This window comes from Hydrogenophaga sp. OTU3427 (assembly GCF_038440225.1).
Classification (GTDB): domain Bacteria; phylum Pseudomonadota; class Gammaproteobacteria; order Burkholderiales; family Burkholderiaceae_C; genus Hydrogenophaga.
In genome coordinates this window covers 1-55,880 of the sequence record NZ_JASATI010000012.1, presented here as the reverse complement: position 1 = coordinate 55,880, position 55,880 = coordinate 1, and the positions used below count along the sequence as shown (strand labels likewise).

The following is a 55,880-nucleotide window of genomic DNA, read 5'->3' as shown; positions in this document are numbered from 1 at the left end:
GGGGTTGGGGATGGCCTGCTCGCGGCCGTCGATCATGACACTGCCGCCGTCGGCGGCCTGGTAGCCGGCCACACACTTGACCAGGGTGCTTTTGCCGGCGCCGTTCTCGCCCAGCAGCGCGTGCACCGAGCCCGGCTCCACCCGCAGGCTCACGGCGTCCAGCGCGGTGAAGTCGCCGAACACCTTGGTCAGCTCAAAGGTTTCCAGCGCCATGGCGCCGGTGGGCGGCGCGTGGGGTTCGACCGGGGCGATCATGCGCAGGCCTCCAGCGTGGCCAGCAGCTGTGCCGAGGTGGCGTGGGCGCCGAACACACCGCCCTGCATGGTGATCATCTTGAGCGCGGCGGCGTGGTTGCCGGCGTCGGTGGCGGCCGTGCAGTCGGACAGCAGCAGGCATTCGAAGCCTCGATCGTTGGCCTCGCGCATGGTCGTGTGCACACAGACGTCGGTGGTGATGCCGGCCAGCACCAGGTTGCGTATGCCACGCAGGTTCAGGATCAGCTCCAGGTCGGTGGCGCAGAAACTGCCCTTGCCCGGCTTGTCGATCACCACCTCGCCCGGCAGCGGCGCGAGTTCGGGAATGATGTCCCAGCCCGGCTCGCCGCGCACCAGGATGCGGCCACAGGGGCCGGCGTCGCCGATGCCCACGCCGCCCCGGCCGATCTGCTGCGAGCGCCAGCGTTTGTTGGCGGGCAGGTCCGACAGGTCGGGCCGGTGGCCTTCGCGGGTGTGCATGACCGGGTAGCCCAGCGCGCGCAGGCGGGCCATGAGGGTGCGCAGCGGCGCGATGGGCGCGCGCGTGAGCGAGATGTCGTAGCCCATGCTGTCGACGTAGCCGCCGACGCCGCAGAAGTCGGTCTGCATGTCGATCACCAGCAGCGCCGTGTTGTCGGGCCGCAGATCGCCGTTCCAGGGCCAGGCATAGGGTTGGGCGTTGACGGTGGTGGGCATGGTGGGCCTTCAGCGGGCGGACGACAGTTCGGTCGGACTGCCCTTGGCGATCTCGCCCGGGCGGCAGGTGAACACCAGGATGAGCAGCGTGAGCGCGTAGGGCAAGGTGTTGAACAGGTGGTAGCCCCAGCCTATGCCCACGCTCTGCAGGGCCGGACCGATGGCGCCCGCGCCGCCGAACAGCAGCGCCGCGCCGACACAGCGCAACGGACTCCAGCGGGCGAAGATCACCAGCGCGACCGCGATCAGGCCCTGGCCGCTGGAGATGCCTTCGTTCCAGCTGCCCGGATAGAACAGGGTCAGCGACGCCCCGCCGAGGCCGGCGATCAGGCCGCCGGCCGCGGTGGCGGCGATGCGTATGCCGTTGACCGAGTGGCCCAGGGCGCGGGTGGCCAGGGCCGAGTCACCGGCCAGGCGCACCAGCAGGCCTGCGCGGCTGCGCTGCAGGGCGAGGTGCAGGCCCAGCGCCAGCAGCACGCCCAGCGGCAGCAGGGCATTGACCTGCAAGGCGGTCTGCAGCGCGGGCGAATCGCTCCATGCGCCCAGCGGCAAGGCCGGAATCTGTGGCGCCTGCGGCTGGATCAGCGGTTTGCCCAGGTAGAAGGCCAGGCCGGTGCCCAGCAGCATCAGGGCGATGCCGGTGGCCACGTCGTTGACCCGCTCCAGCGAGCACAGCAGGCCGTGCAGCGTGGCCAGCAGCGCGCCGGCCAGGGCCCCCGCCGCCACGCCCACCCAGGGCGAGCCGCTGAGGTAGGCGCCACCAAAGGCTGCCATGGCCGACAGCACCAGCACACCTTCCAGGCCCAGGTTGATGCGGCCGGACTTCTCCGTCAGGCACTCGCCCAGGCTCACGAACAGGAAAGGCACGCCCACACGCAGGGCGCCCCCGAGGATGCCGGCCAGCAGGGTCAGGAGTTCGTCGGGGGTCATAGGCGTACCTTCGTGCTGCGCACCGCGGTGCGAGCTTGCTTGGGGCGGACCGGCGCGGCGCTCATAGGAGTACCTTCGTGCTGCGCACTGCGGTGCGAGCTTGCTTGGGGCGGCCCGGCGCGGCGCTCATGCGATCTTGTCTCCCATGCTCAGCTGTGCTGCGCTCGGCTCGCGGCGTGGCAAGAGCAGGACGCGCCAGTTCCAGTCGCGTTCGCGCAAGGCCTCGCTGGCGAGAATGAGCACGAAGGCCAGTCCCTGCAGCACCAGCACCGAGGCGTCGGGCAGGCCCAGGCGGCGCTGCAGCAGGCTGCCCGCCGCGCCGAAGCCGCCAAACAGGATGGCCACCGGGATGATGGCGACGGGGTTGTGGCGGGCCATGAAGGACACCAGGATGCCGGCGTAGCCGTAGCCGGCGATGAGGGAAGCGTTGGCGCTGGTGTGCACCGCCGCCACCTCCACCGCGCCGCCCAAGCCGGCCGCGGCGCCGCCCAGGCCACAGGCCAGCAGCACCAGGCGCGAGGCCGGCAGGCCCACCAGCTGGGCCGCCCGCAGGTTGCCGCCGACCACGCTGACCGAGAAGCCCGAGGCCGTGAATCGCAGCCACACCCACAGCACTAGGCAGGCCAGCACGCCCAGCGCCAGGCCCCAGTGGATGTCGGAGCCCAGGATGCCGCCGATGCGCAGGCTGTCGTCCAGCGGCAGGGTGGAGGGCTTGTTGAGACTGGCGGGGTCGCGCAGCGGGCCTTCCACCGCGTGCTTGAACAGGCCGATGGCCACATAGGCCAGCAGCAGGCTGGAGATGGTTTCGTTGATGCCGCGGTAGCGGCGCAGGGCGCCGGCGATCGCCGTCCACGCCGCGCCGGCCATCGCCCCAGCCAGGCACACCAGGGCCGTGCCCAGGCCGTTCTGCGGCAGCGCCAGCACATAAGGCAAGGCGGCACAGGCCAGACCGCCCAGGACCAGCGCGCCCTCGGCCCCGATGACCACCAGACCGGCGCGGGCGGGTATGGCCACACACAGCGCGGTCAGCATCAGGGGAGCAGCGCGCTGCAGGGTGTTCTGCCACGAAAACCAGTCGCCAAAGGCGCCCTTGAACAGGGTCACCCAGACGTCCACCGGGCTCACGCCCGCGAACCAGACAAAGACGCCGAACAGCAAGAGTGCTGCCGCGATGGCCAGCACCGGCAGGGCGATGGACTTGAGCGTGTCGTTCATGGCCGGACGCTGGCGGGGGGCATCAAATGGAGCCGATCACGCCCTCGACCAGGTAGTTCATCTTTTCCAGTTCGAGGTCGGTCTGCTTGAGCGTCTTGCCGGCCGCGATCACGGTGTTGCCCTTGTTGTCCTTCAGCGGGCCCTTGAAGATGTCGAAGCTGCCCGCGATCATCCTGGCCTTGACCTCGTCGGCGTTCTTCTTGGCCGCCTCGCTCACGGCCGGGCCGTAGGCCGACATCTTGACAAAACCCTCCTTCAGGCCGCCGCGCAGGAAGTTGGGGTGTGGCTTGCCGGTCTGCGCGGCCTCGATGATGGTCTTGTAGGCGGTGAGCCAGTTCCATTCGGCCCCGGTCAGGTAGGCCTGGGGGGCGAGCTTGGCCTGGCTGGCGTGGTAGCCGCACACCATCTTGCCGCGCTTGGCCGCCGTCTCGACGATGACCTTGGGCCCGTCCACGTGCATGGTGAAGACGTCACATCCCTGGTCGGCCAGGCTGTTGGTGGCCTCGGCCTCCTTCACGGCCATGGACCAGTCGCCGGTGAAGATGACGCTGCAAGTGACGCCTGGCTTGACCGAACGCGCGCCCATGAGGAAGGCGTTGATGTTGCGCAGCACCTGCGGGATGGGCTTGGCCGCGACAAAGGCGATCTTGTTCGACTTGGTCATGTGGCCGGCCACGATGCCGTTGAGGTACTGGCATTCGTCGATGTAGCCGAAGAAGCTGCCCACGCTCTTGGGGTGCTTGCCTTCGGTCCACATGCCGCCGCAATGGGCAAAACGCACGTCGGGGTACTTGGCGGCCAGCGCCAGGATGTGCGGGTCGAAGTAACCGAAGGAGGTGGGGAACAGCAGCTTGGCGCCGTCCTGCGCGATCATGCCGGTCATGGTCTTCTGCACGGCGGCGGTCTCGGGCACGTTCTCCTCTTCCACCACCTTGATGCCGGGCAGTTTGCGCAGCTCGGCCGCGGCCTGGGCCTGGGCCTGGTTGTAGCCGTAGTCGTCGCGCGGACCCACATAGATCACGCCCACGGTCAGCGGCGTCTGAGCGCGCGCCATCATGCCCCAGCCACCCAGCGCCGTGCTGGCACCCAGGGCGGTGAGCGATTTCATGGTGTCGCGGCGGTTGGGGCGAAATCCTGCGTTCATGTGTGGGGCTCCGGCGGTGAGGGGTGGTGGACGTGGGTGTGGCGACACACCGTTCATTTATCCAAACTTGGATACAAGATGAGATGCATAAAGTGTGCCTGCCGGCCTCAGGCGTCTGGCATCAGGCTGACGTGGGCGGCCACCACGCGCCAGCCCTCGGGCAGGCGCAGCCAGGTCTGGCTCTGACGGCCCACGCGGGTGCCGCCCGCGCGCACGAACTCGATGTTCGTGGTGGCGAAATCGTGCCCGTAGGTGGTGATGGCGGTGCGCACAATGGTGCGCGCCAGCCCCACGGCGGGGCGCGCGTTGCGGAAGGCCCGTATCGCCTCGATGCCGTAGAGGTTCTCACCCGCGCCGTAGCGCAGGGTGTGCGGGCTGTCCCAGAACAGCTCGTCGAGCACGTCGACCTTGTTGTTGACCAGGGCGTCTTCGTAGCGGGCGAACACCGCCGTGACCTCGGCCAGCACCTCGGGGTGGTTGATGGTGTGTGTCATGCTAGGGCTTGTTCACACTATTTTTCCAAGTGCGAATGGGGTGAAAACAGCGCCAATCTAGGCGCGCGACGACGGCCAGACTGGGCGTCTGGCCTAGGAGTGCAACAACGGGTGGCGCTGTTTTCACCCCACTCCCTTCGGGTTGCGGCCAAAAAGGCCATGCGCCGCGTTGCGAAGCCTTGCCGGGGGGATGCCCCGGCGGCGTTTCGCGCCTTGCGCATGGCCTTTTTGACTCGCAACGCATCTTGGAAACATAGTGTGAGCAAGCCCTAATGCTCCTGATGGGCGACACGGGCCTCGCAAATGCCGCGCGATTCCAGTTCGGCCGCGACCCGCAGCGCCAGGTCCTCCCGCCAGGGCGGTGCGATGACCTGCACGCCCACCGGCAGCTGGTGGCCCGGCAACCACACGGGCACCGCCACCACCGGCAGGCCAATGCAGGACAGCGGCTGGGTCAGCACGCCCATGTGCGGGCGCAGCGGAAACACCGTGCCACCGATCTCCAGGCGCTCGCAGCCTATGGGGGTGGCCGCCGTGGGGGTGGCGGGGGCCAGCAGCACGTCAAAGCGCTCGAACAGCTGGGCGGCCGCTTGCGCGTAGCGCTGGCGCACCCGCTGTGCCCGCGCGACCCAGGCGGCGGGCAGCAGCGCGCCCGCCAGAAAGCGGTCGCGCGAGAGCGGCTCGAAGTCCTGCGGCCGGCGGCGCAGGTCGTCCAGGTGCAAGGCGCCGCCCTCCGAATTGGTGATCAGGAAGGCGGCGGCGCGTCCAGCTTCCACCAGCGGCAGTTCGACCTCCTCGTGGGCACCCAGGGCATGCGCCACCTCTGCCGCCGCGGCCTGCGCCTGGGCTTGGGCGTTGGCCTTGAAATAGCCGCCCAACAAGGCGATGCGCAGGCCCGCCGCGCCCCGGTCCAGGCCAGGCGTGGTGGCTTCGATGGGACGCTGCGCACTGCCCGGATCGCGCTGCGGCCCCGGCGGCTCGGGGCCCTGCATGAGGTCGTAGCTCAAGGCCAGGTCGCGCACCGAACGGGCCAGCGGGCCCAGGTGGTCCAGGCTGGAGACAAAAGGGTAGCTGCCGGTGCGGGGCAGCCGCCCAAAGGTGGGCTTGAGGCCGAACACGCCACACAGGGAGGCCGGCACGCGGATGGAGCCGTTGGTGTCCGACCCGAGGGTGATGGGCACCTGGCCGGCGGCCACCGCGGCGCCACTGCCGCCCGAGGAACCGCCGGCGATGCGGCTGGGGTCGTGGGGGTTGCGCACCACGCCGTGGTGGCTGTTTTCCGTGGTGAAGCCGTAGGCGTATTCGTCCATGTTGAGCGCGCCCACCAGCACGGCCCCCGCTGCCTCCAGGCGCTGCACCAGCAGGGCGTCGTTGCGGGCCGGCGAGGTCTCGCATTCGATCTTGGAGCCGGCCAGGGTGGTGACGCCCGCGATGTCGAACAGGTTCTTGACCGCAAACGGCACCCCCAGCAGCGGCAGGTGCTGCAGTTGGGCGCGTTGCTGGTCGATCTGGCCCGCGCGGGCCAGCGCGCGTTCGGTGGTCACGGTGGTGAAGGCGTTGATCTGGGCGTCGGTGCGACCGATGTGCCGCAGGCTGGCGCAGACCAGATCGACCGCGCTGCACGCGCCGCTGCGCACCGCCTGTGCCATCGCGACGGCATCGCCGTGCAAGAGTTCGCGGGTGGCACTCATGCCGTGACCTGCTGGGTGGGCGAGAGTGGCACGAAGGACATGGACGGCTCGGCGCTGGCGTCGAGCTCGACCGCCTGCACCTGATCGGCAAACTGGGCCGCCAGGGCAAAGTAGCGCAGCACCCCATCGCGGTGTGCCGGCTCCAGTGGCAGGGCCAGCGCGGCCGCCGCCGCGTCCACGTAGGCTTCGATCTGATCGGGGCTCATCGGCGCACCTCGCGCTGGAAGATCTCCAGGCTGAGCTTCTTGGTTGCCACGAAGGACGGCTCGGACAGGGTCGCCACGGTGCGTGGTCGGGCGTCGCCATAGGCCAGGATCTCGGCCACGCGGGTGGGCCGTTTGGTCAGCAGCAGCACCTGGTCGGCCAGGTAGACGGCCTCCTCCAGATCGTGCGACACCAGCAGCATGGTGGTGCCGGTTTGCATGAAGACCTCCTGCAGCTTCTCGCGGATGAACAGCGTCATCTCGAAGTCCAGCGCCGAGAAGGGCTCGTCGAGGAACAACACCTCGGGCCCTGGCGCCAGCGCACGCATGATGGACGCCGTCTGCTGCTGCCCGCCCGAGAGTTCGTAGGGGTAGCGGTGCAGGTCGAACTTGACGTCGAAGCTCGCCACCAGCTCGGCCATGCGGCGGTCCACCTCGGCCTTGCTGCGCCCCTCCAGCTTGAGCGGGTAGGCGATGTTGTCGATGGTGCGCATCCACGGAAACATGGCCTCGCGGTAGTTCTGGAACACGTAGCCGATCTTGGTGTCCTTCAGGCTCTTGCCGTCGAACAGGATCTCGCCCGCGTCGATCGGGATCAGGCCGGCGATCATGTTGATCAGCGTGCTCTTGCCGCAGCCGTTGGGGCCGAACACCGAGACGATCTTGTGCTTGGGGATGTCGAGGTCGAAGTTCTCGTACAGCGGCCAGCCGGCGAAGTACTTGGTCAGGCCACGGATGGTGATGTGGGTGCCGGCCGGGCCGGGCTGGAAGGCCGGCGCGGGCACGTCGGCAAACACGGGGGCGTTCAGGACTTCGCTCATCTTCCACTCCAGTGCACGATGCGGCGTTCAACGACGAGAAACAGCACGTTCAAGGCATAGCCCAGCGCGCCGGCCGCCAGGATGGAGGCGTACATGTCCTTGACGTTCATGACCTGCTGGGCATTGATGATGCGGTTGCCCAGGCCGCTGTCGGCACCGATGAACATCTCGGCCACGATGACGATGACCAGGGCCATGGACACCGCCGAGCGCAGGCCCACGAAGCTGGGCTGCAGGCTCTCCCACAACAACACGTCGCGGAACACCTGCCAGCGCGTCGCACCCATGACCCGGGCCGCCATCACCCTCTGCTTGCGCGCGTTGATGACACCGTAGGCGCTGTTGAAGACCACGATCAGCAGGGCCCCGAAGGCGGCGATGGCGACCTTGTTGATGTCGGACACGCCGAAGATCATGAGGAACAGCGGGATCAGGGCCGACGAGGGGGTGGAGCGGAAGAAGTCGATCAGGAACTCGACGCTGCGGTAGGCGCGCTCGTTGCTGCCCAGCAGCACGCCCAGGGGCATGCCGAGAACGGCGGCGATCAGGAAGGCCTGCACGGTGCGCCAGACCGTGACGGCGAAGTCGCCCAGCAGCGGGCCCCCGGCCAGGCCGTTGACCAGGGCGCCCAGCGCCGCCAGTGGTGGCGGCAGCAGGATGGGCTTGATGAACCCCAGGCGCACCACCAGGTCCCAGACAATGAACAACACCACCGGCCCCACGAAGGGCAAGGCGCGGCTCCAGTCGGTGCGGCGTGTGGCCGCGGTGGCGGGCGCGCCGGACACCACGGGCGGCACCCAGGGTTTGCCCACATCGGTGGGGAGGGCAGAAGGGGCGCGCATGGGGGTCAGCCCTTGTAGAGCATGGAGTCAACCATCAGGCGCGAGGCAAAGATGCCTTTTTCCGAGAACAGGTCGAAGAACTTCTGGAAGTGCGCGATGTCGGCCGGCGTGAATTCGCTGTACATCGTGTACGCGGCCAGCGGAACCTCGCCGGTGAGCGGGCCCTCGATGGCGGTGTAGCCCTTGAGGTGCTGGCGCGCGTCGGCGGCCTTGGTGCGGACAAACTCCACCCCCTTGCCGTAGGCGGACACAAAACGCTTGGCGGCGTCCGGGTTGGCCTTGATGTAGCTGGCCGTGAGCGAGGCGGAGCCCCCGAACCACGGGGCCATCGGGTCGCCCAGGATGTAGCGCGCGATGACGCCGGCTTCCAGCATGCGGGTGCTGCCGTTGAGGCGGCCGATGGTGCCGGTGGGCTCCAGCGTGTAGCAGCCGTCCACCTGGCCCGCGGCCAGCGCCGCCACGTGCTGGCCGATGGGCAGTTCGACCACGGTGGCCCCGCTGGCACCGGCGCGCTCCAGCACGGTCTTGGCCAGGGTGACGTTCTGGATGCCGGGGCCCGAGGCGACCCTTTTGCCCTTGAGGTCGGCGATGGCCTTGGCCGTGCTGGCGGCGGGCACCAGCACCTGGTCGAGCACGTTCCTGGCGTTGCTGGGGTTGGAGCAGAAGATCTTGAAGCTGCCTGGGGCCGCGATTTCGCCGATGGCGATGTTGGCCGAGCCGGTGCCGTTGGCGCTGGCATCGCAGCGGCCGGCCAGCATGGCCTCCATGATCTGCTGGGCACCCGCGTAGCGCTGCACTTCGACGTCGATGCCGGCGGCCTTGAAGAAGCCCAGCTCCACCGCCGAGTAGAACGGCAGGCCGGCCGCGATGGGCCAGTAGCCGACACGGATCTTGGCGGGCGCCTGCGCGCGCACCAGGGCGGGCGCGCCCAGGGCGGCCACGGCCAGGCCGGTGGCCTGGAGTATCTGGCGGCGGGTGGTCGTTGACGGGGTCGATGTCATGGCGGACTCCTGCAGGTTGAGATAAAGAAGGAACGGGTGTTCAGGCGGGGGTGGACGGGCGGGCCTTGAGTTCGGCGATGTAGGCGCGCCAGCCGCCGAAGTGGCTGATGTCCTGGGCCTGGGCCAGCGCATAGGGCTCGCAGATGAAGCCCAGTACCGCGCTGCCGTCTTCCAGGCTGAGCGTGCCCATGCCCAGCGGCGCCGGGATCAGGGCCACGAAGCTGCCCAGGCGGCTGGCCGGCAGCGACCAGACTTCCAGTGCGATGGCCGCGCCCTGGCCTGGCGCCACGCGCAGCAGCCCGGGCTTGGGCGGCACGGTGCCGGGCAAGGCGAACAGCCGGTAGTCGGGGGTGGTGCGGGTCTGGCGCAGCAGCACCGCGCCGCGCTCGGTCAGCTGGGTGTTGAGCGGCATGCCCGACAGGTGGGCGCCCACCACGGCCACCTGCACCAGGGGCTCGGACACCGGCATCGCCAGGGGCTGGGGCGCCGGCAGCGGCAGGCCGGTGACCCCTTGTTGCAGACCGGTGGCGTGGTGGTAGCGCTGGCCCAGGTCGAGCAGCGGCCAGTCGGCGCCGGCGGGCGCGATCAGGGTGACGCCAAAGGGCAGGCCGTCGGGGCGCATGGTGCTGGGCACGGCGATGGCGGCGTAGTCCAGCAAGTTGACGAAGTTGGTGTATTCACCCAGCTCGCGGTTCAGGCGCACCGGATCGGCCAGCATGTCGGCCATGCGGGGATGGGTGGGCGCGGTGGGCACCAGCAGCACGTCGATCTGAGTCCACATGGGCCTGGCACGCTGTGCCAGCGCGCGCAAGGCGGTCTGGGCCTCGAACACGTCGGCCGCCGTGTAGCGCCGGCCGCTGGCGATGATGCCGCGCACCGGCTCCATGACCTGGTCTTCGTGGGCGTCGAAGAACGGCCGGATGGCGGCGTAGCGCTCGGCCACCAGTGCGCTGTCGTAGAGCAGGCTGGCTGCCTCGCGCAGCGGTGTGTAGTCGATGGGAACGGCCACGCCGCCCAGGGCTTCCATCTGGCGCACCGCCTGTTGGAAGGCCGCCTCGTTCAGGGTGTCGCCAAAAAATCGGAGTTCGTGGGGAACGCCGAAGCGCCAGCCCGTGTCCCATCGCGCCGTGCGCGGGGGCAACTCGCGGGCATAGGGGTCGGTCGGGTCGTGCGCGGCGGCGGCCTGGAACACCCGAGCGGCCGTGGCCACGGTGCGGGCGAAGACGGAGACGCAGTCCACGCTCTGTGCCGCCGGCAAGACGCCCCGGGCGCTGATCAGGCCCTTGCTGGGTTTGAAGCCGACGATGTTGTTCAGCCCGGCCGGCACGCGGCCCGAGCCCGCGGTGTCGGTGCCCAGCGCGAAGTCCACCTGGCCGCTGGCCACCACCACGGCCGAGCCCGAACTGGAGCCGCCCGAGACCAGGCGGGTGTCAAAGCTGTTGGGCACGGCGCCATAGGGCGAGCGGGTGCCGTTGAGCCCGCAGGCGAACTGGTCGAGGTTGGTTTTGCCGCACAGGTGCGCACCAGCGTCGAGCAGGCGCTGCACCACGGTGGCGTGGGCGGCGGGTGTGTGGGCGAAGGCCGGACAGGCCGCGGTGGTGGGCAGGCCGGCCACGTCGATGTTGTCCTTGACCGCGAATCTCATGCCGCTCAAGGCCCCGTCGCCTCCCGCCAGGGGCTCGGGCAGGCGCGTGATCCACGCGCAAGCCAGGGGGTCGGCGGTTTCGTTCGATGGGGCTGCGGTGGTGGGAACCATTGTTGTGCGTCCTATCTTGGATACAAGAACGGATGCAAAAGATGTGCCACCTGCCGATGTGGCCGGTACCGCTTGCCCGCTGACCACCCCCGGCCCGCCCGGACGGGGCACGGAGGGTCACGCGTGCCGGGTGGCCTGGGCGTGGTCGATGGGCGCGGCGCGCCGTGCGGCGGCCAGGCCCACCAGGGCGAGCACGACGGCCGTGGCGACAGCTGCCGCCGCGACGAGGAAGGTGAGGCCCAGTCCCGCTGCCAAGGCCTGGGGGTCCGCGGTGGCGATCTGGCGGGTCGAGGCGCCGGCGTGGAACACGGCGCCCATGACCGATGCCCCGGTGATGAGCCCCAGGTTGCGTGCCAGGTTGAGCAGGCCGGACACCAGGCCACGCTGGTCGGGGCTCGCGCTGGCCATCACGGTGGTGTTGTTGGCGGCCTGGAAGGCGGCGTAGCCGGACGTGATGAGGGCGAGCGTGCCCGCGTACCCGGCAACCCCCCAGGCCGATGAAGCAGTGGGCAGCGCGGCCGTCCCGGCCAGCATGGTGGCCAAGCCAGCGAGCCCGACCTGGTGCGGGCCCACGCGGTCCACCCAACGGCCCGCCGGCAGGCCGGCGATGGCCGCCACGGCCGGCCCGACCGACATCACCAGGCCCGTGCGCACCGCGTCCAGCCCGAGCACGCCGCCCAGGTAGAAGGGCCCCACCACCAGCGTCGCCATCACCACCGTGGTGACCAGGGCGCTCGTGACGAAACCCGTCCCGGTGACGGGGTGCCGGAACAGCGCCGGCCGCACCAGCGGCGCCGCCACCCGGCCCTCGGCAACGACAAACGCCCCCGCGCCCAGCGCGGCCGTGAGCAGCAGCCCGATGTGGAGGGCGCCGAAGCGGCCCTGCCCCAGCGTCATCGACAGCGCGTAGGCGGTCAGACTCAGGGTGAGCAGCACCGTGCCGAGGGGATCGAAACGCACCTTCCCGGGCTCGGCCGGAAGGCGGTCCGGCGACAGGTGGCGATGCGCCAGCACGAAGGCCACGGCCCCCAGCGGCAGGTTGATCCAGAAAACGGCTTGCCAGCCAACAGCCCCGATCAGCAGCCCACCCAGGGTCGGCCCCAGGGCGGTGCCCACGGCGGACACGGTGCCCAGCAGGCCCATGGCGCCGCCGGCCTTGTCCTTGGGCACCACCTCGCTGACCAGTGCCATGGCCAGCGCCATCATGAGGGCGGCGCCCACGCCCTGCCCCACCCGCGCGGCGATCAGTTGCCAGAGGGACACCGATGCGCCGCCAGCCAGGGACGCCAGGGTGAAGATGACCAAGCCGAGCAACAGGAGGCGCCGACGGCCCAACAGGTCGCCCAGGCGGCCGACCGTGGTGACCAGCGCGGTGATGGTCAACAGGTAGGCGATGACCACCCATTGCACCGCCTGGAACGGCGCCGTGAAAACTTGCGTCAAGGTGGGCAAGGCGACGTTGGCGATGCTGGTGCCCAGGGATGTCATCAGCATCGCAACGGACAGGGCGACGAGCACGCCGCGCACGGAGGGGTGGTCGGAGGTGGCCGGGGCCACCGCTTGGGGTGTGGGTGAAGACATGGTGGGGCTCCTGTGGGGAATATCCCGATGCTAGGAAGCGCGCGCTGATGGCGGAAGACGCACGGCTTGCACTTGATTCGTGCACCAAACGCCATGTGTGCCCCTGCCGTGCTATGTTTCCGGCATGGCGACACCCGACTTCAATCTCCTGGCCACCCTGGATGTGTTGCTGACCGAGCAGAACGTGGCCCGCGCGGCGAAACGGCTCCGGCTCAGTCCCTCGGCCATGAGCCGTGCCTTGGCCCGGTTGCGGGCGACGACGGGTGATCCGCTGCTGGTGAGGGCCGGTCGCGGCCTGGTGCCCACGCCTCGCGCGTTGGCCTTGCGAGAGCGGATCGGCCCACTGGTGCAGGAGCTGGAGTCGGTTCTGCGCCCCCTTCAGGCGCTGGATGTGGGGGCGCTGGAGAGGACATTCACGCTGCGCTGCAGCGATGGGTTCGTGGAGAACTTTGGCGCCACGCTGGTGGACCACTTGGCGGCCACGGCGCCGGGCGTGCGCCTGCGTTTTGTGCAGAAGCTCGACAAGGACAGCGCCGCGCTCCGCGATGGCACGGTTGACCTTGAAACGGGTGTGATCGGTGCCGCCATGGGCCCGGAGGTCCGTGCACAGGCGCTGTTTCGCGACCGCTGGATCGGTGTGTGCCGCGAGGGGCATCCGCTGGGCCGGGGCGACATGACGCCCGAGCGGTTTGTGCAAGGCCGCCACATCGCGGTGTCGCGGCGAGGCGTCGCCGGTGGCCCCATCGACGAGGCACTGGCCACGCTGGGGCTGCAGCGGAACGTGGTGGCGATGGCTGGCGGCTTTGTCGCCGCGCTGGCGCTGGCGCGCGGCACGGACCTGCTGGCCTGCGTGCCCGAACGCCACACGGCCAAGCTGCGCGCCGGACTGCAGAGCTTTGAGCTGCCATTTCCCACGCCGGAACTCGCGATTTCCCTGTTCTGGCACCCCCGCTTCCAGGCCGACCCCGCCCATCTGTGGTTTCGCCAGCTGGTCGTGGCGTCATGTGGCGATGTCCAACCCTGGGGCATCCAGGGCTGAAAGCTTGTCCTGCGTCAAATGACACACAAAAGAGATGCCCCTCGATGCCGCCCTCCTCGCCCAAGACCGACCACCCAAGTTATCCTTGAGCACCAGCCTGTTGTTGCTTCCATCACCTTGTCCACCATATGTGGCCTGCACCCCGCCTCGTCGACGAACAGGAAAGACTTGCCGCCTTGAGGCGGCTGCAGGTGTTGGGCACGCCGCCAGAAGAGCGCTTCGATCTGCCCAACGCGGTGGTGTCACTGGTGGACGGGCACCGTCAGTGGTTCAAGTCCTGTGTGGGCCTGGATGCCCCCGAGACCGCCCGGGACATGTCCTTTTGTGGCCACGCCATTGCCGAAGACGACGTGCTGGTCGTGCACGATGCCGCGGCCGATCCCCGTTTTGCCGACACCCCCCTGGCGGCCGGCCCGCCCTTCATCCGCTTTGACGCGGGGGCACCCCTGACCTTGCCCGATGGGTACCGCCTCGGCACCCTGTGCCTGATCGCGACCGAACCGCGCCGCTGCGACGACGTCGACCGGGCGATCCATCAGGCATTGCGTGACCTGGTGCTGGAGGAACTGCTCAGGCAGGAGGAGCATTCATGAGCGCCAACGAGCGAGGCTATCAACTGCTGTTGGTCGAACCCAGTTCCGTGGTGCGCAGCATCATCGTGTCGGTTGCCAAACAACTGGATGTGGTATCGGTCCATCAGACCGGCAACCTGGCGACCGCCAACGAGTGGCTGATCCAGCGCTCCTTCGACGGCATCCTGCTGTCGGTTGACCAGCCTGGTCCCGCCATGGATCTTCTGACGCTGATCCGGATGGGGCAGTTTCGCAGTGACCAGCACGTGCCCGTGGTGGCCTTGGTATCGCCTGGGGACAAGCGCCTGGCCCAGCAGCTCACTGAACTGGATGTCAAGCGAACCCTGCCCGTGCCGTTTCGCATCCGCGAAGTGATCGATGTGATGCGCGCGATGTTGCCAGGGCGGACCATGCTCAACGCCCGCTGAGGGCGGTGACCTTCGCCCGCCCGATGCGAGCACATCGGACAGGGGCGAGGTCGCTCAACCGAGCCAACCCTTGATCCGGGCCCCCAGCGCATCCGCGCTGATGCCATACCGTTCGTGCAAGGTGGGCAGTGCCCCGGCATCGAGAAACGCATCCGGCAGGCCAGCCAGGCGGAACTTCCCCGGCTGCACGCCGTTGCACAGCAGCGCGCTGGCCACGGCTTCGCCCAGGCCTCCGACCACCGAATGGTTTTCGGCCACTACCACGAGGCGCGGCTTGCGCAGCACCTCGGCCAGGATGGTCACCTCGTCCAAAGGCTTGATCGTGGGGCAGTGCAGGACCGCCACGCCGATGTTGTCGGCCTTCAGGCCTTGCGCGACTTCCAGCGCTCGCATGGTCATGAAGCCGCTGGAGATGATCAGCACATCGTCGCCGTCCACCAGGCGCTTGGCCTTGCCCAGCTCGAACTGGTAGTCGTATTCGTCCAGCACCAGGGGCACGTTGCCACGCAGCAGGCGCATGTAGACCGGGCCGTCGTGGGCGGCGATCTGCGGCACGGCCTGTTCGATGTCCAGCGCATCGCAGGGATCCACGATGGTGAGACCCGGCACGCCGCGCATCATGGCCAGGTCCTCGGTGGCCTGGTGGCTGGGGCCGTAGCCGGTGGTCAGGCCCGGCAACGCGCAGCACATCTTGACGTTGAGGTTTTCCTCGGCGATTACCTGGTGGATGAAGTCGTAGGCACGGCGCGTGCCGAAGACGGCATAGGTGGTGACGAAGGGCATCAGCCCTTCCTTGGCCATGCCACCGGCCGCACCCATGAGCAGTTGCTCGGCCATGCCCATCTGGAAATAGCGTTCAGGGTAGGCCTGGGCAAACAGGTGCAGGTCGGTGTATTTGCCCAGGTCCGCGGTCATGCCGACGATCTCGGGTTGGCTCGCGGCCAGTTCCACCAGGGCCTTGCCAAAGGGTGCGGCCTTGACGCGCTGCCCTTCGCTCGCGATGGACGCGATCATGGCGGAGGTGGTGAGGCGGGGTTTCTTTTCGGCGACGGTGTTCATGCGGCGGCTCCTGCGGTTTGCGATTGATCAAGAACTTGGATGGCCTGTTGCCACTCTGGCGGGTCCACGCGGATGAAGTGGTTCTTGTCGCGCGTCTCCAGGAAGGGCACGCCCTTGCCCATGAGGGTGTTGAACAGGATGACGCGGGGCTTGGCCTCGGTCAGTGCGCGGGCGGTGTCGAAGGCCGCCAGCACGGCCGCCAGGTTGTTGCCGTCCACGCGCTGCACATGCCAGCCAAAGGCGGCCCATTTGTCGGCCAGGGGCTCGAAGCCCAGCACTTTGGTGGAGGGGCCGTCGGCCTGCTGGTTGTTGATGTCGACCAGGCAGATCAGGTTGGACAGGCCATGGTGCGCGGCCGACAGGGCGGCTTCCCAGGTGGACCCCTCGTCGAGTTCGCCGTCGCTCATGGAGTTGTAGACGAAGGCCGGGTTCTGCTTGTGGCGCAGGCCCAGCGCCATGCCCACGGCGATGGGCAGGCCCTGCCCCAGCGAGCCGCCGGAGATCTCCATGCCCGGCGTGTAGGTGGCCATGCCCGACATGGGCAGGCGGCTGTCGTCGCTGCCGTAGGTTTCCAGCTCGTCCTCGGGAATGATCCTGGCCTCGATCAGTGCCGCATAGAAGGCGATGGCGTAGTGGCCATGCGACAGCAGAAAGCGGTCGCGGCCTTCCCATTCGGGGTCCTCGGGCTTGAAGTTCAGCGCATGGCCATAGGCCACGGCCAGCACGTCGGCCCAGCCCAGGGCCTGACCGATGTAGCCCTGGCCCTGGACCTCGCCCATGCGCAGGGCGTAGCGGCGGATGCGGTGGGCGCACTGCGCCAACGCAGGCAGTTTGTCTGCGGAAGATGTCATGAGAGTGCTCCTGAAAGAAAGAGGGAATGCTCAGCGCAGGATGGACGCTGGCACATAGGACACCAGGGCCAGGACGAGGAAAGCGACGAAGTAGAAGGGGCCGAGTTCGCGCACCGTCTGACCCACCTTGACCTTGGCCAGCGCGCTGGTGATGAACAGCGTGGTGCCCACCGGGGGCGTGTACAGCCCCACCGCCAGGTTCACCACCATCATGATCCCCAGCTGCACAGGGTCCATGCCAATGCTGGCGGCCAGGGGCAGGAACACTGGGGTGAGCAGCAGCACGGCGGCAGGCAGGTCGATGAACATGCCCAGCAGCAGCATCATCAGGTTCATGATGAGGATGACGATCCAGTCCTGCTCCACGTTCTGCGTCACCCAGTTCGCCACACCCACGGGCATCTGGTCGAAGGTCAGCAGCCAGCCGATGGCGGCAGACGCCATGATGACCAGGAGCACCACGCCGGTGGCCAGACCCGAATGCACCACCGCATCATTGAGGCGCTTCCAGGACAGGTCGCGGTAGACAGCCACCGACACCAGGGCCGAATACAGCGTGGACAATACCGCCACCTCGGTGGGCGTGGCGATGCCAAACCGCAGGAAGACCACGATCAGCACAGGCAGCAGCAAGGCGGGCGAGGCATACAGCAGGTGGGTGCGGAACGCGCTCCAGTCGATGGGCGTGGTGTCGCGCGGGAAGTTGCGACGCTTGCCGACCCACCAGCACATGAACATGAAGCCACCACACATGAGCAGGCCCGGCAGGATGCCGGCCACAAACAGCGCCGCAATCGACGCATTGGCCGTCAGCGCGAACAGGATCATGGGAATGGAGGGGGGGATCAGGATGTCAATCGTGGCGGCGGCGGCCAGCGTGGCGGCCGAGAAGGCCGGCGGGTAACCCAGGCGCTTGTGCCAGGGAATCAGCAGCGAACCGATGGCCGATGCATCGGCCACCGCAGACCCTGACACACCGCCGAACAGCGTGGACGACAACACGCCGACCTGCGCTGGCCCACCGTGGAAACGGCCGATCAGCGTGCTCAACACCCCCACCAGCGCGGCGCCCAGTCGACCGCCCATCATGAGGGAGCCGGTGAGCATGAAGAAGGGAATGGCGATCAGCGGAAAGCTCTGAACCTGCGCCACCATCTGCTGCACCAGCAGGTCCAGAGGAACGCGCTCGGAGGTGGCGGCGGCGGCCATGGCAGCGACCAGCAGCGCATGGGCAATGGGCATGGCCAACACGGCCGCGCCGAGAAAAACAAGAAGAATGAGGGCGCTCATGGTGTGTTCCTTTGCATGTGAAGCGGGCGGGATTACCAGTGCGCCTCGGGCACGGCAGCTTCTTCGGTCGGGTCGTGTTCCACCGGCGGCAGCAACCAGGCGTTCCAGGCCGACTTGAGCGCCAACAGGCCCAGCATCAGCAGCCCCGCCATCACACAGCCGTAGGTCAACGAGCCTGGCACCTGCAGGATGGGCGACTTCTCGTCATGGACGATGGCCATCATCTGGAATGTGGCCCAGGCCAGCGTGCCATACAGGCCGGCCACCACCAGCCAGGTGGCCATGGCCGTCCAGCGACGCAGGGTGGCGGGCACGGCATCCATCAGAAAGCTGGTGGTGATGTGGGCGCCGTGAGCCGCCGCCAGCACCACGCCGGACATCACCAGCCAGGGAAACAGCAGTTCGGGTACCTCGTTGGCCCACTGCAGGCTGCTGCCGGTCGCATAGCGCAGCACGGTGTTGGCGACCAGGATCACGAAAATGACGGCGGTGCTGATCCACAACATCAGTCGGCACAAGGCGACCACGGACCGTTCGATGAGGTTCATCGGAAAACTCCTTGGGCCGCATGGGCGCGCAGCCCACACGGCGTCATTGGCAAAAAGTGTGTTCAGCGGGTGGCGGCGATGACCTTCTTCAGGTACGGGCCGATGGGCGTGGCCAGCCACTTGTCGTCCACCGCGGCGGTGGCCTTGGCGAAGGCGGTCTTGTCCACCGTGGTCACCTGCACACCCTTGGCCTTGAGTTCGGCCAGCAGCTTGTCGTCGGCTTCCTGTGACATCTTGCGCTGCAGCGCAGTGGCCTCGGCTGCGGCTTCGGTCACGGCCTTGCGGTCGCCCTCAGGCAGCCGGTCCCAGGTGCGCTTGCTCATCAGGAAAGGCGTCATCTGGAACATGTGGCTGGTCAGGGCCAGGTGCTTCTGCACTTCGTAGAGTTTGCTGGCGTGGATGTTGACCAACGGGTTCTCCTGGCCGTCCACCACACCCTGTTGCAAGGCCACGTACAACTCGGCGAACTTGATCTGCTGCGCTTCGGCGCCCAGTGCCTGCATGATGTCCACCAGCACCGCATCGGGCGGTGTGCGCATTTTCAGCCCCTTCATGTCCTCCACCTTGTTGATGGGGCGCTTGCTGTTGCTCATGTGGCGGATGCCGTTGTCCCAGTAGCCGAGCACCACCATGCCCTTCTCGGCGGACTTCTGCGCCAGCTCCTGACCCAGCGGGCCATCCAGCAGCTTGAAGGCCTGCGCCGGGTTGGCGAACATGAAGGGCATGCCGTAAGCCGCGTACTCGGGCACGGCGGCGGACACCGCCCCCTGCGAGTTGGCCGTCATGTCCAGCGCGCCGGTGCGCACGGCGGTCACCATGGCGGCGTCGTCGCCCAACTGGGCCGAGGGCGCGACCTGGACCTCGATGCGTCCGGCCGTCTTGGCCTTGAGCACGTCGGCGAACTTGACCGCGGCTTCGTGGCGCGGGTTGCCCGGCGCGGCGCCGTGGCCCAAGGTCAGTTTCATGGCCTGGGCCTGCGCGGCCAGGGGCAGTGCGGCAGCCAGGGCGCAGGCGGCGAGCAGGGTGCGGGTGAAGGTCTTGCGTTGCATGAGGTGTCTCCAGTGGTTGTGGGTGTTGGTGAACCGATTTGGTGCGCCTTACGAAGTGAACCAGCCGGGGATGCCGCCGATCTGGCTCCGCCAGTCGGCTGGCATCGCCCCGTGGGGGGTGACGCCGCAGGTGGTGCGGGGGGAGTTCAATTCAATGAATCAGCATGCCGCCGTTGACGTCCAGCGTGATGCCGGTGCAGTAGCCTGACAGCTCGCTGGCCAGGAACACGCAGGCACCGGCGATGTCGGCCGGGCGGCCCAGGCGGGCCAGGGGAATCGTCTCGGCGATCTGCGCCTTCTGCGCGTCGGACAGCTTGCCCTGGGTGATGTCGGTTTCCACCAGTCCCGGCGTGATGCTGTTGACGCGTATGCCCTCGATGCCGAACTCGCGCGCCATGGCGCGGGCCAGGCCCAGCACGCCGGCCTTGGCGGCCGAGTAGTGCGGGCCGCCAAAGATGCCGCCGCCGCGTTGCGCCGAGACCGACGAAATGCAGACGATGGAGCCGCTCTTCTGCGCCCGCATGGCGGGCAGCGTGGCCTGCGACATGTAGAGCGTGCCACGCAGGCTGACGTCGAGGATGCGGTCGTAGTCGGCGCCGGTGATGTCCAGCGTCTTGACCGGCTGCGTGATGCCGGCGTTGTTGATCAGCGTGTCGATGCGGCCGAAGGCCTGGAGCACGGCGGCGGCGGCGGCTTCGCACGAGGCTTTGTCGGTGACGTCGGCCACCAGGCCGAGGTGGCCCTCGCCCAGTTGGGCGGCGGCGGCGGCGGGCTGGGCGCGTTCCAGATCGAGGATGGCGACCTTGGCGCCTTGTTGGGCCATCTGGCGGGCGGTGGCAAAACCCAGGCCATTGAGGCCGGCACCGCCGGTGATGATGACGACCTTGTCTTTGAGCAGCATGTGTGTTGTCTCCAGTGGGTGGTACGGCAGGCAGGGGGGCCGAGGGCCGTCTCCTGTTCTGGGAGCGGATTCTGGAATGCACTCAAGATGATGACAAGCGATTAAATGTCAGCGTAAGATGACGGTTTGTCATTTGATGTCAGGGTTGTCCCCATGCCCGCCTTGCCCCCCATCGCCAACCTGCAGGCCTTTGAAGCGGTGGCGCGCCGTCGCAGTTTTGCGCTGGCCGCGGCGGAACTGCATCTCACCGCCTCGGCCATCAGCCACCAGATCTCGCGGCTGGAGTCACAACTGGACATCCGCCTGTTCGAGCGCAGCGCGCACGGTGTGCGCCTGAGCCCGGCGGGCGAGCATTACCTGCTGCACGTGGGGGCCGCGCTGTCTGCGATCGCCTCCGCCACCGACGATCTGCGCCAGGGCATTCGCAACAGCCTGTACGTGCACTCGGCCCCCAGCATCGCCAGCCTGTGGCTGATGCCACGCTTGCACCGCTTCGCGCAGGCTTACCCCGACATCTCGCTGAACCTCTCGGCCGCCCACACGCCCAGCGATTTCGCCCTCGGCCAGTCCGACATCGACATCCGCTATGGCGTCCCGCGATGGGGCGATCTGGTGGTGGAGCCTTTGTTCGAGGAGGCCATCGTGCCCTTGGCCAGCCCGGCCTTCATCAAGCAGCACCAGCTCAAGCGGATCGAGCAGTTGCTGGAGGTGCCGCTGATCCAGAGCAATGTGAGCGTGGTGCAGTGGTCGGACTGGTTCGACCGCTTCACCGGTCTGCGCGCGCCAGACCGCTTTCCGGTGCGTTTTGACCGGGCACAAATGTCGCTGGACGCGGCGACACAGGGCCTGGGCGTGGCGCTGGAGAGCGCGGTCAACGCCGGCGGACATCTGGCCGATGGCCGGCTCAAGGCGATGTTCGGCATGGACAAGGCGATCCGCGTGAAGGCGCACTTCGCCGTGTACCCGGAGCGCCATGCCAAACGCCCAGCGGTCGAGGCTTTCTTGTCCTGGCTGCACGGCGAAGCGGCGAACAGCTGAAGATGAGCGCAGGCCACCGGGGGCTGGTCGACAGGCTTATTCAACGCTACCCGGCCTGGAACTGAACGCGGTTGCGCCCTGCCCCCTTGGCCTCGTACAGGGCCTCGTCGGCACGGCGCACCACCGCCTTGCCTGAGGTGTCGGACGGGTTCGCGCATCCGACGCCCACACTGACGGTCATCTTGCCGACCCTGGGGAACTCACTCGCCTCGACCGCGGCCCGGATTTTCTCCGCCACCATCAGACCCTGGCGGTCATCGGTGGTTTCGGGCAGGAGCACCGCGAATTCCTCACCGCCATAGCGCGCCACCATGTCCGTGGCGCGCACGTTGTGCGCGATCACCTGCGCGAGTTGCTTCAGCACCTCGTCCCCCACCTGGTGGCCGTGCTGGTCATTGACCCGCTTGAAGTGGTCGGCGTCAAGCATCAACAAGGTGAAGCGCCGGTCCATGCGCTTCATGGTCTGGAACGCCTCTTGAAGCTTTTCGTCAAAACGCCTGCGGTTGGGAATGCCGGTGAGGGCGTCGCTGGTGGCCAGGCGGGCCAGCTCCTCGTTGGCGTCGGACAAGGCCTGGTTCGTGCGGGACAGCTCCGTGGTCCGGGTGGCCACCTGGGCTTCCAGCGAGGAGTTCAATTCCTTCAGCTCCCGCTCGCGCCCCAGCAAGGACTCGGTCATCGACTGGAACGATGCACAGAGCTGCTCGATTTCCGTGGAGTAGGCTTCCTTGGCGTTGGGAAACTGGGGGACGCCGGTGCCGCTTTGGACCATCTCGGCGGCGTTGGCGAGCTTCTCCAGGGGACCGATGACCTTGTTGGCCAGGTAATAGGCGGCGACGGCGAACACCAGGACAGAGACCAGGCCAATCAAGAACAGGTTGGCGCCCAGCTCGCGCACGGGGCGGTAGGCCTCATCCATGGGCTGGCGCAACACAATCTGCCAGTTGAGTGGGGATTGCGTGACTTCCCGCACGTCCACGATGCTGGTCAGGTAGTCCACGCCGTCGCTCCATGCCAGGGTTTCGTAGTGCCGCTTGAACTTGCCCTCTGGCGGCAGCTTGAGCTGACCCACGTAGGCTGCGGGGAACAGCACCTCGTCGTTGCCATTGGCGATGAGGACCTCGACCTGCCGTTGGCCCAGTGGCCCCTTGACGGTGTGGTCCACGATGGAGGTGATCCAGTCCCAGCTCACGTGTGCGCCCAGAACGCCTAGCAACGTGCCTTTTTCGTCCACCACGGGGGCGGAAAAATCGACAAGGCGCGGCAGGGGTTCTGGCGGTGCGCCAAGCGAGTGCTGCTGCGCCAGCGGCAAGGCGTCGTGCACGTCGCTGGTGAAGGGGCCCGACTGGCCGACCTTGAACCATGGACGCTGGCTCACGTCCACCCCCAGCAGTTTGCCCTCGGTGGCCTGCAGGATCTTGCCGTCCAATCCCGCGACACCCAGCCAGACGTATTCGTCGTGAGCGCTCTTGCGCAGCTCCAGGGCCTGGCGCACGGCTTCGCCGCGCAAATCAACTTGGGCCAGAAAAGGCGCCCGGCGCAGCAGGTCGATCTCGAGCCCCCGCTCACGGATGTTGGTGGCCAGAATCTCGGCCGCGGCCTTGGCGGAGGTGTGCAGCAACTCGCCGCGGGTCTGCGTCATTTCCTTGGTCGCGACGCCACCCAGGTAGCCACCCAGTCCGGACAGCGCGGCGAAGGTCAATCCGCCGAACGCCAGCATCAGCCGGCCCTTGAAGCTTTTGAAGAAATGCTCCAGGGCAAACAGGGGTTCAGTGTTGTCAGGGTCGCTGAAAGTGTGCACCGCTCATCCAAAATGTGCCGTCATCGGGACCACGCCAGATTCCGGACCCGAACAATGGCAGGTCGGTGGCTGGTACATTGACCCGCATGGTAGTTTCTAAAACAACGGTTGGACCTTAGATATTTCCATGACACGCCGATTTCCGATCCGTCGCCGCGGCTGGTGGACAGCGGCAGGCCTGTTGCTGGTGGCCATGGCGGGCACCATCGTCCTGACGGCAGCGGCGTCTTACCAACAAGCGGCCGAGCGGCAGCGGACCCAGCTCGCGGACGTGGCGAATGAGATCCACACGGCGATCGCTCAGGACTTGCAACGGGCCAACGACGCGCTGGACCTGGTCCGATCCGAAGTCCCGTCCTTCGTGGGGGGGCACTTGCCACAGGGCGCCTGGGGAGCGCGGCTCGCGGCCATCGTCAGGCAGACGCCGGGTGTGCGCACGATGCTGGTCTTGGATGCCGATGGCAAGGTGATTTCGAGCAACCGGCCGGAGTTGATGGGCAACGTGTTCAAGGGCTCCGAACGCTTCCAGACCATCAGCCAGAGTCCGGACCCCAGGATGCTGCATATGTCGGCTCCATTCGTCACTCCCCTGGGGAACTTCACCGTGAGTCTGGGCAAGGTGCTCCAAGGGGAACAGGGCCGATTCGCGGGCTATGTGCTGGCCATCGTGGACCCCAAGCACCTGACCTCGGCATTGGAGCGTGCTGTTTTTGCCGACGACGTCAATGTGTCGTTGGTCCATATCGACGGGCGGGTGGTGATCCGCGTGCCCGACAACGAAGACGTGGTCGGCATGGACCTGTCCAAGTCGCCCGCCGCGATGATCTGGACTTTTGTCAGAGGGGGCCAGAGCCAGGATGTGGTCCTGGGGGCCACCGCCACCACCGGGCGCGAGTCCTTCGTGGCGTTTCGCAGGATCGCGCCCACCGTGGCGCCCGTCGAGAAGCAGCTTGTCCTCACCGTGGCGCGTGATGCGGCCGCCGTGTTTGCACCCTGGCGGGCGTCGCTGATATGGAAAGGCGTCCTGTTTGTGTTGGTTGGCGTGGCGGTGTGTGCGTGGCTTTGGCGCATGGAGCATGCGCCACCCCCGGCGACCTGATTGGCGGACAAGGATCATCCAAACCATGGCACAAGGCAAACGCATCTCGGTGGACATCGGGGCCGATGTCCTGCAGAACATCAAGGACATGGGCGCAGCTGCCCGGCTGGCCCGCACACGGTCGGGTGAGGGGCAGGCGGCAGCGGCGGCACGCCTGGGTGTGCATGTCCAGACCATTGCCCGCATCGAGGCCGGTGAACCGGGGGTTGCGGTCGGACACGTGCTGGGGCTGCTGGCGCTCTACGGCCTCTCGGCCGCGCTGCAAACGCCCGACGGCGCGCCGACATAGCAGCGTCTGGCGATTGGCGCCACGTGCATGGGGCGCACCTGACCCTGGCCAGTCCGGGACGCGGTGGCGGCAAAGCTCCGCATATCCATATCTGATTTCCTTCGTTTTCTCCTGCGCTTGTCCTGCCTACAGTGGCTCACATGGCCTGCCCGATCACGGCTCCATGCAACACCACTTCCGCGAGAACAACAAGCACATGAGTACACAAGCACAAGGCGAACAAGGGCCAGACACGGCGCTGAGCCGCCGGCACCTGCTGCAACTGGGGGCCGCCGGCCTGGCGCTGACGACGGGAGCCAGGGCCCTGGGGCAAGTGGTGGCGCCAGCCGATCTGGCCAAGGCTTCGCTGCGCGTGGCCAGCTACAAGGGCGGCTGGATCACCCTGCTCAAGGCCGCCAGCCTGGCCAACACCCCCTACCAGATCGAATGGAAGGAATTCAACTCGGGCGTGCAGCACATCGAGGCCATCAACGCGGGCGCGCTCGACCTGGGCTCGGGCAGCGAGATACCGGCGGTGTTCGCCGCGCGCACCCCGGGCCGCGTGCGCGTGGTCGCGGTGAGCAAGGGTGATCTCAACAACCAGGCCGTGTTCGCCCAGAAGGATTCGTCCATCCGGACCATCGCCGACCTCAAGGGCAAGCGCGTGGGCTACGTGCGGGCCACCACCACGCACTATTTCCTGCACAGGATGCTGGCCGAGGTCGGCCTGTCGCTGAACGACGTGCAACTGGTCAGCCTGAGTCCGTCCGATGGCCTGTCGGCCTTCGCCCGCGGCGACCTCGATGCCTGGGCCATCTACGGCTACAACGGCCAGCTGGCGCGCACCCGCTACGGTGCCCGCGCGATCAAGACCTCCAAGGGCTACCTCTCGGGCAATTTCCTCGTCTACGGCAACGCCGACAGCTGGAGCGATCCGGTGCGCCGCGCCGCGCTGGCCGACCTGCTGCAGCGCGTCCAGCAGGCCACCGCCTGGTCGGTGGCGCACGCGGTGGACTGGGCCAAGGCCCAAAGCGCGGAAACGCGGGTGCCGCTGGACGCCCTGCTGGCCATCTTTCAGAACCGCAGCCACGACGACCGCATCCAGGCCATCACCGACGCCGACATCCAGAGCCACCAGAACGTGGCCGATGTGTTCGCCAGCATCGGCGTGCTCGACGCGCCGGTCAAGGTCGCCCCGCTCTGGGACAAACGTTTCAACACCGCCCTGGCCGTCCAAGGCTGAACCCGGCCACCCCTGGAGTTTTTCATGAGTCTCGAATTCATTGGTTTCATCGGCACCAGCGAACAGAGCGAGTCGCTGTCGCCTCGCGGCCCGCTGGTCGACAACGCCTTTATCAAGGCATCTATCCGGGCGCAGGAATACGGCGGTTTCGACAAGGCGCTGATCGCGGTCAACAGCGCCTCGCCCGACGCCCTGGCGCTGGGTGCCTACGCGGCAGGCGTGTCGGACACGCTGGGCCTGCTGATCGCCCAGCGTCCCGGCTTCACCTCGCCCACCCTGGCCGCGCGCCAGCTGGCCACGCTCGACCAGCTCAGCGGCGGGCGCGTGGCGGTCAACGTCATCACCGGCGGCGATGGCGGCGATCTGCAGAAGGACGGCGATTTCCTGCCCCATGACGAGCGCTATGAGCGCACCGACGAGTACCTGGACGTGGCGAAGAAGGTCTGGACCAGCGACGGCCCCTTCGACCACAGCGGCAAACACTACCGCGTGGAGCGCAACCACACCGCCGTGCGCCCGCTGCAGAAGCCCCACATCCCGATCTATTTCTCGGGGGCATCGGACGCCGCCGTCCGGGTGGCCGCGAAACACGCCGATGTCTACATGATGTGGGGTGAACCGCTGGAGCAGGTGCGCGCCCGCATCGCCGCGGTGCGCGCCGAGGCGGCCAAGCTCGGCCGCGCCGACCAGATCCGCTTCAGCCTGTCGCTGCGCCCCATCGTGGCCGACACCGAGGCCGAGGCCTGGGCCCGCGCCGACCGCATCCTCGAACGCACCCGCGCCAACTACCCCTCGTCGGACTTTCTCAAGCGCCGTGGTGCCAACATCAACGTGGGCTCCGACCGTCTGGTCGACATCGCCTCCAAGGCCCGTGTGCACGACAAGCGCCTGTGGACCGAGATCGCCGGCGTGACCGCCGCCGCCGGCAATTCCACCGGCCTTGTGGGCACGCCCGAGCAGGTGGCCGAATCGGTGCTCGACTACTACAAGGCGGGCATCAGCACCTTCCTGTTCCGGGGTTTCGACCCGCTGCAGGACGCCGTGGCCTACGGCCAGCACCTGCTCCCGCTGGTGCGCCGGCAGGTGGCCGAACTCGAACGTGGCGCCCAGCGCCGCGCCGCCTGAAAGGTACCCCCACATGACCCGCCAACTCCGATTCGGCTTTGTGCTGCACGGCGTGGGCGCCGGCTGGGGCGACTGGCGCCACGCAGCCGCCGTCGCCGACGCCAGCGTCAACTTCGGCTTCTACCGCGAGCAGGCCCAGCTGGCCGAGCAGGCGAAGTTCGACTTCCTGTTCGTGGCCGACAGCGTGCACATCACCGAGCGTTCCAGCCCGCACTATCTCAACCGCTTCGAGCCGCTCACCATCCTGTCGGCCCTGGCGGCGGTCACCTCGCGCATCGGCCTGGTGGCCACCGTCACCGCCAGCTACAGCGAGCCCTTCACGGTGGCGCGCCAGTTCGCCTCGCTCGACCACATCAGCGGCGGGCGTGCCGGCTGGAACGTGGTGACCTCCTGGCTGGACGGCAGCGCCCGCAACTACGGCCGCCCCGAGCACTACGCCCACGACGTGCGCTACCGCCTGGCGGCCGAGCACTTGGACGTGGTGCAGGGCCTGTGGGACTCATGGGAAGACGATGCCCTGCTGCGCGACAAGGCCACCGGCCGCTTCTTCGACAAGGACAAGCTGCACCGGCTCGACCACCAGGGTGAGTTCTTCTCGGTCGAGGGGCCGCTCAACATCGCACGCTCGCGCCAGGGCCAGCCGGTGATCTTCCAGGCCGGCGCCTCCGAGGACGGCAAGGCCTTCGCGGCCGGCCGCGCCGACGCGATCTTCTTCCACGCCGACACGCTGGAAGACGCCCAGCGCTACTACCGCGACGTGAAGGCGCGCGTGGCCGCCGCCGGGCGCGACCCGGCACAGGTCTCGCTGCTCCCCGGCATCCGGCCCATCGTCGGCCGCACCGCCGAGGAGGCCGAGCAGAAGTACCAGCTGGCCGCCTCGCTGGTGCCTATCGAAAATGCGCTGGCCGCGTTGGCACGCCCCTTCAACGACCACGACTTCTCCGGCTACCCGCTGGACGAGCCCTTTCCCGATCTGGGCGACATCGGCCGCAACAGCCAACAAAGCAGCAGCAACCACATCAAGCAGGTGGCGCGCGACAAGGGCTGGACGCTGCGCCAGGTGGCCCAGTGGCACGCGGCGCCCAAGCGCACCTTCGTGGGCACCGCCGAGCAGGTGGCTGATGAAATCCAGCGCTGGTTCGAGAGCGAGGGTGCCGACGGTTTCAATTTCTTCGAGGCGCTGCCCAACACCTCGCTCAAGGACTTTGTGGAACTGGTGGTGCCGCTGCTGCAGGCACGGGGCATTTGGCGCGCCGACTACGACGCCAGCACGTTTCGCGGCAACCTGGGACTGCCCGTGCCCGAGAACCGCCACACGCGGCGCCGCCGCGAGAACACGACAGGCTTCACGGAGGTGGAGAAGGAAGGAGAAACCGAGGTGACCACTTGACCGCTCAGGCCAGGTGGTGACCCGCCCGCCTGTGGGCGGGTGTTCCAAGGCCCGCTCGCGCGGGCCTGTTTTTTGCGCGGCAGATGGCTCTCACATGTGTGGCCTGTTTCAGGATACGGCTCCACTGACCTCGGACGGATGCCACGGCACCAGGGCCGCGTACAGCCAGTTCACCAGGCTGACCGTGTCGAAGATGGGCAGGCCGGTGGCTGCGGCCAGGGCCTGGCTGTGCGGTGGGAAGTTGGCGCATTCCAGCACGATGGCGCCGACCTGGGGATGCGCCCGCAGCAGGCGCTGGGCGGCGGCCAGCACGTCCTGGCGGTGCGCCTCGACCGGAATCGGCGACCGTCCCGCGCGCAGATCCCGCAGCATGGCCGCGTCGTCCGCCAGGCCGACCACGGGCAGCGTGGCCGGCAAATCCAGGGCGTTGAGCTGCGGCGCGAGCGACCCGCCCAGGGAGGCGAGGATGCCCACCGTGCGCCCTGGAGGCAGCAGCCGGGATACCGCCGGAATCTGCAGCAGCGCGGAGGTGGCCACCGGCACCGGCAGGCGGGCCGACAACTCGGGCTGCAGCGCCGCCAGGAAGCCGCAACTGGTGGCGATGGCCGCCACCCCCTGTTCGACCAGGTGCAGGCCGGCCCGGACAAAGGGCTCGACCAGGGCCGGCCCGCCCTGCGCCACCATGGCCGCCGTCACGCCGGGCACGGTGGCCCGGCGCACCGGAAAGCGCCAGGTGGCCGGGTGGCCGACGTCGCCGGGAATGCGCTCGAAGCCGTTGTCCAGCAGCAGCAGGCCGATGCTGGGCTGGGCCGGCATGACTTATTCGATGAAACAGTTGCAGTTGGCCATGGCCGGCGGCACGGGCTTGCCCAGCTGCGCCATCTTCTTGCGGCTGATGATGGCCGTGTAGTCGCTGCGCGAGGGCTTGATCGGCGCCAGCTCGGAGGTCTTCTTGCCCTTGAGCAGCTCCACCGCCAGCTTGGCCGCGCTGGCGCCCTGCAAGGGGTAGGAGGCGGCGTAGGACACCGTCACCAGGCCTTTCTTGATGAACTCGGTCTCGGCGCTGAGGATTGGGATGCGGTAGCGGTCGGCCACCGAGGTCACCGCCGGCATGGCCGACTGCACGAGGTTGGAGCCGATGACGTAGATGAAGTCCACGTCCGACAGCAGCTGGGCGCGTTGTGGCACGTCCACCGCCGCGTCCACGCTGACCGCCTTCAGCGTGATGCCGGCGCGCTGGGCCGCGCCTTCGATCTGGCGGATGGCGACCACGTCGTTGGCCTCGCCCGGGCTGTACATCACGCCAAAGGACTTGGCGCCGGGGAACATGTCTTTGGAAAACGCCATGACGGCGTCGTAGTCCATGGCGCTGGCGCTGCCCACGAAGCGCGGTCCGCCCTGCTGCCAGTTGGGCACGAGCCCCGCGGCCACCGGGTCGCTGATGAGCAGGAAGACCAGCGGCAGCGCCTTGTTGGTGACGCTGGTGATGGCGGCCTGCGAGACCGGCGTCGTCACCGTCAGGATGACCGAGGGCTTGTTGGCCTCGATCTGGTTGAGGATCTGCGGGATCATGGCCGGCGAGAAATTCGCGTCGGCGGTCACGTAGCGCACGTTGCGGCCTTCCTCGTAGCCGGCGCGCGCCATCTCGGCCTTGAAGCCGTCGATGGCCTGTTGCAGCGCGGGGTGCGGTCCGAAGTTGGCGATGCCGACCACGGTGGGCGCGCTCTGCGCCACGGCGACGCCGGCGGTGGCGGCCAGGGTCCAGGCCATCAGGTGGCGCCTTAGGGTGTTCAGGGACATGGGGTGGTTCTCCTGGGGGGTGGAAAGTTGGAAGGCGAAGCCGTATCAGTTATCCATGGCGCTTCATGTCAGGTTTCTTCGAGCACGGACAGCGGCTTGACCTGGCCTTCATTGGCCATCAGCGCGCGCTTGCGCACGTAACGCAGCATGCTGGTGGCGCCGTAGCGGGAGCCGCCCATGCCGGACATCTTGAAGGCGGTCTTCTCGCCGTCGAATTGCATGCCGCGCGGCAGCTCGGTGTCGTTGATGCTGACGCCGCCCGCGAACACGAGGGTGGCGACGTCGCCCGCCGTGTGCGTATCGGGGCCGAACACCGCGCCCGACAGGCCATAGATGGTGTCGTTGGCCAGCGCGGCGGCTTCGGCCACGGTCTTGAACTTCATCACGGGCACCACCGGGCCGAAGGTTTCCTCGGTCATCAGCGTCATACCGTGGTTGACGTCGACCACGATGGTCGGGTCCATCCACACCGCGCCGTCCAACGTCTCGACCTTGCCGCCCGTGAGGATGCGCGCGCCCTTGGCAACGGCGTCGTCCAGCTGCGCGCCGACGATGGCGCCCTGCTTCTCGAAGATGAAGGGGCCGTAGTGGCCGCCGTCGCCCCCGGCCAGGCTGCGGCGCAGCGTGGCGGTCTGCTTGACCAGCTCGGCCACGAACTCGTCGTGGATGGTTTCATCGACATACACCCGCTCGATGGCGTAGCAGACCTGGCCGCTGTTGTAGATGGCGCTGCGCAGGATGCTGGTGGCGGCGCGGGACAGGTCGGAGCCCGCGAGCACCACGGCGGGGTCCTTGCCGCCCAGTTCCAGGAAGGCCGGGATGAAGGCCTCGGCGGCAGCCAGGGCGATCTTGCGGCCCGTGGGCACGCTGCCTGTGAACACGATGGCGTCGCTGGCGGCGATCACGGCCTGGCCCACCTCGGGTCCGCCGCGCACGAGGTTGATGACGCCCGCGAGTTCCGGCACCTCGGCGATGGAGGACAGCAGCGGGTCGACGAAGCGGGGCGTGACCTCGCTGGGCTTGACCAGCACCGTCGCGCCCGCCACCAGCGCTGGGATGGCGTCGATGAAGGACAGCACCAGGGGGAAGTTCCAGGGGCTGATCACCCCCACCAGCGGGTAGGGGATGTAGGTGGTCTTGAAGACGACGTCGGCGTTGTTCTTGAACTTCTTGAAGGGCTGGGCCAGCACCTCGGGCGCGGCGGCACAGAAGCCGTGGATGAAATAGACGATCGCGCCGATTTCCTCGTGCGAGATCCGGTGGCGCCCGGTGTCGGCCGACAGCGCCTGGGCGATGGCGGGCGTGTGGCGCTCCAGGGACTCGGCCCAAGCCTTGAGCACGCGGATGCGGTGTTCCAGCCCTTTGCCGAACCAGTCGGCCTGGGCGCGGCGGGCGACCTGGGCCTGGGCGCGGACGTCGTTGACGCTGCTGGCCTCGAAGGCGTAGTCGAACTGTCCGTTGAGGGGATTGCGAACCTTGATCTGAGCCATGAATTCCTCGATAGAGCGATGGGAAGGTCCGGAAGGACCCTGTTCCATTTCATGCTATCGAGGCCTGGCCGCGCCTGGCCATGCGTGCGGCGATGGTTGCCGATATCCTAGAAATCGCGTCCTTATTCCAATGACCCAGCCACCGTGGCCGGCAGCAGGCCCGCGCCGAGGCGCGCGCGCGCGTCACCGCTCTGGGCCATGCGGCGAGCATCTTTGGGCGCCATGCCGAAGAAGTCGCGGAAGGCGGCGGTGAAGCTGGTCTGGTGCTGGTAGCCCACCGCCGCGGCCACCTCGCTCACGGCCAGCCTGTCTTCGCTCAGGAGCCGGAGGGCGTGGTTCATGCGGAAGCGGTGGCCCATCTCGAACACCGTCACGCCATACAGGAACTTGAAGCCGCGCTTGAGTTTGGAGGTGTTGGTGCCGACCGCGCGAGCCAGCTGCGGGATGGTGGGCACTTGGCTGGGGTTGAGCAGCAACAGGTCCTTGGCGCGCTCGATGAGCTTGAGATCGCGGGTCGAGAAACACTCGGCCGTTGCGTGGCTGTCGAGGTAGGTCTGCCAAAGGTCGAGCGAGGCACACAGGACTTCGTAGACCTTGGCCTCTGTGTAGAGCAGCCGGCGGTAGCCCTCGTAGGGGTTGGACAGCAACTGCTCCACCGCATTGAGCGCGTCCACGCCCAGCGGCATCTGGTGGAACGCGATCTGCTGGTGTTCCACGTCGTCCAGCAGGCGCAGGATGGCGCTGTCTGCGCCGGCCGCCGCCGTGACGAAGCGCCGGAAGCTGGCCTGGGGGATGTGTATGCCCACCGAACGCCAGGGCCCAGGCCCGCAGGCGACGGTGTAGTGCGCGTCGGCGCCCTGGCGCACCACGGTCAGGTTGGGCGAGCCGATCGCGATCTGGCCGTTCTCGGACAGCTCGACGCTGGTCGAGCCCGTGACCATGAAGTGAAATTCGATGAAGTCCTCGGGCAGCACACATTCGGTGCGCTGGTGCGCGTAGTGGCAGCTGGACTGGTTGACGAAGATTTCGTCACGGATGCTGGTCAGCTCCCACTCGCCTTCGCGCGGATCGGCCGACACCGGAATGCGTCCGCCGTACAGCCCGGTTCCCAGTCCGCAGCCCATGGCGTTGTTGCCACGCAGGGTGTGGAAGGCCTCGGTGGTGCGCGAAAAGCGGCCGGCCAGACGCGTGCGGAACAGGCCATCGGGCGGAAGGGGGGTCGACATGGCGGTCATCCTCGGGGGGCTGCGGCGGAACGGGGGCGGGACGTGGGGCGGTGTGTTGGCGCGCGATTATGGGGAAGCAATTTCCAAGCCAATCGTCCTCAGTGTGCCCGCCCTGATTTTGTTCCGCAATCCTAGTTTTTCAGGGTAGACGCCGAAGGTCTCTCTGGTGCAGGGCTGCTAAGGTCGATCGCATCCGATACAGGACTTTCATGCAACATTACCTGAACAAGCTCCGTGCCCGTCGAGATCTGCTGGTGGTGGACCGGGAGGTCGACCCGGTTCACGAACTGGCCGCCGTGGCCAAGCGCCTGCAGCGCGAAACCCACAAGGCCGTGCTCTTCAACCAGGTGCGCGGCCACGCCATGCCGGTGGTCACCAACCTCTACAGCGACCACGAGCGCCTGCGCGAGATCATCCGCTGCGGCCAGCGCACCTTTTGCGAACGTCTGGAGGAGGAGATTCAGGCCGCTTCGTCCATGTCGACCTGGATGGAGGAAGATCGCGGCACCGCCGAGTGGGTCGAGGGGCGGCTCAGCGAGCTGCCGCTGCTGACCCACCACGAACGCGACGGTGGCCGCTACATCACCTCGGGTGTGTTTGTGGCCAAGGACCCGGTCTCGGGCGTGCCCAACCTGTCCTTCCACCGCTCGCAGTTCATTTCGGATACCGAGCTGCGCATACGCCTGGGCAGTTCGCACGACCTGGCGCGTTTCCAGCGCGAGGCCGAGGCGCGCGACCAGGCGGTCGAGGCGGCCATCCTGATCAGCGCCCCGCCCGAGATCTTCATGGCGGCCTGCGTGTCGCTGCCGCCCGACGGCAATGAGCTGCAGCTCGCGGCGGCCATGCGGGGCGGTCCGCTGCGCATGCGCCGTTGCAAGACGGTGGACCTGCTGGTGCCGGCCGGCGCCGGCATCGTGATCGAGGGCCGCATCCTGCCGCACGTGCGCCGCCCTGAAGGTCCGTTCGGCGAATTCATGGGCTACTACGTCGAGGTCGGCGACAACCACGTGTTCGAGGTGACCCACGTGAGCTGGCGCCGCGATGCGGTCTACCACGGCCTGATCTGCGGTTCGGCCGAGGACCTGCGTCCGCTGGAGGCCGCCACCGCGGCGCGCATCTACAAACACATCCGTTCCCAGGTGCCTGGCGTGCTCGACGTGTCCTGCCGCCCGACGGTGATGAACACCATCGTCAAGATACGCAAGCAGTACGAAGGCCATGGCAGCCATGCCCTGCTGGCGGCCATGGGTTCGCACATGGACTACAACAAGCTGGTGGTCGTGGTCGACGAGGACGTGGACATCAACAACATGGAAGAGGTCATCTGGGCCTTCCTCACCCGAGGCCGGGCCGACACCCGCACCATGGTGGTCAACAACGTGGCCGGTTTCTACCGCGACCCGCACAAGGACCACTGGGGCCGCCTGGGGCTGGATGCAACGCGTCCCTGGGGCCGCGAGGCCGAGTTCCAGCGCAAGTCCATTCCGGGCGAGGCCAGTGTCAACCTGGCCGACTACCTGCCGCAGGGGTGGCGCTGATGGCCGCACGCATCATCGTGGGCATCAGTGGTGCCACCGGCGCGGTCTACGCGATCCGCCTGCTCGAGCTGCTGCGCACACTGGGCGCGGAGACCCACCTGGTGGTGTCCAAGGCGGGCTGGCTGACGGTGGCGCAGGAAACCGGCATGAGCAAGAAAAAACTCATCGCCATGGCCGACCTGCACTACGACATCAACGACGTGGGCGCCACCATCGCCAGCGGCTCCTTCCGCACCTCGGGCATGGTGATCGCGCCCTGCTCCATGCGCAGCCTGGCGGCCGTGGCCCACGGCTTCAACGACAACCTGCTCACCCGCGCGGCCGACGTCACGCTCAAGGAAAGGCGCACCCTGGTGATGCTGGCCCGCGAAACGCCGCTGACCCTGGCCCACCTGCGCAACATGACCCTGGCCACCGAGATGGGCGCGCGCGTCATGCCGCCGGTGCCGGCCTTTTATGCCCTGCCCAAGACGGTGCAGGACATCGTGGACCACACCGTCTGGCGCGTGCTCGATCAGTTGGGGCTGACCGACGAGGACACCTACGCACGCTGGAATGGGGTGGCGGCGTCGGTGCGGGACCGCTAGAACACCATCACATGGTCGACCAGGTAGCGGCCCTCCTGCTGGACCAGGACCATCTCCGCCACGAACTCCCCCGGCTGGCGGGTGAAGCCCTGCTTCCAGACCACGGCGACCGAATCGGGGCGCCGGAACACGGCGACGCACTCGCGCGTGGTGAAGAATCCCTTGGTGTTCTGGTAGTCGCGGCAGATCCATTCCAGCCGTTCCTTGGGCAGTAAGGCTTTCAAGCGGTCGGTGAAGTCCCGGATGTGCCGTTCGTGGTCGATCGCCGTCGAGGCATCCATCAGGTTGTCCATGATCGGATTGGCCACCGACAGGATCTCGGTGTCTGATTTCTGGCACAGGTCCATAGGCGTCAGAACGGCTCTGCCTCGATGCGTTTTCCCATCATCAGAAGAGCCGATTGTGAGCTGAACATGCTAGGCCTCCAAGGCGCAAGTGTCGGAACGACCCGTCGCATGCCGACAAACTGTCGCATGGAGCGGTTGAGTGAGGACAGCATACCGGGTAGGAACGGGATGCGCCCATGGGCAGCAACGGAAAGTGACCGGCTGTGTTGTGCGGGTGGGGGTGCCCGCCTTCGAGGTCGAGAGCGGAGGCGTCTCCTGCTGGCGCTTCTCCTGTCAGCCAACAGGGAGCAGGGTTTATCGATGGTGTGGCCATGAACAGACGCGATGCACGCCAGGTGACCGACTGTGCAGGGGGATCGCCTGGTGCGAAAACGAACAGACCCGACATTCACATTGTCCTAAGGTGGTGAACGTGACCTGTGCGCAGCCTGTGCAAAGGTCACGCAACCCATCCAAGGAAATTCGATGACCAACACCGCCGCCCAAGCCAACACCGCGAAACCCAGCCACAAGCCCAGTGCAGCGAAAGTCAATCCGCCAGCACCGAAAGATGCGATCGCGATGCTCAGGGCTGAACACGAAGAGGTGGTTCAACTGTTCGCGGAATATGGGAAGGCACGGTCAGCCACCAGCAAAAAGGCCTTGATCGCCGACATTTGTGCGGCGCTGACGGTGCACGCTCAGATTGAGGAGGAGCTGTTTTACCCAGCGATCCAATCGGCGTTGAAGGACAAGCTGCTGGTGCCGGAAGCAACGGTCGAGCATGGCTGCGTCAAAGCACTGATAGCACAACTCGAGGGCACGGAGCCTGGTGGCGAGATGGTGGACGCCCAGGTCAAGGTGTTGTCTGAATACGTAAAGCACCATGTCAAGGAAGAACACACCGAAATGTTTCCCAAAGCGAAGGCGTCGTCCATCGACATGGTGGCTCTGGGTGCATTGATGGCGGTGCGCAAGGGTGGATTGATGGCCCTGGCGGCATGAATCGGACCACGGCGTCATGAACACCTTGTACCCTGCACCCACGGCCTCCGATGTCCTGTCGCTTCTGGACGACGAGCCAGCGCGGGTGCCGAACACATCGATGCTGTCAGGCATCGACACAGTCCCAACCGCCGCAGCCTGCCACCAGAACGATGTGCACAAACCCGGGGAGGCACACACCATGACCGACCGCATGTGCGCCATGGGGGATGGGTGGGTGGCAAGCACCCGCGGCCACGTCCGTGGCAGACCGCTGGCGTCATTGGCCGTGGCCATGGTCTTGGGTGCATTGATCGCCCGGATGACAAAGACTGCGAAAACGCGATGAGCAATCCCTGGTTGAAAAAGAATCCATTCATGAGCTTGTGGCTCAGCGCTGCGAACCGCGCTGCGGGCACCCTGCGTGGCCAGGCCACGGCGCAGGCGAAGCGACAGATCAAGACGGCTGTTGCGCAAGCGCTATCGCCACCATCAGCCAAGAAGAGCAAGCCGAAACCCACCTCCAAACCTTGAACCCGAGAGCACTTGCTCACTCAGTTCATTGGCGTTGGCGGGCCGCAATGTTGATTCCTTGAGCAGGTCCCACGGGATTGCCGTCGCCATCACGCATGGACGCGGTACCCGCTGGGCTGTCGCTTGAAGTCAATGTCAGGGCGTTTGTCCGTTCGGTTGGGCCCATGCGTTCGCAATCCAGACGCTGAATCAGCGTCTTGGTGCCGCTGTCGAGCGTGGTTGGTGCCGCGGTGGATCGCAGACGACCGCACGGCACAGAAAAGTCTGGTGGCGTACGGCGTCGAACAGACACCAGGCAACGGGGGTCGAAAAATGGCGGCTCAAGTCTGGGTAGATCGCCCGGGCATCCAAAACCACTTAGGAACACACATCATGAACTTCATCACATGGTTGATCGTCGGGGGTGTCATCGGCTGGCTGGCCAGCATGATGATGAGAACCAATGGCCAGCAAGGCATGTTTCTGAACGTGGTCGTGGGCGTCGCAGGCGCCATGCTCGCGGGCTGGTTCATCACGCCGCTGATCGGCGTGGGCACCATCAACCAGGACAACTTCAGCCTGCCCGCGCTGCTTGTCTCCTTCGTCGGCGCGTCCCTCCTGCTGGCGATCGTCAACCTCTTCAACCGCGGCAGCGCGCGTTGAATTTCCGACCTTCATTTTTCACTACAAGGACACACCATGATCAACAAGCCCAGCGGCGATGAAAACAACGCCAACCGCGATCCTTTGACAGGTGCGCCCGGTGCCCACCCTGTGGGCACGGGGCTGGGGGCTGCAGCCGGTGGCGCCGCCGCCGGAGCTGCTGCCGGCACCGTGGCCGGACCGATCGGCACCCTGGTCGGTGCCGCGGTGGGCGCCGTGGTGGGCGGACTCGCCGGCAAGAGCCTGGCCGAAGCCATCGACCCGACCCTTGAAGACAGCTACTGGCGCGACAACTACAGCACGCGCCCCTACGTGGCGCGGGGAGCGTCCTACGAAGACTATGGCCCCGCCTATGGCTTTGGCGTCGATGCGGTCACCCGGTATCCAGGGCGGACGTTCGATGACATCGAGCCGGAAATGTCGCACGCGTGGACCACAAGCGGTGGCGTGTCCATGCTGGGCTGGAGCAACGCCAAACATGCTGCGCGCGACGCCTGGAACCGCGTCAACGGCCACGGCAGCCCCAATGGCTGATACGCCGCAGCGCGCGGCGGTTGGCCTCACGAGGTGCGTTGCCCTGGCAGCGGTTCAGCGCCCCTCGCTGGCGCTGTTGGGCGCAGAGCCCTTCCGGGCCGCGCTGGAGTTTGCGTTCAACATGCTGGAAAGGCCAACCAACACCCCACCAGGCGATGGCCATCCCGTGGTGATTTTTCCCGGCCTGGGAGCGGATGGGCGATCTGTGGCCACGTTGCGCGATCACTGCCGTGCCTTGGGCTACGACGCCTTTGACTGGGGGCAGGGTTTCAACACCGGCCCACAAGGCGATCTTGATGTGTGGTTGGACACCCTGAAGTCGCAGGTGGTCGGTTTGCTCGCCGGACATCGGCAGCCAGCCACGCTCATCGGTTGGAGCCTGGGTGGCCTGTATGCGCGCGAAGTCGGCAAACTGATGGCGCCTCAAGTGCGTCAGGTGATCACCATCGCCACGCCCTTCAACGCGGACGCCGACCACACCAATGCGGGGTGGTTGTTCCGCTTGTTGAGTGGCGGTTCGACGGTCATCGCACCGGCGTTGAGCAAGCGCCTGCGAACGCCGCCGCCACTTCGCACCACCTCGATTTTCAGCAAGTCGGACGGTGTGGTGGCATGGCAAACCTGCCGCCATGACAAGCGCTCTGCGTTGGTGCACGAAATCGAAGTCGGTGGAAGCCACATCGGCATGGGCTGGAACCGTGATGTGTTGGCGGCGGTCACCGACCGGCTCGCTCAGCCTGCAGGGCCGTGGCGCAGCTTTGCACGTGAGCCATGACTCACCCCATACAAGGAGAAACGCATGTCCATCCCTGTGCTCGCGATGCGGGTTTTTGGTTGTGTGTGCGCGGCAGCGTGCGTGCCGTGGCTGGCGGGTTGCGACAGGACCCATTCGTCGCCTGAGCGGCCATTGGTTCCTTTGGTGCCTGCGGTGACGCCACCGCTCCCCACCATGGACACGGTGGTACTGCCCCCCATTCGTGCGAAAGAAGACCCGACTCCCAAGGCAACGGATGGCGTCAGACGGCCAGCACAGCAGTCCGATGATAAGCCCATGCCTGGTCAGAACAACGACCACTCGGCCCCGCTCAGTCCGGCCAAGTGAGCAACCTCGGCCCCTGCCGCCGCCGTTGCCCTGGCGTTCCTGACCGAGCGCGATATATCCGCCCCCTGCACCACAAGGCTCCCCATGAAATCACGCGCCAAGTCCCCCATTTCAGATCCACCCGCCCAGCCCCTCGACCTGCCCGCCGAACAGCTCGCGCAGACGCAGTCCCTTGCTGCGGCGATGTCTTACAACGCGCTCACGCCGCTGGGATTCGGTCGTGAGCACGCAGTGAGTCCACCGCGCGGCCCCGACACGTCCGCCGGCTCGCGCGCGGCCTCGGCGAGCACGTTGAGCGAGCTCAACGTGTCCGCCAAGTCTGTCGCGATCGACCCTGCGCGCTCAGATCCCTCTGGCCAGATGCTGACCACCAACCAGGGTGTACCGGTCGGTGACAACCAGAACTCGCTCAAAGCGGGGTTGCGCGGCCCGACGCTGCTCGAAGACTTCATCCTGCGCGAGAAGATCACCCATTTCGACCACGAACGCATACCCGAGCGCATCGTGCATGCACGTGGGTCCGCCGCGCATGGCTACTTCGAAGCCTATGAACCGATGACGGCGTTCACGCGAGCAGCGCCGTTCCAGGTTGCCGGCAAGATCACGCCTGTGTTTGCGCGCTTCTCCACCGTCGCCGGGGAACGTGGTTCGTCCGACACCGCGCGCGACGTCCGTGGCTTTGCGGTGAAGTTCTACACCGACGAAGGCAATTGGGACCTGGTGGGCAACAACATCCCGGTGTTTTTCATCCAGGACGCGATGAAGTTCCCCGACCTCGTGCATGCGGTGAAGCCGGAGCCTCACCACGGCATGCCGCAGGCGGCATCCGCGCACGACACATTTTGGGACTTTGCCTCGCTCAGCCCCGAGACCACCCACACGCTGATGTGGGTGATGTCGGACCGTGGCATTCCGCGCAGCCTGCGCATGATGCAGGGCTTTGGCGTTCACACCTACCGCCTGGTGAACCTCATGGGCGAGTCGCACTTCGTCAAGTTCCACTGGAGGCCCAAGCTTGGCACGCATTCGCTGGTGTGGGACGAAGCCGTCAAGATTTCCGGCGCCGATGCCGACTTTCATCGACGTGATCTGTGGGAAGCCATCGAGTCGGGCGAGTACCCCGAATGGGAGCTGGGATTTCAGATATTCACCGAAGCGCAAGCCGAGAGTTTCAGCTTCGACGTGCTCGATGCCACCAAGCTGATCCCCGAAGAACTGGTGCCGGTCACGCCGGTGGGCCGCATGGTGCTCAACCGCAACCCGGACAACTTCTTCGCCGAGACCGAGCAGGTGGCGTTCTGCACCGCGCACGTGGTGCCAGGCATCGACTTCAGCAACGATCCCTTGCTCGCCGGTCGCATCCACTCCTATGTCGACACCCAGATCACGCGACTGGGTGGCGCCAACTTTCACGAAATACCCATCAACGCGCCACTCGCGCCATTGCACAACCACCAGCGCGACGGCGCGCACCGCCGGGCCATTCCACGAGGGCGGGTCGCCTATGAACCCAACTCGCTGGGTGGCGGCTGTCCTTTCCAGGCTGGAACGGCTGGCTTCGTTTCGTTTCCGCAGCCGCTGGAGGGCGACACACTGCGCGGCAAGCCCGAGAAATTTGCCGACCACTACACCCAGGCCACCCTGTTCTACGAGAGCCAGACCTCCGTGGAGAAGGCACACATCGCGGGCGGATTCCGCTTCGAGCTGAGCAAGCTCACGGTGCCGGCGATCCGCGAGCGCATGGTGTCCTCGTTGGTCAATGTGTCTACCGAGCTTGCCGCCACCGTCTCTGCGGGTCTGGGCATGGCTGTGCCCAAGGCCATGCCTCGGGCGATGGCCAATCCCGCCACGCCGGAGGTCACCCGATCGGCTGCACTGTCGCTGACAGCCTTGCCGGGCGACGGTGGCATACGCTTACGCAGTGTGGCCATCCTGGTGACCGATGGCGTGGAGGGAACATCGATCGCGACGGTGCGCACGGCCTTGGTGGCGGCCGGTGCCACGGTTCACTTGATTGCACCACGACTGGGCACGGTCAGCCCCGTCAATGGGGACACATTCAATGCCACCTGCACGCTGGAAAACGCGGCGTCGGTGCTGTTTGACGGCATTGTTCTGCCCGATGGCGCCCGGGGCGTGAGGGAGCTGGGTGCCCGCATCGAGGTGATGGATTTCATCTCCCATCCGTACCGGCATGGCAAGACGATCCTCGCGCTCGGTGCCTCGAGTGTGCTGATGGAACTGGCGGGTGTTTCGCCGATGCTGGCCAATGGCGAGGCCGATCCGGGCATCGTGCTCGATACCACAGGCCAATCCGACCATGGTGTCCTGGTGGTCGAGGCCTCCAAGCCATTGACAAAGCCAACTGGCGTGGCACCGCTTCCATCGAGCGACGACGCGGCTCCAGACTTGTTGCCAAGTGCCTCAACCCAGACCGAGCATTTGGTCAACAGCTTCATCGCCGCACTGGGCAGACATCGGCATCCGGAGCGCGAGGTCGTGGCGTTGTCGGACTGAGCCGTGTGTGGTCAACGCCTGAGCCGCGAACGGGCACTGCTCGGATCCGACAATGGGGTGAAACTTCACCGCATGGGCTCTCCACCTTGCGGACGCCCATGCAAAGGGCAGATCGATGCATACATCTGGTTTCAAACCATGGCTTGGCTCGGCCTGATCGCGCGATCATGTGTTCGCCACCGCACATACGCGTGAACGCCAACCCGATAAATTGGACTTGAACCACTTCGGAATTTCAACTGCCAAACATGTTGGACGCCACAGACCACGCCCATCTTCCCCTCTGGCGTTCGCCCGACTTCGTCAGAAACCAACTGCTCGCCTCGCTGCCTGATGACGAGTGGTTGCGGTGGCTGCCCCATCTGGAGTTGGTCAACCTTGCCCTGGGGGATGTGTTGCACGAGTCCGGTGGCCGGGCGGAGCTGGTTCATTTCCCTCTGGATGCCATCGTGTCCTTGCTGTATATGACGAAAGACGGTGCGTCTGCCGAGATTGCGGTGGTGGGAAATGAGGGTGTGGTCGGCATTGCCATCTTCATGGGGGGTGGTTCCAGCACCGACCGAGCCGTGGTGCAGAGTGCCGGCCAGGCACTGCGCATTCATGCTCATTTCATTGCGGAGGAGTTCAGCCGTTCAGAACCGGTGCTTCGTCTGATGCTGCGGTACACACAGGCCTTGATCGCACAGACCGCCCAAACGGCCGTTTGCAACCGCCACCACTCGGTGGATCAACAATTGTGTCGCTGGTTGTTGCTCAGCCTGGACCGCCTTGAAAGCAATGTGCTGACCATGACGCAAGAACTGATCGCCAACATGCTGGGCGTCCGTCGCGAGGGGGTCACCGAAGCGGCGCTCAAGTTGCAGCGCGCCGGCCTCATCCGCTATGCGCGAGGCCGCATCACCGTGCTGGACCGCCGAGGCCTGGAGCATCGGTCCTGTGAGTGCTACGGCGTGGTCAAGCACGAATACGACCGCCTTCTGCCTCGACCTCACTGATGCCGTGGCCCCGGATGCCAGCGCATGACCCCCGCACTGCGACCACGGCACACCCTGTTGCCCGAGGCAGTGCAACGCGTCAAGGAGGTCATCGAGGACCTCCGCAAAGTGCCGTCGGACCTGACGACGGGATCCAACACAGCTGACGCTGGCGGTCCGCAGGTGGCATAGGGCACGTTGAAGTCCTACATGTGAGGGTTCAAATCTCATGAGGTCCCATCCGGCCAAAAAACCGCGCCAGAAAACACAAAGACCGCTTCAGCGGCCTTTGTCGCTTCAGGTGCTGGGCCCCGGGCCCAGCTGGAGTCATCACCCCACCTTCACCGCCGCAGGCGCCGTCATGCCCTTGTTCGCACCCTTGGACGCCTTGCGTTGGACCAGTATCACGAGCGTGACCAGCACGAACAGCGCGGTGATCATCTTGAGGTCGGACGGCTGGAAGCCGAAGGCCAGGACCAGCGAGATGAGCTGGAAGTACACCACCGAGCCCAGCACCGGCGCGATGACCTGGCGGCGCATGGTGCGGTTGCCGATGATGGCTTCGCCCAGCAGCAGCGAGGCCAGCCCGTTGATCAGCGTGCCGAAGCCCATGTTGACGTCGGCGAAGCCCTGGTTCTGGGCCAGCAGGCCACCGCCGAGCGCGGCGATGAGGTTGGCCAGGCCCAGGCCGACCAGGATGTAGACCTTGACGTTGATGCCCTGGGCCTTGGCCATGGCCAGGCTGGAACCCATGGCGCGCATGGCCATGCCGTGCTGCGTGCCGAGGAACCACACGATGAGCGCGACCAGCACCACGTCGATGGCCGCCAGCAGGACGATGCGGTTGGTCAGGCTGCTGTCGTCCCCCGGCAGGAAGGCGAACACGTTGGGGAAGTTGAACAGCGCGGTGTTGGGCTGGCCCATGACCCGGATGTCGACGGAATACAGCATGGACAGCACCAGGATGCCGCACAGCAGGCTGTTGATCTTGACCTTCTCGTGGATGTAGGCAGTGAGGCTGCCGCCCAGGAAGCCCGCCATCGCGCCCACCAGCAGGGCCGAGACCGGCTCCAGGCCCATGATCAGGCATTTGGCGGTGACACAGGCACCGAAGGCCAGCGTGCCCTCGCCGGTCATGTCGGCGAAGCTCAGGATGCGGAAGGGGATCATGACCGCTATGGCGATCAGCGCGTAGATGAAGCCCTGCATGAAGCCCATGGGCAGCAGGTTGACGAAGGTGTTGAAGACGTTCATGGCTGGGCGTGGGTGAGTTCGGTGGATTCGTCGTCGAAGGCGGCGATCAGGCGCTCGACCGTCATGGTTTGCTTTCGTTCGCCCCGCAGGTCGGCCACGATGCGGCCCTGTTTCATCATGATCAGCCGGTTGCCGTGGCTGATGGCGTGGTGCATGTTGTGGGTCACCATCAGCGTGGTGAGCCGTGCCTCCTGCACCACTTGGCGGGTCACGCGCATCACGGTCTCGGCGGTCTTGGGGTCCAGCGCGGCGGTGTGTTCGTCCAGCAGCAGCAGGCGTGGCGCGCGCAGCACCGCCATCAGCAGCGACAGCGCCTGGCGCTGGCCGCCCGACAGCAGTCCCGCCTGCGCGCCCATGCGGTTTTCCAGGCCCAGGCCGAAGGTGGCCAGGCGGTCGCGGAACTCAAGCGCCAGCGCGGGGGTGAGCGCGCGGGCAAAGCCTCGCCGCGCGCCGCGCCGGTCGGCCACGGCCAGGTTCTCCTCGATGCTCAGGGCCGCTGCGGTGCCGATCGACGGGTCCTGGAACACGCGCGAGATCAGGCGGGCGCGCTGGTGCGTGGCCAGCGGCGTCACGTCCTCGTCGCCGATGCGTATGCGGCCGGCGTCGGGTGTCACTTCGCCGGCCACCATGTTGAGCAGCGTGGACTTGCCGGCACCGTTGCCGCCAACGACGACCGCGAAGTCGCCCGGCTGCAGTTGCAGGCTCACGCCGTCGATGGCGACACGTTCGTCCGGGGAGCCCGCGTGGAACAGCTTGTGCAGCGCGTGGGTATCGAGCAAGGGGGGGATGATTTCTGGAGTGGACACGGCAGACGGGGAGTTGGATGGAGCGGGAGCTCAATTGACGAAACAGCCACAGGACTCGAAGGCCGGCGGTATGCCCAGGCCCAGGGCCTTGAAGCGGCCTCGGTTGATGGTGGTCACGTAGTCCTGCGGACCGGGGCGGGCGACCACCAGTTGGGCCGTGGTTTTGCCCTTGAGCACTTGATCGGCCAGGCGCGCGGCGTTGATGCCGATGGACTGCAGCGACACGGCGTAGTTGGCGGCGGCCAACCCGGTCTTCACGAATTCGGTCTCGGAGCTGAGGATGGGAATGCCCAGCCGGTTCATGGCGGAGGCCACGGCCGGGATGGCCGATTGCACGAGGTTGGAGCCGGTCACGTACATGAAGTCCACGCCGCGCAGCAGTTCGGCCCGCTGCGGAATGTCGCCGGCCGCGTCCACGCTCACGGGGCGGAACGCCAGCCCCGCCGTGGTGGCCGCCGCCTGCAGCTTCTGTGTGGTCACCGCGTCGTTGACCTCGCCCGCGTTGTACAGGGTGCCAAAGGACTTGGCGTGCGGGAAAAGCTTCTTGGCGTAGGCCAGCACGGCATCGAAATCTTGCATGTCGGACGCGCCCACGAAGCGTGCGCCGCCCCTGTCCCAATCGGGCACCAGGCCGGCCTTGACCGGGTCGGTCACCATGGCAAAGACCATGGGCAGCGACTTGTCCGTCACCGCCGCCAGCGCGGTCTGGGACACCGAGGTGGTGATGGTCAGGATGAGCTGTGGCTTTTTCGAAGCGATCTGGGTGAACATCTGCGGCATCAGCGCCGGGGTGAAATTGGCGTCGCTGTAGACATAACTGGTGTTGCCGCCTTCGATGTGGCCGAGGCGGCTCATCTCGGTCTTGAAGCCGGCGATGGTCTGGGCAATCGACGGGTGCGGGCCGAGGTTGGCGATGCCGATCACGGTCTGGGCCTGCACCCAGCTGGAGGCGAGGGCCACCATGGCACCCAGCAGCGGTGCGCGAAACAAGGAAGACAAGCTGTGCAACATGAATACCCCGTGAAGTGGTCCGGGTCGGGATCGACCCTGGGATCGAAGTGGACGTCGATGGGGCATTGTGTTCAGCATGGCGCCAACGTGGCATGGGGCTGGCGGCGCCATTCCCGAAAGACTCAATGTTTGGGTGCTTTGGACTATGTTTACCGCCGGACCGACCTTGTCCGGGTCGGCGCCATGGCCTAGCCTCGGTGGCATGAAAGACATCGACACGCGCACCGGTGCGCAACTGTTCGCCGACACGGTGCAGGCCCTGGGCTGGCAACACGTGCTGCACCTGCCCGGCGAGGGCATTCTCGAAATGGTGGACGCGCTGGCCGAACGCCACCCGCAGATCCGCCTCGCCAGTTTCCGGCACGAGGCCGGCATGGTCTACGCAGCCCAGGCGCTGGGCCAGCAGCTCGGGCTCCCTGCCTTGTGCCTGGCGGCCCGCGCGCCCGGTGCGCTCAACACCACCCTGGCCCTGCACACCGCCGACACCGACGCCGCGCCCCTGGTCCTGGTGGTGGGCCAGGCGCCGCTGGCCCAGGCCGGACGCGACCCGCTCTCGGGGTCGGATCTTGGCGAGGTGTTCCGGCCCCTGGTCAAGGAGGTGCTGAGCGTGACCGAGACGGGGCGCATTCCCGAGGTCATGGCGCGGGCCTGGCAACGCGCTGCCAGTGGCCGCATGGGGCCGGTGGTGGTGCTGGTCCCCGAAAACCTGATGCACGAGCGCAGCACCGCGCCCGTGCCGCTGCGGCCCACCCTGGTGCAGACCGGCGTGGCCCCGGCCGACATCGACACGCTGCGCGCCTGGACGGCACCGGCCCGCCGGCCCCTGCTGCTGGTGGGGGGCAGCGGCTGGAGCGACGGCGCGCTGGAGGCCTTGCGCGGCTTTGCCGCCCGCCAGGGTTGGCCGGTGGCCTGCGCCTACCGGCGTGCCCACCTGTTCGACAACAGCGACCCCCACTACGCGGGCGAGCTGGGCATAGGCATAGATCCGGCGCTGTACGAGGCGGTGGAGGCGGCGGACCTGGTCATCGCCATCAATCTGCGCCTGGGTGAACTCAACACCTTTGGTCCGGGGGGGTTTGGTGGCTTCAAGCTGCTGGCGCCCCGCCCAGATCGGCGGCTGGTGCACCTGCACCCCGCCGCGGGCGAACTGCAGCGCGCGGTGATGGCCGACCTGGCCATCGCCTGTGGCCCGCGCGAGGCGATGTGGGCGCTGGAGGGCTTGCCCGACACCACGCCCGAGGCCGGGTGGCTGGGCCGTTGCCGAGCCGCGCGCGAGGCCTGGACCGGCAGCGGCCGCTGCCCCGGTCCGCTGGACCTGCGTGCCGTGTTCCGCACCCTGCGCCAGACGCTGCCGCCCGAGACCGTGTTGACGGTGGGCGCAGGGGCCTACGCGGTGTGGCTGCACCGCTATTTCAATGTGTTGCGTCCGCGCACCCTGCTCGGACCCAAGAGCGGTGCGATGGGCTATGGGCTGCCGGCCGCCATCGGCGCCGCGCTGGCCGAACCCGGGCGGCCCGTGGTCGCCCTGGCCGGCGATGGCTGCCTCATGATGCACCCCGAGGAGCTGGCCACCGCCGTCCAGCTGGGATTGGATCTGCTGGTGCTGGTCGTCAACAACCAGGGCTACGGCGCCATACGCGCATCGCAGCAACGCCTGTTTGGCCGCGCCGTGGGCACCGATCTGCACAACCCCGACTTCGTGGCCTTTGCCCGGTCGTTTGGCGCCCAGGCCGAGCGTGTCGAGCGCACCGAGGACTGGGAGCCGGTGCTCACGCGCCTGTGGCAGGCCCGGGGCGTGCGGCTGATCGAGCTGGCGGTGCCTGCCACCGTGGGCAAGCCCGAATGAGCGCCGCTCGCCGTGTCATCGTCATCGGCGCGGGCCTGGCGGGCCTGACCACCGCCCACCGGCTGGTCCAGCAGGGCTTCGAGGTGCTGGTGCTGGAGGGCCAGGACCAGGTGGGCGGCCGCATGGGCCAACGCCGCAGCGGCCCCATCCCCTACAACACCGGCGCCCGGCTGATCTACCCCTTTGGCCAGGCCCTGCACCGCCTCATCGATGAACTGGGCCTGCGCGGGGAACTGGTGCCGCTCAAGGGTCTGAGCGCGACCTGCGTCGACACCACACAACGCCACACCATCCAGCTCATGCCCGGCGCGGCGGTGCTGCGCACCCCCGGGCTGTCGCTGGGCACACGCGCCCGGCTGGTGGGCTCGGCGCTGCGGTTGTGGGGCCTGCGCCGGCGGGTGGACCCCGACCACGCGGCCTCGGCGCTGATCGGCCCGGGCGACGAATCGCTGGCCGAACACGTGCGCCGCACACTTGGCGAGGACGCGCTGCGGCTGCTGGTCGAGCCGGTGTTCCGCGCCACCCGCAGCTGGAACCCCGAGGACCTTTCGGCCGCCTTCTACCTGAGCACCACGCCCCATCTGATCGGACAGGACACCACCTACTCGCTGCGCCAGGGCATGGGCCAGCTCACCGGCGCGCTGGCGCAGCGCCTGCCGGTGCGGCTGAACGCCCGCGCCATTGCCGTGCGCCTGGGCCGGGACGGCATGCCCTGCGAAGTCGATGCCGTCATTGACGGCCGGCCCGAACGCCTGCCGGCCGACCTGGTCGTCTGCGCGACCGAAGGCGCGCTGGCCGCGCCCTTGCTGACGCAGGCCTCGCCCGAACACCGGGCCCTGCTGGGCGCCGTGCGCTACAACAGCCTGGGTGTGGTGCATTGCGCGCTGCAAGGCGAGCTGCCACGCGCGATGGAGTTCGCCACCCGCCGGCGCGCCACCCGCATCGCGACCTGGCAGCAGACGCCGGCCAGCGGCACCCAGCCGGCCCTGCTGTACTGCCAGCTCACGCCCGAGGCGGCGCGGGAGGCGCAGACCGCCGGCCTGACCGGGCAGCTCGACCGGCTGATCGGCGACGAGGTGCGCGCGCGCGTGCCGGACTTCGAATCCCGGCTGATCCACCGGCACAACCAGTGGATCGCCCACAAGCTGCCCAGTTTCTACCCGGGCTACCTCGCGCGCGTGCGCGACTTCCTGGCCTGGCAGGCCAGCCGGCCGCAGCGGCTCTACCTGTGTGGGGACTACCTGTCGCAAGCCCTGCTCAACGGCGCCTGCGCCAGCGGCCAGGACACCGCCGATCTGATCGCCCGTCACTGGCGCTGAAATGTGGCGCCCGCCCCCGGGGCGGGGCGCGCGCGGGCGTGAAATTCCGAAATCCTTGGTTCCAGAGCCGGTCGCCAAGAAATCAGGCCGCTGGCGCCTTGCCCCCGCGCGGGTGTCTGCCTACACTCAAAAAAACAATTGTATTTTTTGGCATGGACACCACCACCATCACGCCCGAAGCCCAGCAGCGCCGGCGGCGCCTCGCCGAGCAGGTCTACCGCCAGGTGCACGAGCGCATCGCCAGCGGCGAGCTGGATCCCGCGCGCAAGCTGACCGAGACGGGCCTGGCCACGCTGCTGGGCGTCTCGCGCACGCCGGTGCGCGAGGCCCTGGTGCGCCTGCGCCGCGAAGGCCTGCTGGACCTGCCCGCCGGGCCGGGTGCGCGGGTGTCGCTGGGCCTGGACGATCTGGCGGAAATCATGGAGATCCGCCTGCTGGTCGAACCCTACATCGCTGCCCGCGCGGCCAGCGTGTCGGGGGCCCAGGGCGCCGCCCGGCTGCAGCAGACGCTGGACAGGGAGGTGCACGCGCTGCCCTTGCGTTCGGTGCGCGAATTCGCCATGGCCAACCACGACTTCCGTGTCTGCCTCTTCGCGCTGGCCGGCAATGGCCGCCTGGCCGAGACCGCCAGCCGCTACGACAGCCAGCTCCAGTTCCTGCGCCGCCTGACCTTGTCCGGGCGGCCCAACCGCGAGCGGGTCGTCGCGGGCCACCGCGAGATCGTGGCCGCCGTCGCGGCCGGTGACGCTCAGCGGGCCGAAGCCGCGATGCGTGCCCTGCTGCTGAGCGCCCGTGACGCCGCTGCCCAACATCTGCAAACCCGGCGCCGCGCGCGCCACAAGGAGTGATTCACATGGCCCGACTGGGTATCGACATCGGCGGCACCTTCACCGACTTCGCGCTGGAGGTGCCCCACGCGGACGGCGTGCGCCAGCATTTCGCCAAGGTGCTGACCACCCCCGACGCGCCCGAGCAAGCGGTGATCGAGGGCACGCGGCGCGTGCTGGCCTTGGCCAGCCTGCGCCCCGAGGCCCTGACGCGGGTGGTGCACGGCACCACGCTGGCGACCAATGCGGTCATCGAGCGCCGGGGCGCCCGCATCGCGTTCATCACCACCGAGGGGCTGCGCGACACGCTGGAGATGGGGGCCGAGAGCCGCTACGACCACTACGACCTGCGGGTGGAGAAGCCCGAGCCGCTGGTGCCCCGCCACTTGCGCCTGGTGGTGCGCGAGCGGCTGGCCGCCGATGGCGAGGTGCTGCGCCCGCTGGACGAAGACGGGCTGCGTGCGCTGCTGCCCACGCTGGACGGCGCCGGCGTCGAGGCCATCGCCATCGGCTTCCTGCACAGCTTCGTCAATCCCACCCACGAGCGCCGCGCCGCCGAATTGCTGCGCGCCTGGCGGCCCCACTGGCGGGTGTCGATCTCCAGCGAGGTCGCGCCCGAGATCCGCGAATACGAGCGTTTCGCCACCACCTGTGTCAACGCCTACGTGCAGCCCATCATGGCCGGCTACCTGGAGCGGCTGGAGAAGGCCCTGCGCCAGCTGGGCATCGGCGCGCCGCTGCTGCTGATGTTGTCCAACGGCGGCCTGTGCGAGGTGGAGGTGGCGCGGCGCTTTCCGGTGCGCCTGCTCGAATCCGGCCCGGCCGGCGGCGCCATCCTGGCGGCCGACGTGGCGCGCGCGCTGGGCCTGGACCGTGCCCTGCTGCTGGACATCGGGGGCACGACCGCCAAGCTGTGTTTCATCGACGATGGCATGCCCCAGACGGCGCGCACCATGGAGGTGGCGCGCATCGCTCGCTTCAAGGCGGGCAGCGGCATTCCGCTGCGGTTTCCGGTGGTCGAGTTGGCCGAGATCGGCGCCGGGGGGGGCTCCATCGCCCACCGCGACGCGCTGGGCCGGCTGCAGGTGGGGCCCGTCAGCGCGGGTTCCGTGCCGGGACCGGCCTGCTACGCGCGTGGCGGCACCGAACCGACCGTCACCGACGCCCACCTGATGCTCGGGCGCCTGGAGCCTGAGGGTTTTGCGGGCGGCCACATGACACTGGACACCGAGGCCGCCCGCGCCGCCTACGGCCGGCTGGGGCCATCGCTGGGCCTGTCGGCCGAGGACGCCGCCTGGAGCGTCTGCGAGATCGTCGACGAGAACATGGCCAATGCCGTGCGCGAGCATGCGGTCGAGGTCGGCAAGGGCGTGGATGGCCGCACCCTGATCGCCATCGGCGGCATGGCGCCGCTGCACGCGGCGCGCCTGGCGGCCAAGCTGGGCCTGGACCGGGTGGTGATCCCGGTCGGCGCGGGCGTGGGTTCGGCCCTGGGATTCCTGCGCGCGCCCATCGCCTTCGAATCCACACGCAGCGTGATGCTGCGCGCCGCCCAGCTCGATGTCGACGGTGCCAACACGCTGATGTCGGCCCTGATCGTTGAGCTGCAGGCCCTGGTGCGCCGGGCCGCGCCAGCGCTGCCCGTGGTGGTGCAGCGCACGGCCTGGATGCGGTACCAGGGACAGGGCCACGAAATCCGCGTGCCCTTGCCCGCGCGGCCTTTCGAGGCCGGTGACGAGACCCTGCTGCAGCAGGCCTTCGAATCGGCCTACCGTGCCCTGTATGGCCGTGCGCTGGCGCACACGCCGGTGGAGGTGCTGGGCTGGACCGTGCGGGTCGAGGCGGTCGAAACGGTCGCAGCCCCGGCCACGCCAGCGGCCGTGGATATGGATGTGGGGGCGCCGCCGGTGGCCGCCCGCGCATCCAGCGCACGCACGCTGGACCAGGGGCGGCGCGCTTGGTGCGAGTCCGCCGTGCACCAGTTGCGGGACCTGCCCCATGGAGTGGCGCTGGCGGGCCCGGCGCTGTTGCGCACCGACGAAACCACGATGGTCGTGCCGCTGGACTTCGATGGCTCGCGCGGCGCCGCCGGCGAAGTGAACCTGCACCGCCACGCGGCGGCACCGGTGGCGCAAGCGGTCGACGCCGCCGCCGCGCCGACCGAGATCCACCGCCAGATGCTCTGGAGCCGGCTGATCGCGCTGGTGGAGGAGCAGGCCCGCACCATGATGCGCACCGCGTTTTCGCCCACCGTGCGCGAGGCCGGGGACCTGGCCGCCGGTCTGTTCGATCTCGAGGGCCGGCTGGTGGCCCAGGCCATCACGGGCACGCCCGGCCACGTCAATTCGCTGGCCGCCTGCGCGCGGCACATCCTGGCCAAGTACCCCGCGCAGGCCATGCAGGCGGGCGACCACTACATCACCAACGATCCATGGCTGGCCTCGGGCCACCTGCACGACATCACGGTGATGTCGCCCGTCTTCCAGCAGGGACGCGCGGTGGGCTTCTTCGCCTGCACCTGCCACCAGGTCGACATCGGCGGGCTGGGCATGGGGCCGGACGCCAAGTCCGTGCACGAGGAGGGCCTGTACCTGCCCATCCTGCCCCTGGCGCGGCAAGGACGCGTGAACGAGGACCTGCTGGAGATCGTGCGCGCCAACGTGCGCCAGCCCGACGCGGTGGTCGGCGACATCCTGTCCTACATCACCGCCAACGAGGTCAGCGGGCGCCGCCTGGTGGCGACACTGGACGAGTTTGGCGAGGACGGGCTGCAGGCCATCAGCGACTTTGTCTGCGAACGTTCGGCGGCCGGCATGCGCGCGGCCATCGCAGCGCTGCCGCAGGGCCGGTTCAAGCACAGCGTGGAGCTGGACGGCTACGACGCGCCGGTCCATATCGAATGCGAGCTGACCATCGGGTCGGAACGCGTCCACGTGGACTTTGCCGGCAGCTCCGCCGCCAGCCGGCACGGCATCAACCTGGTGCTCAACTACACACGGGCCTACGCGGCCTTCGGCGTGCGCGCCGCCGTCGCGCCCCATGTGCCCAACAACGCGGGCTCGCTGGCCCTGGTCGAGGTGGACGCGCCAGAGGGCTCCATCCTCAACGTGCGACACCCGGCGCCGGTCTGCGCACGGCACATCATCGGCCAGTTTCTGCCCGAGGTGGTGCTGGGCGCGCTGGCCCGTGCCCTGCCCGGCACCCTGCCCGCCGAGGGCGCGGCCTGCAACTGGGGCCTGCAGTTGCGTGGCCAGCGCCAGACAGCCGGTGGCCGTCAGCCCTTCGAGATCCTGTTCTTCAACGCGGGCGGTTCGGGGGCCCGCCCCGACAGCGATGGCCTGTCGGCGACCTGTTTCCCGAGCGGCATCCGCGCCATCCCGGTGGAGATCTGCGAGAACTTCGCGCCCATCGTGATCTGGCGCAAGGAACTGCTGCCAGGTTCGGGTGGCGCTGGACGCCAACGCGGCGGCCTGGGGCAGCGGGTGGAAGTCGCGACCCGCGACGGTGCCGAGTTCCAGTTCTTCGGTCTGTTCGACCGCGTGCGCAACCCGGCCCGTGGCCGCGACGGTGGCGGCGATGGCGCGCCCGGCTGGGTGGGCCTGGTGTCGGGCGCCACGCTGCGCTCGCTGGGCCTGCAGACCGTGCCTGCCGGCGAGGTGCTGCGCATCGACGTGCCTGGCGGCGCGGGCTATGGCCCCACCGCCGAGCGCCCGCCGCGGGCCAGCGACCAGGACCGGGCCATGGGCTACGTGTGCCCCTGACCCCCCACCCCTTTCTCCCATCCGCAACCACAGAGGCACTTTCCATGACATCCTCCGGTTTTTCCCGCATGCGCCGCCACGCGCTGGGCCTGGGCCTGGCCTTGGCGGCCGGCGCCGCCTTCGCTCAGGACAACCCCATCCGCATCCTGGTGGGGTTCGCCCCCGGCGGCGTGACCGATCTGGTCGCCCGCGTGCTGGCCCAGGGCATGCAGGCCGAGCTGGGCCGCACCGTGGTGGTGGATAACCGTCCCGGGGCAGGCGGCCAGATCGCGGCCCAGGCGCTGAAGGTGGCCCGACCCGATGGCAACACGCTGTACCTGACCAACAGCCACACCACGGCCATGGTGCCGCTGACCACGCTCCAGCCGGGATACGACGCCACCCGGGACTTTGTCTACGTCGGCCTCGTGGCCACCAACCCGAACTTCTTCATGGTCAATCCCGCCCTGGTCGGCCCCGGTGTCGACAGCGTCAAGGCCTTCGCCGACTGGGCGCGGGCCCACCCGGGGCGCGGCAACATCGGTGTGCCAGCGCCGGCCAGTGCACCGGAGTTCTCGGTCTCGGTGCTGGGCCAGGCCTACCAGGCCGACTTCAAGGCCGCCGCCTACCGGGGCGACGCGCCCCTCGTCCAGGACCTGATCGGTGGGCAGATCCCCGCCGGCATCGCGGGCATCGCGGCCGCCTTGCCCCATGTGCGGGCCGGCAAGCTCAAGCTGCTGGCCGTCGATGGCCCGCAGCGCCTGCCCGGTTTCGACGTCCCCACTTACAGCGAACTGGGCCTCAAGGGCCTGGAGGACGTCATCACCATCGGCCTGATCGCCCCGGCCGGCACGCCGGCCGACCTGGTGGCCAAGTTCAACGCGGCCGCCAACAAGGTGGTGGCTTCCAAGACCTTCCATGACCGCATCGTGGACACCGGGATCCTGGTCAAATCCGGCACGCCCGATGACATGTTGCGCACCACCGAAGCCAGCCGGGCGGCCAGCGAGCGCCTGGTCAAGGCCGCGGGCTTCAAGCCGCAGTGACGGCGCCGGCGTGGTCCACCGGATGGTGGGCCCCGACATCGGTGGCGATCTGCTCCAGGCCGCGCGCGAGCGACGACACGCTGGGGCTTTCCACGAAGACACAGCGTTTGCCCGTGCGCTTGCAGAAGTCCTTGACCTTCCAGTAGGCGTTGTGGCTGATGCAACCGGTCTGGCAGACCACCAGATCGGCGGCCGCCAGGCTGGCGTCCAGGATGTTCTGGTTGTCCTCCACGCCGCCGTCGTGGTGAACGAACTTCGCCCCCACCTTTTCAACGACATCGCGGTAGTTGGCGACGCTGCCATGGCGTCCGCCCACACACAGCACGGTCTTGTGCCTCAGGTGCAGCGTCACCGGCGAGGTGGTGGGCGCGCGCTGCGTCTGCGCATCCGGCGGGTCCACGGGCCGGATCTCCCTGGCCGACGCGTCCAGACCCTTCATCGCGATGCCCAGCTTGAGCCGCAACTCGGCGTTCGTGGCCTCGAGCTCCGTTTGCCGCTCGAGCACCAGGTCCATCCTCTTCTGCAGGCGGGCGGCGTTCTCGAAACCGGGGATGGACGCCTTGAGCGTGTCCAGTTCCTGCGTCAGCTGCGCGATGCGGGTGTCCTGCCGATGCCGGCGGCGCGCAGCAGCATGGCCTCGCCGGCGAGCCGCTCCATGTCGGCCGACTTCTCCGCGACGATCCGGGCGCAGCGCTCCTGCGCCTTGGCCAGCTCGCGGCCCAGGACCGCGTTTTCCTGCAGGACCACCTTGAACTTGGCCACGTCGATGCGCACCGCGGCGCCGGCCTGGTGCTGGACCATGTGCATGTCCCGCAGCAACACCTCCTGCAGCACCTCGTCGCAGCGTGGGTGGGTCAGCGCGGCCCAGAACGCGCCCGCCACATCGCACTGGTGGACGGCCTGCGCCCACATGTCGGCGACGGCCCGGGTGGTCTTGGCGGCCTTGAACGCCCGCGCCTTGCCCGCATACCGTTTGTCCAGCTCGCTTTGCAGCTGCTCCGACAGGCGATTGCGCTGGGTGCACTCGGCCACCGCGCCGACGTGGATCTCGTAATCGTCGGCGACCGCCTTGCCGCCCAAGGCTTTGTTGACCACGTTGCGCAGCGTGTCCAGGGGCAGGCAGACCCCGACCACCGGGCAATGGCACTGGTGGGGCAGGTCCCACAGCCGCCGCCGGCGCGAGCCCGTGGTGGGCAGCGGAACACCGGAAGCACATTTGTCGCACATGGGGGTTCCTGCGGGGGATGGAAGTGCTCAAATTTTAAATGCGAATCACTCGTATTAAATATTTTGAAGCACAGCCCACACAAAAAAGACGGCCATTTTTCGGCGCGGTACCCGACGGGCCGTCACACCCGAATCACTCGGCGGCGCCGATGCTCAGGGTGATCTCGTTCACGCCGAACACGCGGCCGGTGATCGTGTCGCCGGGCAGCACCGCGCCCACGCCT

The 55,880-nt window shown here is 67.6% G+C and carries 54 protein-coding genes (1 of these 54 running past the window's edge); 24 read left to right on the top strand and 30 right to left on the bottom strand.

All coding sequences use genetic code 11. From position 1 onward, the window contains the following. The 13 genes from AAHB17_RS09610 to AAHB17_RS09550 all read right to left on the bottom strand — a co-directional run. Positions 1–255 carry the beginning of an ABC transporter ATP-binding protein gene (locus AAHB17_RS09610; RefSeq protein ID WP_342130326.1) on the bottom strand. 1,314 nt of this gene lie to the left of the window's left edge, so only the first 255 of its 1,569 coding nucleotides appear in the window; the start codon lies at positions 253–255; its stop codon lies beyond the left edge, outside the window. After that, a complete protein-coding gene (gene biuH, locus AAHB17_RS09605) occupies positions 252–950 on the bottom strand; it encodes a biuret amidohydrolase (RefSeq protein ID WP_342130325.1) in 699 nt (232 codons plus the stop codon). Before biuH ends, AAHB17_RS09610 begins: the two co-directional genes overlap by 4 nt. 9 nt (positions 951–959) lie before the next feature. Next, a complete protein-coding gene (locus tag AAHB17_RS09600; protein WP_342130324.1) occupies positions 960–1,880 on the bottom strand; it encodes an ABC transporter permease in 921 nt (306 codons plus the stop codon). 126 nt (positions 1,881–2,006) lie between these two features. Next, entirely contained in the window at positions 2,007–3,095 is a 1,089-nt protein-coding gene (locus AAHB17_RS09595) for an ABC transporter permease (protein WP_342130323.1), read from the bottom strand. Positions 3,096–3,117: 22 nt separating this feature from the next. Beyond that, positions 3,118–4,239 carry a BMP family ABC transporter substrate-binding protein gene (locus tag AAHB17_RS09590; RefSeq protein ID WP_342130322.1) on the bottom strand — a complete coding sequence of 374 codons (1,122 nt, stop codon included), beginning with the start codon at positions 4,237–4,239 and terminating at the stop codon, positions 3,118–3,120. 107 nt (positions 4,240–4,346) lie between these two features. Then, positions 4,347–4,733 carry an oxalurate catabolism protein HpxZ gene (gene hpxZ / locus AAHB17_RS09585; protein WP_342130321.1) on the bottom strand — a complete coding sequence of 129 codons (387 nt, stop codon included), beginning with the start codon at positions 4,731–4,733 and terminating at the stop codon, positions 4,347–4,349. Positions 4,734–5,002: 269 nt separating this feature from the next. Then, positions 5,003–6,424: an AtzE family amidohydrolase gene (locus AAHB17_RS09580; protein WP_342130320.1), complete on the bottom strand. Its 1,422-nt coding sequence runs from the start codon at positions 6,422–6,424 to the stop codon at positions 5,003–5,005. Beyond that, positions 6,421–6,630, bottom strand: a complete 210-nt coding sequence (locus AAHB17_RS09575; RefSeq protein ID WP_342130319.1) for an AtzG-like protein — start codon at positions 6,628–6,630, stop codon at positions 6,421–6,423. The genes AAHB17_RS09580 and AAHB17_RS09575 overlap by 4 nt, the downstream gene beginning before the upstream one ends. Then, a complete protein-coding gene (locus AAHB17_RS09570; protein WP_342130318.1) occupies positions 6,627–7,448 on the bottom strand; it encodes an ABC transporter ATP-binding protein in 822 nt (273 codons plus the stop codon). Before AAHB17_RS09570 ends, AAHB17_RS09575 begins: the two co-directional genes overlap by 4 nt. Next, a complete protein-coding gene (locus AAHB17_RS09565; RefSeq protein WP_342130317.1) occupies positions 7,445–8,290 on the bottom strand; it encodes an ABC transporter permease in 846 nt (281 codons plus the stop codon). The genes AAHB17_RS09570 and AAHB17_RS09565 overlap by 4 nt, the downstream gene beginning before the upstream one ends. A 5-nt stretch (positions 8,291–8,295) precedes the next feature. Then, positions 8,296–9,291, bottom strand: coding sequence for an ABC transporter substrate-binding protein (locus AAHB17_RS09560; RefSeq protein WP_342130316.1), 996 nt, complete (start codon positions 9,289–9,291; stop codon positions 8,296–8,298). Positions 9,292–9,331: 40 nt separating this feature from the next. Then, positions 9,332–11,047: an allophanate hydrolase gene (gene atzF, locus AAHB17_RS09555; protein ID WP_342130315.1), complete on the bottom strand. Its 1,716-nt coding sequence runs from the start codon at positions 11,045–11,047 to the stop codon at positions 9,332–9,334. 117 nt (positions 11,048–11,164) lie between these two features. Then, positions 11,165–12,628, bottom strand: a complete 1,464-nt coding sequence (locus AAHB17_RS09550) for an MFS transporter (protein WP_342130314.1) — start codon at positions 12,626–12,628, stop codon at positions 11,165–11,167. 124 nt (positions 12,629–12,752) lie between these two features. Between AAHB17_RS09550 and AAHB17_RS09545 the strand changes: the two genes are divergently transcribed. The 3 genes from AAHB17_RS09545 to AAHB17_RS09535 all read left to right on the top strand — a co-directional run bounded on the left by AAHB17_RS09545 (position 12,753) and on the right by AAHB17_RS09535 (position 14,667). Further along, the gene (locus AAHB17_RS09545) at positions 12,753–13,667 is read left to right on the top strand and encodes a LysR family transcriptional regulator (RefSeq protein ID WP_342130313.1); all 915 of its coding nucleotides are present in this window, start codon (positions 12,753–12,755) and stop codon (positions 13,665–13,667) included. Positions 13,668–13,795: 128 nt separating this feature from the next. After that, entirely contained in the window at positions 13,796–14,260 is a 465-nt protein-coding gene (locus AAHB17_RS09540) for a GAF domain-containing protein (protein WP_342130312.1), read from the top strand. After that, on the top strand, positions 14,257–14,667 hold the full coding sequence (locus AAHB17_RS09535) for a hypothetical protein (protein WP_342130311.1): 411 nt from the start codon (positions 14,257–14,259) through the stop codon (positions 14,665–14,667). The genes AAHB17_RS09540 and AAHB17_RS09535 overlap by 4 nt, the downstream gene beginning before the upstream one ends. A gap of 54 nt (positions 14,668–14,721) precedes the next feature. Here AAHB17_RS09535 and AAHB17_RS09530 read toward each other — a convergent pair whose 3' ends face one another. The 6 genes from AAHB17_RS09530 to AAHB17_RS09505 form a co-directional block, all read right to left on the bottom strand. Further along, positions 14,722–15,726 (bottom strand): transketolase family protein, encoded by a 1,005-nt coding sequence (locus tag AAHB17_RS09530; RefSeq protein WP_342130310.1) that lies wholly within the window; start codon positions 15,724–15,726, stop codon positions 14,722–14,724. Further along, positions 15,723–16,577, bottom strand: coding sequence for a transketolase (locus AAHB17_RS09525; protein ID WP_342130309.1), 855 nt, complete (start codon positions 16,575–16,577; stop codon positions 15,723–15,725). Before AAHB17_RS09525 ends, AAHB17_RS09530 begins: the two co-directional genes overlap by 4 nt. A 30-nt stretch (positions 16,578–16,607) precedes the next feature. Next, on the bottom strand, positions 16,608–17,867 hold the full coding sequence (locus AAHB17_RS09520) for a TRAP transporter large permease (protein ID WP_342130308.1): 1,260 nt from the start codon (positions 17,865–17,867) through the stop codon (positions 16,608–16,610). Positions 17,868–17,899: 32 nt separating this feature from the next. Further along, the gene (locus tag AAHB17_RS09515) at positions 17,900–18,415 is read right to left on the bottom strand and encodes a TRAP transporter small permease (RefSeq protein WP_342130307.1); all 516 of its coding nucleotides are present in this window, start codon (positions 18,413–18,415) and stop codon (positions 17,900–17,902) included. Between the two features lie 62 nt (positions 18,416–18,477). Continuing rightward, positions 18,478–19,464 carry a TRAP transporter substrate-binding protein gene (locus AAHB17_RS09510; RefSeq protein WP_342130306.1) on the bottom strand — a complete coding sequence of 329 codons (987 nt, stop codon included), beginning with the start codon at positions 19,462–19,464 and terminating at the stop codon, positions 18,478–18,480. A 151-nt stretch (positions 19,465–19,615) separates the two neighbouring features. Further along, entirely contained in the window at positions 19,616–20,365 is a 750-nt protein-coding gene (locus tag AAHB17_RS09505; RefSeq protein ID WP_342130304.1) for an SDR family NAD(P)-dependent oxidoreductase, read from the bottom strand. A gap of 153 nt (positions 20,366–20,518) precedes the next feature. Here AAHB17_RS09505 and AAHB17_RS09500 point away from each other — a divergent pair, with 153 nt between their 5' ends. Continuing rightward, positions 20,519–21,403: a LysR substrate-binding domain-containing protein gene (locus tag AAHB17_RS09500; RefSeq protein WP_342130303.1), complete on the top strand. Its 885-nt coding sequence runs from the start codon at positions 20,519–20,521 to the stop codon at positions 21,401–21,403. 46 nt (positions 21,404–21,449) lie between these two features. Here the strand turns inward: AAHB17_RS09500 and AAHB17_RS09495 are convergent, their stop codons facing one another. Next, the gene (locus tag AAHB17_RS09495) at positions 21,450–23,201 is read right to left on the bottom strand and encodes a sensor domain-containing diguanylate cyclase (protein WP_342130302.1); all 1,752 of its coding nucleotides are present in this window, start codon (positions 23,199–23,201) and stop codon (positions 21,450–21,452) included. Between the two features lie 127 nt (positions 23,202–23,328). On the opposite strand from AAHB17_RS09495, the gene AAHB17_RS09490 reads away from it, so the two are divergent. The 5 genes from AAHB17_RS09490 (at position 23,329) to AAHB17_RS09470 (ending at position 28,326) form a co-directional block, all read left to right on the top strand. Beyond that, the gene (locus AAHB17_RS09490) at positions 23,329–24,300 is read left to right on the top strand and encodes a cache domain-containing protein (RefSeq protein ID WP_342130301.1); all 972 of its coding nucleotides are present in this window, start codon (positions 23,329–23,331) and stop codon (positions 24,298–24,300) included. A gap of 25 nt (positions 24,301–24,325) precedes the next feature. After that, positions 24,326–24,589 (top strand): helix-turn-helix transcriptional regulator, encoded by a 264-nt coding sequence (locus AAHB17_RS09485; RefSeq protein WP_342130300.1) that lies wholly within the window; start codon positions 24,326–24,328, stop codon positions 24,587–24,589. A gap of 196 nt (positions 24,590–24,785) precedes the next feature. Continuing rightward, a complete protein-coding gene (locus AAHB17_RS09480; protein ID WP_342130378.1) occupies positions 24,786–25,811 on the top strand; it encodes an ABC transporter substrate-binding protein in 1,026 nt (341 codons plus the stop codon). Between the two features lie 24 nt (positions 25,812–25,835). After that, a complete protein-coding gene (locus AAHB17_RS09475) occupies positions 25,836–26,936 on the top strand; it encodes an LLM class flavin-dependent oxidoreductase (RefSeq protein WP_342130299.1) in 1,101 nt (366 codons plus the stop codon). A 13-nt stretch (positions 26,937–26,949) separates the two neighbouring features. Next, positions 26,950–28,326: an LLM class flavin-dependent oxidoreductase gene (locus AAHB17_RS09470; RefSeq protein WP_342130298.1), complete on the top strand. Its 1,377-nt coding sequence runs from the start codon at positions 26,950–26,952 to the stop codon at positions 28,324–28,326. 108 nt (positions 28,327–28,434) lie between these two features. Here AAHB17_RS09470 and AAHB17_RS09465 read toward each other — a convergent pair whose 3' ends face one another. The 4 genes from AAHB17_RS09465 to AAHB17_RS09450 form a co-directional block, all read right to left on the bottom strand. Further along, positions 28,435–29,142, bottom strand: coding sequence for an aspartate/glutamate racemase family protein (locus tag AAHB17_RS09465; RefSeq protein ID WP_342130297.1), 708 nt, complete (start codon positions 29,140–29,142; stop codon positions 28,435–28,437). A 3-nt stretch (positions 29,143–29,145) separates the two neighbouring features. Further along, entirely contained in the window at positions 29,146–30,126 is a 981-nt protein-coding gene (locus AAHB17_RS09460) for an ABC transporter substrate-binding protein (protein WP_342130296.1), read from the bottom strand. Between the two features lie 68 nt (positions 30,127–30,194). Continuing rightward, on the bottom strand, positions 30,195–31,616 hold the full coding sequence (locus AAHB17_RS09455) for an aldehyde dehydrogenase family protein (RefSeq protein ID WP_342130295.1): 1,422 nt from the start codon (positions 31,614–31,616) through the stop codon (positions 30,195–30,197). Between the two features lie 122 nt (positions 31,617–31,738). After that, positions 31,739–32,842, bottom strand: coding sequence for a helix-turn-helix domain-containing protein (locus tag AAHB17_RS09450; protein WP_342130294.1), 1,104 nt, complete (start codon positions 32,840–32,842; stop codon positions 31,739–31,741). Positions 32,843–33,051: 209 nt separating this feature from the next. On the opposite strand from AAHB17_RS09450, the gene AAHB17_RS09445 reads away from it, so the two are divergent. Beyond that, on the top strand, positions 33,052–34,380 hold the full coding sequence (locus AAHB17_RS09445; RefSeq protein ID WP_342130293.1) for a UbiD family decarboxylase: 1,329 nt from the start codon (positions 33,052–33,054) through the stop codon (positions 34,378–34,380). Further along, complete coding sequence (locus tag AAHB17_RS09440) at positions 34,380–34,967, top strand: UbiX family flavin prenyltransferase (RefSeq protein ID WP_342130292.1); 588 nt, start codon at positions 34,380–34,382, stop codon at positions 34,965–34,967. The genes AAHB17_RS09445 and AAHB17_RS09440 overlap by 1 nt, the downstream gene beginning before the upstream one ends. Here the strand turns inward: AAHB17_RS09440 and AAHB17_RS09435 are convergent. Next, positions 34,964–35,314 (bottom strand): hypothetical protein, encoded by a 351-nt coding sequence (locus tag AAHB17_RS09435; protein ID WP_342130291.1) that lies wholly within the window; start codon positions 35,312–35,314, stop codon positions 34,964–34,966. The two genes, AAHB17_RS09440 and AAHB17_RS09435, sit on opposite strands and share 4 nt — an antisense overlap. A 465-nt stretch (positions 35,315–35,779) precedes the next feature. Between AAHB17_RS09435 and AAHB17_RS09430 the strand changes: the two genes are divergently transcribed. The 8 genes from AAHB17_RS09430 (at position 35,780) to AAHB17_RS09395 (ending at position 42,601) form a co-directional block, all read left to right on the top strand. Continuing rightward, positions 35,780–36,298 (top strand): hemerythrin domain-containing protein, encoded by a 519-nt coding sequence (locus tag AAHB17_RS09430; RefSeq protein WP_342130290.1) that lies wholly within the window; start codon positions 35,780–35,782, stop codon positions 36,296–36,298. 16 nt (positions 36,299–36,314) lie between these two features. Next, positions 36,315–36,626, top strand: coding sequence for a hypothetical protein (locus AAHB17_RS09425; RefSeq protein WP_342130289.1), 312 nt, complete (start codon positions 36,315–36,317; stop codon positions 36,624–36,626). Then, complete coding sequence (locus tag AAHB17_RS09420; RefSeq protein ID WP_342130288.1) at positions 36,623–36,811, top strand: hypothetical protein; 189 nt, start codon at positions 36,623–36,625, stop codon at positions 36,809–36,811. Before AAHB17_RS09425 ends, AAHB17_RS09420 begins: the two co-directional genes overlap by 4 nt. Before the next feature lie 372 nt (positions 36,812–37,183). Continuing rightward, complete coding sequence (locus AAHB17_RS09415) at positions 37,184–37,453, top strand: GlsB/YeaQ/YmgE family stress response membrane protein (RefSeq protein WP_342130287.1); 270 nt, start codon at positions 37,184–37,186, stop codon at positions 37,451–37,453. A gap of 36 nt (positions 37,454–37,489) precedes the next feature. Next, entirely contained in the window at positions 37,490–37,987 is a 498-nt protein-coding gene (locus AAHB17_RS09410) for a hypothetical protein (RefSeq protein WP_342130286.1), read from the top strand. Beyond that, complete coding sequence (locus AAHB17_RS09405; RefSeq protein ID WP_342130285.1) at positions 37,980–38,762, top strand: esterase/lipase family protein; 783 nt, start codon at positions 37,980–37,982, stop codon at positions 38,760–38,762. The genes AAHB17_RS09410 and AAHB17_RS09405 overlap by 8 nt, the downstream gene beginning before the upstream one ends. A 411-nt stretch (positions 38,763–39,173) precedes the next feature. Continuing rightward, complete coding sequence (locus tag AAHB17_RS09400; RefSeq protein WP_342130284.1) at positions 39,174–41,606, top strand: catalase; 2,433 nt, start codon at positions 39,174–39,176, stop codon at positions 41,604–41,606. A gap of 248 nt (positions 41,607–41,854) precedes the next feature. After that, the gene (locus tag AAHB17_RS09395; RefSeq protein WP_342130283.1) at positions 41,855–42,601 is read left to right on the top strand and encodes a Crp/Fnr family transcriptional regulator; all 747 of its coding nucleotides are present in this window, start codon (positions 41,855–41,857) and stop codon (positions 42,599–42,601) included. Positions 42,602–42,910: 309 nt separating this feature from the next. Here AAHB17_RS09395 and AAHB17_RS09390 read toward each other — a convergent pair whose 3' ends face one another. Genes AAHB17_RS09390 through AAHB17_RS09380 form a run of 3 tightly spaced genes read right to left on the bottom strand, consistent with a single transcriptional unit; the run spans position 42,911 to position 45,639 of the window. Then, on the bottom strand, positions 42,911–43,834 hold the full coding sequence (locus AAHB17_RS09390) for an ABC transporter permease (protein WP_342130282.1): 924 nt from the start codon (positions 43,832–43,834) through the stop codon (positions 42,911–42,913). Further along, positions 43,831–44,613: an ABC transporter ATP-binding protein gene (locus AAHB17_RS09385; RefSeq protein ID WP_342130281.1), complete on the bottom strand. Its 783-nt coding sequence runs from the start codon at positions 44,611–44,613 to the stop codon at positions 43,831–43,833. Before AAHB17_RS09385 ends, AAHB17_RS09390 begins: the two co-directional genes overlap by 4 nt. Positions 44,614–44,670: 57 nt before the next feature. Further along, positions 44,671–45,639: an ABC transporter substrate-binding protein gene (locus AAHB17_RS09380; RefSeq protein WP_342130280.1), complete on the bottom strand. Its 969-nt coding sequence runs from the start codon at positions 45,637–45,639 to the stop codon at positions 44,671–44,673. 214 nt (positions 45,640–45,853) lie between these two features. Between AAHB17_RS09380 and AAHB17_RS09375 the strand changes: the two genes are divergently transcribed. From AAHB17_RS09375 to AAHB17_RS09355, 5 genes are all read left to right on the top strand, one after another. Next, entirely contained in the window at positions 45,854–47,497 is a 1,644-nt protein-coding gene (locus tag AAHB17_RS09375) for a thiamine pyrophosphate-dependent enzyme (protein WP_342130279.1), read from the top strand. After that, positions 47,494–48,816 carry a protoporphyrinogen/coproporphyrinogen oxidase gene (locus AAHB17_RS09370; RefSeq protein ID WP_342130278.1) on the top strand — a complete coding sequence of 441 codons (1,323 nt, stop codon included), beginning with the start codon at positions 47,494–47,496 and terminating at the stop codon, positions 48,814–48,816. The genes AAHB17_RS09375 and AAHB17_RS09370 overlap by 4 nt, the downstream gene beginning before the upstream one ends. A gap of 152 nt (positions 48,817–48,968) precedes the next feature. Beyond that, positions 48,969–49,664, top strand: coding sequence for a GntR family transcriptional regulator (locus AAHB17_RS09365; protein WP_342130277.1), 696 nt, complete (start codon positions 48,969–48,971; stop codon positions 49,662–49,664). Positions 49,665–49,669: 5 nt separating this feature from the next. After that, entirely contained in the window at positions 49,670–53,404 is a 3,735-nt protein-coding gene (locus AAHB17_RS09360) for a hydantoinase B/oxoprolinase family protein (protein WP_342130276.1), read from the top strand. 44 nt (positions 53,405–53,448) lie between these two features. Beyond that, positions 53,449–54,429 (top strand): tripartite tricarboxylate transporter substrate-binding protein, encoded by a 981-nt coding sequence (locus AAHB17_RS09355; RefSeq protein WP_342130275.1) that lies wholly within the window; start codon positions 53,449–53,451, stop codon positions 54,427–54,429. Here AAHB17_RS09355 and AAHB17_RS09350 read toward each other — a convergent pair. Together AAHB17_RS09350 and AAHB17_RS09345 are read right to left on the bottom strand one after the other, a co-directional pair. Further along, entirely contained in the window at positions 54,416–54,943 is a 528-nt protein-coding gene (locus tag AAHB17_RS09350; protein WP_342130274.1) for a DUF2325 domain-containing protein, read from the bottom strand. The genes AAHB17_RS09355 and AAHB17_RS09350 overlap by 14 nt on opposite strands. A 68-nt stretch (positions 54,944–55,011) precedes the next feature. Further along, positions 55,012–55,656: a hypothetical protein gene (locus tag AAHB17_RS09345; protein WP_342130273.1), complete on the bottom strand. Its 645-nt coding sequence runs from the start codon at positions 55,654–55,656 to the stop codon at positions 55,012–55,014. Between the last annotated feature and the right edge of the window lie 224 nt (positions 55,657–55,880).

Coding starts and splice junctions, on each gene's coding strand:
- AAHB17_RS09430 (WP_342130290.1), top strand. CDS start 35,780: ATGACCAACACCGCCGCCCAAGCCAACACCGCGAAACCCAGCCACAAG.
- AAHB17_RS09395 (WP_342130283.1), top strand. CDS start 41,855: ATGTTGGACGCCACAGACCACGCCCATCTTCCCCTCTGGCGTTCGCCC.
- AAHB17_RS09510 (WP_342130306.1), bottom strand. CDS start 19,464: ATGCAACGCAAGACCTTCACCCGCACCCTGCTCGCCGCCTGCGCCCTG.
- AAHB17_RS09545 (WP_342130313.1), top strand. CDS start 12,753: ATGGCGACACCCGACTTCAATCTCCTGGCCACCCTGGATGTGTTGCTG.
- AAHB17_RS09540 (WP_342130312.1), top strand. CDS start 13,796: ATGTGGCCTGCACCCCGCCTCGTCGACGAACAGGAAAGACTTGCCGCC.
- hpxZ (WP_342130321.1), bottom strand. CDS start 4,733: ATGACACACACCATCAACCACCCCGAGGTGCTGGCCGAGGTCACGGCG.
- AAHB17_RS09420 (WP_342130288.1), top strand. CDS start 36,623: ATGAGCAATCCCTGGTTGAAAAAGAATCCATTCATGAGCTTGTGGCTC.
- AAHB17_RS09465 (WP_342130297.1), bottom strand. CDS start 29,142: ATGCCGGCCCAGCCCAGCATCGGCCTGCTGCTGCTGGACAACGGCTTC.
- AAHB17_RS09520 (WP_342130308.1), bottom strand. CDS start 17,867: ATGAGCGCCCTCATTCTTCTTGTTTTTCTCGGCGCGGCCGTGTTGGCC.
- AAHB17_RS09350 (WP_342130274.1), bottom strand. CDS start 54,943: ATGGACCTGGTGCTCGAGCGGCAAACGGAGCTCGAGGCCACGAACGCC.
- AAHB17_RS09475 (WP_342130299.1), top strand. CDS start 25,836: ATGAGTCTCGAATTCATTGGTTTCATCGGCACCAGCGAACAGAGCGAG.
- AAHB17_RS09490 (WP_342130301.1), top strand. CDS start 23,329: ATGACACGCCGATTTCCGATCCGTCGCCGCGGCTGGTGGACAGCGGCA.
- AAHB17_RS09575 (WP_342130319.1), bottom strand. CDS start 6,630: ATGAGCCCCGATCAGATCGAAGCCTACGTGGACGCGGCGGCGGCCGCG.
- AAHB17_RS09400 (WP_342130284.1), top strand. CDS start 39,174: ATGAAATCACGCGCCAAGTCCCCCATTTCAGATCCACCCGCCCAGCCC.
- AAHB17_RS09450 (WP_342130294.1), bottom strand. CDS start 32,842: ATGTCGACCCCCCTTCCGCCCGATGGCCTGTTCCGCACGCGTCTGGCC.
- AAHB17_RS09425 (WP_342130289.1), top strand. CDS start 36,315: ATGAACACCTTGTACCCTGCACCCACGGCCTCCGATGTCCTGTCGCTT.
- AAHB17_RS09550 (WP_342130314.1), bottom strand. CDS start 12,628: ATGTCTTCACCCACACCCCAAGCGGTGGCCCCGGCCACCTCCGACCAC.
- AAHB17_RS09415 (WP_342130287.1), top strand. CDS start 37,184: ATGAACTTCATCACATGGTTGATCGTCGGGGGTGTCATCGGCTGGCTG.
- AAHB17_RS09405 (WP_342130285.1), top strand. CDS start 37,980: ATGGCTGATACGCCGCAGCGCGCGGCGGTTGGCCTCACGAGGTGCGTT.
- AAHB17_RS09530 (WP_342130310.1), bottom strand. CDS start 15,726: ATGAACACCGTCGCCGAAAAGAAACCCCGCCTCACCACCTCCGCCATG.
- AAHB17_RS09390 (WP_342130282.1), bottom strand. CDS start 43,834: ATGAACGTCTTCAACACCTTCGTCAACCTGCTGCCCATGGGCTTCATG.
- AAHB17_RS09595 (WP_342130323.1), bottom strand. CDS start 3,095: ATGAACGACACGCTCAAGTCCATCGCCCTGCCGGTGCTGGCCATCGCG.
- AAHB17_RS09410 (WP_342130286.1), top strand. CDS start 37,490: ATGATCAACAAGCCCAGCGGCGATGAAAACAACGCCAACCGCGATCCT.
- AAHB17_RS09565 (WP_342130317.1), bottom strand. CDS start 8,290: ATGCGCGCCCCTTCTGCCCTCCCCACCGATGTGGGCAAACCCTGGGTG.
- atzF (WP_342130315.1), bottom strand. CDS start 11,047: ATGGTTCCCACCACCGCAGCCCCATCGAACGAAACCGCCGACCCCCTG.
- AAHB17_RS09375 (WP_342130279.1), top strand. CDS start 45,854: ATGAAAGACATCGACACGCGCACCGGTGCGCAACTGTTCGCCGACACG.
- AAHB17_RS09470 (WP_342130298.1), top strand. CDS start 26,950: ATGACCCGCCAACTCCGATTCGGCTTTGTGCTGCACGGCGTGGGCGCC.
- AAHB17_RS09370 (WP_342130278.1), top strand. CDS start 47,494: ATGAGCGCCGCTCGCCGTGTCATCGTCATCGGCGCGGGCCTGGCGGGC.
- AAHB17_RS09515 (WP_342130307.1), bottom strand. CDS start 18,415: ATGAACCTCATCGAACGGTCCGTGGTCGCCTTGTGCCGACTGATGTTG.
- biuH (WP_342130325.1), bottom strand. CDS start 950: ATGCCCACCACCGTCAACGCCCAACCCTATGCCTGGCCCTGGAACGGC.
- AAHB17_RS09360 (WP_342130276.1), top strand. CDS start 49,670: ATGGCCCGACTGGGTATCGACATCGGCGGCACCTTCACCGACTTCGCG.
- AAHB17_RS09600 (WP_342130324.1), bottom strand. CDS start 1,880: ATGACCCCCGACGAACTCCTGACCCTGCTGGCCGGCATCCTCGGGGGC.
- AAHB17_RS09445 (WP_342130293.1), top strand. CDS start 33,052: ATGCAACATTACCTGAACAAGCTCCGTGCCCGTCGAGATCTGCTGGTG.
- AAHB17_RS09435 (WP_342130291.1), bottom strand. CDS start 35,314: ATGGACCTGTGCCAGAAATCAGACACCGAGATCCTGTCGGTGGCCAAT.
- AAHB17_RS09460 (WP_342130296.1), bottom strand. CDS start 30,126: ATGTCCCTGAACACCCTAAGGCGCCACCTGATGGCCTGGACCCTGGCC.
- AAHB17_RS09480 (WP_342130378.1), top strand. CDS start 24,786: ATGAGTACACAAGCACAAGGCGAACAAGGGCCAGACACGGCGCTGAGC.
- AAHB17_RS09570 (WP_342130318.1), bottom strand. CDS start 7,448: ATGAGCGAAGTCCTGAACGCCCCCGTGTTTGCCGACGTGCCCGCGCCG.
- AAHB17_RS09580 (WP_342130320.1), bottom strand. CDS start 6,424: ATGAGTGCCACCCGCGAACTCTTGCACGGCGATGCCGTCGCGATGGCA.
- AAHB17_RS09345 (WP_342130273.1), bottom strand. CDS start 55,656: ATGTGCGACAAATGTGCTTCCGGTGTTCCGCTGCCCACCACGGGCTCG.
- AAHB17_RS09505 (WP_342130304.1), bottom strand. CDS start 20,365: ATGCTGCTCAAAGACAAGGTCGTCATCATCACCGGCGGTGCCGGCCTC.
- AAHB17_RS09455 (WP_342130295.1), bottom strand. CDS start 31,616: ATGGCTCAGATCAAGGTTCGCAATCCCCTCAACGGACAGTTCGACTAC.
- AAHB17_RS09525 (WP_342130309.1), bottom strand. CDS start 16,577: ATGACATCTTCCGCAGACAAACTGCCTGCGTTGGCGCAGTGCGCCCAC.
- AAHB17_RS09365 (WP_342130277.1), top strand. CDS start 48,969: ATGGACACCACCACCATCACGCCCGAAGCCCAGCAGCGCCGGCGGCGC.
- AAHB17_RS09440 (WP_342130292.1), top strand. CDS start 34,380: ATGGCCGCACGCATCATCGTGGGCATCAGTGGTGCCACCGGCGCGGTC.
- AAHB17_RS09355 (WP_342130275.1), top strand. CDS start 53,449: ATGACATCCTCCGGTTTTTCCCGCATGCGCCGCCACGCGCTGGGCCTG.
- AAHB17_RS09590 (WP_342130322.1), bottom strand. CDS start 4,239: ATGAACGCAGGATTTCGCCCCAACCGCCGCGACACCATGAAATCGCTC.
- AAHB17_RS09485 (WP_342130300.1), top strand. CDS start 24,326: ATGGCACAAGGCAAACGCATCTCGGTGGACATCGGGGCCGATGTCCTG.
- AAHB17_RS09560 (WP_342130316.1), bottom strand. CDS start 9,291: ATGACATCGACCCCGTCAACGACCACCCGCCGCCAGATACTCCAGGCC.
- AAHB17_RS09500 (WP_342130303.1), top strand. CDS start 20,519: ATGCCCGCCTTGCCCCCCATCGCCAACCTGCAGGCCTTTGAAGCGGTG.
- AAHB17_RS09535 (WP_342130311.1), top strand. CDS start 14,257: ATGAGCGCCAACGAGCGAGGCTATCAACTGCTGTTGGTCGAACCCAGT.